Source organism: Peribacillus sp. 05N428 (assembly GCF_056397085.1).
The window spans coordinates 229,248-286,918 of record NZ_JBFTMS010000003.1 but is presented as its reverse complement, the minus strand read 5'-3'; the positions used below and the strand labels follow the sequence as shown (position 1 = coordinate 286,918).

The 57,671-nt window shown below is 42.2% G+C and carries 56 protein-coding genes, 1 tRNA gene, 1 riboswitch and 2 other annotated features (2 of these 60 cut by a window edge); of the genes, 4 read left to right on the top strand and 53 right to left on the bottom strand.

Annotation, left to right across the window (positions count from 1 at the left end):
* The 16 genes from tig to AC1DIV_RS04625 form a co-directional block, all read right to left on the bottom strand.
* Nucleotides 1-851, bottom strand: the 5' portion of a protein-coding gene (tig, locus tag AC1DIV_RS04700; protein WP_034308928.1) for a trigger factor. Its footprint begins 442 nt before the window's first position; 851 of the gene's 1,293 nt are visible here — the first part of the coding sequence; its start codon is at nucleotides 849-851; its stop codon lies off the left edge, out of view.
* Between the two features lie 184 nt (nucleotides 852-1,035).
* On the bottom strand, nucleotides 1,036-2,070 hold the full coding sequence (locus AC1DIV_RS04695) for a tetratricopeptide repeat protein (RefSeq protein WP_048688882.1): 1,035 nt from the start codon (nucleotides 2,068-2,070) through the stop codon (nucleotides 1,036-1,038).
* Nucleotides 2,071-2,227: 157 nt separating this feature from the next.
* Nucleotides 2,228-2,827, bottom strand: a complete 600-nt coding sequence (leuD, locus tag AC1DIV_RS04690; RefSeq protein ID WP_034308930.1) for a 3-isopropylmalate dehydratase small subunit — start codon at nucleotides 2,825-2,827, stop codon at nucleotides 2,228-2,230.
* Between the two features lie 28 nt (nucleotides 2,828-2,855).
* Nucleotides 2,856-4,265 (bottom strand): 3-isopropylmalate dehydratase large subunit, encoded by a 1,410-nt coding sequence (leuC, locus tag AC1DIV_RS04685; RefSeq protein ID WP_048688879.1) that lies wholly within the window; start codon nucleotides 4,263-4,265, stop codon nucleotides 2,856-2,858.
* Between the two features lie 71 nt (nucleotides 4,266-4,336).
* Nucleotides 4,337-5,449, bottom strand: coding sequence for a 3-isopropylmalate dehydrogenase (gene leuB, locus AC1DIV_RS04680; protein ID WP_048688876.1), 1,113 nt, complete (start codon nucleotides 5,447-5,449; stop codon nucleotides 4,337-4,339).
* 15 nt (nucleotides 5,450-5,464) lie between these two features.
* On the bottom strand, nucleotides 5,465-7,000 hold the full coding sequence (locus AC1DIV_RS04675) for a 2-isopropylmalate synthase (protein ID WP_048688874.1): 1,536 nt from the start codon (nucleotides 6,998-7,000) through the stop codon (nucleotides 5,465-5,467).
* Nucleotides 6,987-8,015, bottom strand: a complete 1,029-nt coding sequence (gene ilvC / locus AC1DIV_RS04670; protein ID WP_048688871.1) for a ketol-acid reductoisomerase — start codon at nucleotides 8,013-8,015, stop codon at nucleotides 6,987-6,989. The genes AC1DIV_RS04675 and ilvC overlap by 14 nt, the downstream gene beginning before the upstream one ends.
* A 145-nt stretch (nucleotides 8,016-8,160) precedes the next feature.
* Nucleotides 8,161-8,673: an acetolactate synthase small subunit gene (gene ilvN, locus AC1DIV_RS04665; protein ID WP_034308941.1), complete on the bottom strand. Its 513-nt coding sequence runs from the start codon at nucleotides 8,671-8,673 to the stop codon at nucleotides 8,161-8,163.
* 3 nt (nucleotides 8,674-8,676) lie between these two features.
* Nucleotides 8,677-10,392, bottom strand: a complete 1,716-nt coding sequence (gene ilvB / locus AC1DIV_RS04660; RefSeq protein WP_477575863.1) for an acetolactate synthase large subunit — start codon at nucleotides 10,390-10,392, stop codon at nucleotides 8,677-8,679.
* Between the two features lie 117 nt (nucleotides 10,393-10,509).
* Nucleotides 10,510-10,768: a binding site (T-box leader), on the bottom strand.
* A 268-nt stretch (nucleotides 10,769-11,036) separates the two neighbouring features.
* Nucleotides 11,037-11,561 (bottom strand): M15 family metallopeptidase, encoded by a 525-nt coding sequence (locus tag AC1DIV_RS04655; RefSeq protein ID WP_340877142.1) that lies wholly within the window; start codon nucleotides 11,559-11,561, stop codon nucleotides 11,037-11,039.
* 147 nt (nucleotides 11,562-11,708) lie between these two features.
* On the bottom strand, nucleotides 11,709-11,984 hold the full coding sequence (locus AC1DIV_RS04650; protein ID WP_063594337.1) for a GNAT family N-acetyltransferase: 276 nt from the start codon (nucleotides 11,982-11,984) through the stop codon (nucleotides 11,709-11,711).
* Between the two features lie 719 nt (nucleotides 11,985-12,703).
* Nucleotides 12,704-13,057 carry a YidH family protein gene (locus AC1DIV_RS04645; protein ID WP_063594338.1) on the bottom strand — a complete coding sequence of 118 codons (354 nt, stop codon included), beginning with the start codon at nucleotides 13,055-13,057 and terminating at the stop codon, nucleotides 12,704-12,706.
* A 43-nt stretch (nucleotides 13,058-13,100) separates the two neighbouring features.
* Nucleotides 13,101-13,274, bottom strand: coding sequence for a hypothetical protein (locus AC1DIV_RS04640; RefSeq protein WP_176702870.1), 174 nt, complete (start codon nucleotides 13,272-13,274; stop codon nucleotides 13,101-13,103).
* A 180-nt stretch (nucleotides 13,275-13,454) separates the two neighbouring features.
* The gene (locus AC1DIV_RS04635; protein ID WP_034308952.1) at nucleotides 13,455-13,733 is read right to left on the bottom strand and encodes a 2TM domain-containing protein; all 279 of its coding nucleotides are present in this window, start codon (nucleotides 13,731-13,733) and stop codon (nucleotides 13,455-13,457) included.
* A 141-nt stretch (nucleotides 13,734-13,874) separates the two neighbouring features.
* Nucleotides 13,875-14,237: a GIY-YIG nuclease family protein gene (locus AC1DIV_RS04630; RefSeq protein ID WP_318292926.1), complete on the bottom strand. Its 363-nt coding sequence runs from the start codon at nucleotides 14,235-14,237 to the stop codon at nucleotides 13,875-13,877.
* A gap of 18 nt (nucleotides 14,238-14,255) precedes the next feature.
* Entirely contained in the window at nucleotides 14,256-15,011 is a 756-nt protein-coding gene (locus tag AC1DIV_RS04625) for a DUF2087 domain-containing protein (protein WP_048688860.1), read from the bottom strand.
* A gap of 271 nt (nucleotides 15,012-15,282) precedes the next feature.
* On the opposite strand from AC1DIV_RS04625, the gene AC1DIV_RS04620 reads away from it, so the two are divergent.
* Complete coding sequence (locus tag AC1DIV_RS04620; RefSeq protein WP_048688858.1) at nucleotides 15,283-15,534, top strand: hypothetical protein; 252 nt, start codon at nucleotides 15,283-15,285, stop codon at nucleotides 15,532-15,534.
* Between the two features lie 561 nt (nucleotides 15,535-16,095).
* Here the strand turns inward: AC1DIV_RS04620 and AC1DIV_RS04615 are convergent.
* The 15 genes from AC1DIV_RS04615 to AC1DIV_RS04545 form a co-directional block, all read right to left on the bottom strand.
* On the bottom strand, nucleotides 16,096-16,296 hold the full coding sequence (locus AC1DIV_RS04615; protein WP_072273342.1) for a hypothetical protein: 201 nt from the start codon (nucleotides 16,294-16,296) through the stop codon (nucleotides 16,096-16,098).
* 177 nt (nucleotides 16,297-16,473) lie between these two features.
* Nucleotides 16,474-16,547: transfer RNA gene (locus AC1DIV_RS04610), tRNA-Arg, on the bottom strand.
* Between the two features lie 173 nt (nucleotides 16,548-16,720).
* Nucleotides 16,721-17,233 (bottom strand): metallophosphoesterase family protein, encoded by a 513-nt coding sequence (locus AC1DIV_RS04605; protein WP_063594344.1) that lies wholly within the window; start codon nucleotides 17,231-17,233, stop codon nucleotides 16,721-16,723.
* Nucleotides 17,234-17,235: 2 nt separating this feature from the next.
* Nucleotides 17,236-17,847: an XTP/dITP diphosphatase gene (locus AC1DIV_RS04600; RefSeq protein ID WP_048689045.1), complete on the bottom strand. Its 612-nt coding sequence runs from the start codon at nucleotides 17,845-17,847 to the stop codon at nucleotides 17,236-17,238.
* 215 nt (nucleotides 17,848-18,062) lie between these two features.
* A complete protein-coding gene (locus AC1DIV_RS04595; protein ID WP_477575861.1) occupies nucleotides 18,063-19,184 on the bottom strand; it encodes a Ger(x)C family spore germination protein in 1,122 nt (373 codons plus the stop codon).
* A complete protein-coding gene (locus AC1DIV_RS04590; RefSeq protein ID WP_477575859.1) occupies nucleotides 19,181-20,656 on the bottom strand; it encodes a spore germination protein in 1,476 nt (491 codons plus the stop codon). Before AC1DIV_RS04590 ends, AC1DIV_RS04595 begins: the two co-directional genes overlap by 4 nt.
* A complete protein-coding gene (locus AC1DIV_RS04585) occupies nucleotides 20,653-21,735 on the bottom strand; it encodes a GerAB/ArcD/ProY family transporter (protein ID WP_477575858.1) in 1,083 nt (360 codons plus the stop codon). Before AC1DIV_RS04585 ends, AC1DIV_RS04590 begins: the two co-directional genes overlap by 4 nt.
* A 199-nt stretch (nucleotides 21,736-21,934) precedes the next feature.
* Nucleotides 21,935-23,014: a GerMN domain-containing protein gene (locus AC1DIV_RS04580; protein ID WP_063594348.1), complete on the bottom strand. Its 1,080-nt coding sequence runs from the start codon at nucleotides 23,012-23,014 to the stop codon at nucleotides 21,935-21,937.
* A 335-nt stretch (nucleotides 23,015-23,349) separates the two neighbouring features.
* Nucleotides 23,350-24,153, bottom strand: coding sequence for a glutamate racemase (gene racE, locus AC1DIV_RS04575; RefSeq protein WP_048689031.1), 804 nt, complete (start codon nucleotides 24,151-24,153; stop codon nucleotides 23,350-23,352).
* A 10-nt stretch (nucleotides 24,154-24,163) separates the two neighbouring features.
* Nucleotides 24,164-24,607, bottom strand: a complete 444-nt coding sequence (locus AC1DIV_RS04570; RefSeq protein ID WP_034308979.1) for a MarR family winged helix-turn-helix transcriptional regulator — start codon at nucleotides 24,605-24,607, stop codon at nucleotides 24,164-24,166.
* Between the two features lie 221 nt (nucleotides 24,608-24,828).
* Nucleotides 24,829-25,053, bottom strand: coding sequence for a helix-turn-helix domain-containing protein (locus AC1DIV_RS04565; RefSeq protein WP_028392149.1), 225 nt, complete (start codon nucleotides 25,051-25,053; stop codon nucleotides 24,829-24,831).
* Between the two features lie 122 nt (nucleotides 25,054-25,175).
* The gene (locus AC1DIV_RS04560) at nucleotides 25,176-25,640 is read right to left on the bottom strand and encodes an acyl-CoA thioesterase (RefSeq protein WP_057276667.1); all 465 of its coding nucleotides are present in this window, start codon (nucleotides 25,638-25,640) and stop codon (nucleotides 25,176-25,178) included.
* A gap of 264 nt (nucleotides 25,641-25,904) precedes the next feature.
* Nucleotides 25,905-26,678, bottom strand: a complete 774-nt coding sequence (gene sdhB / locus AC1DIV_RS04555) for a succinate dehydrogenase iron-sulfur subunit (RefSeq protein WP_048689018.1) — start codon at nucleotides 26,676-26,678, stop codon at nucleotides 25,905-25,907.
* 17 nt (nucleotides 26,679-26,695) lie between these two features.
* Nucleotides 26,696-28,447, bottom strand: a complete 1,752-nt coding sequence (gene sdhA, locus AC1DIV_RS04550; protein WP_048689080.1) for a succinate dehydrogenase flavoprotein subunit — start codon at nucleotides 28,445-28,447, stop codon at nucleotides 26,696-26,698.
* Between the two features lie 70 nt (nucleotides 28,448-28,517).
* Complete coding sequence (locus AC1DIV_RS04545; RefSeq protein ID WP_034308986.1) at nucleotides 28,518-29,126, bottom strand: succinate dehydrogenase cytochrome b558 subunit; 609 nt, start codon at nucleotides 29,124-29,126, stop codon at nucleotides 28,518-28,520.
* 383 nt (nucleotides 29,127-29,509) lie between these two features.
* Between AC1DIV_RS04545 and AC1DIV_RS04540 the strand changes: the two genes are divergently transcribed.
* Complete coding sequence (locus AC1DIV_RS04540; RefSeq protein ID WP_340877151.1) at nucleotides 29,510-29,983, top strand: YslB family protein; 474 nt, start codon at nucleotides 29,510-29,512, stop codon at nucleotides 29,981-29,983.
* 63 nt (nucleotides 29,984-30,046) lie between these two features.
* On the opposite strand, the gene AC1DIV_RS04535 is transcribed toward AC1DIV_RS04540, so the two are convergent.
* The 14 genes from AC1DIV_RS04535 to zapA all read right to left on the bottom strand — a co-directional run bounded on the left by AC1DIV_RS04535 (nucleotide 30,047) and on the right by zapA (nucleotide 47,099).
* Nucleotides 30,047-31,279, bottom strand: coding sequence for an aspartate kinase (locus tag AC1DIV_RS04535; RefSeq protein WP_477575856.1), 1,233 nt, complete (start codon nucleotides 31,277-31,279; stop codon nucleotides 30,047-30,049).
* A gap of 88 nt (nucleotides 31,280-31,367) precedes the next feature.
* Nucleotides 31,368-31,544: riboswitch (Lysine riboswitch) on the bottom strand.
* A 61-nt stretch (nucleotides 31,545-31,605) separates the two neighbouring features.
* Nucleotides 31,606-33,378: an excinuclease ABC subunit UvrC gene (gene uvrC, locus AC1DIV_RS04530; protein ID WP_053535876.1), complete on the bottom strand. Its 1,773-nt coding sequence runs from the start codon at nucleotides 33,376-33,378 to the stop codon at nucleotides 31,606-31,608.
* Between the two features lie 103 nt (nucleotides 33,379-33,481).
* Nucleotides 33,482-33,802, bottom strand: a complete 321-nt coding sequence (trxA, locus tag AC1DIV_RS04525; protein WP_328113193.1) for a thioredoxin — start codon at nucleotides 33,800-33,802, stop codon at nucleotides 33,482-33,484.
* A gap of 201 nt (nucleotides 33,803-34,003) precedes the next feature.
* Nucleotides 34,004-34,981 (bottom strand): electron transfer flavoprotein subunit alpha/FixB family protein, encoded by a 978-nt coding sequence (locus AC1DIV_RS04520; RefSeq protein WP_477575854.1) that lies wholly within the window; start codon nucleotides 34,979-34,981, stop codon nucleotides 34,004-34,006.
* A gap of 69 nt (nucleotides 34,982-35,050) precedes the next feature.
* Entirely contained in the window at nucleotides 35,051-35,824 is a 774-nt protein-coding gene (locus tag AC1DIV_RS04515) for an electron transfer flavoprotein subunit beta/FixA family protein (protein WP_048689004.1), read from the bottom strand.
* Nucleotides 35,825-35,946: 122 nt separating this feature from the next.
* Complete coding sequence (locus tag AC1DIV_RS04510) at nucleotides 35,947-36,720, bottom strand: enoyl-CoA hydratase (protein ID WP_095390741.1); 774 nt, start codon at nucleotides 36,718-36,720, stop codon at nucleotides 35,947-35,949.
* Nucleotides 36,721-36,845: 125 nt separating this feature from the next.
* The gene (locus tag AC1DIV_RS04505) at nucleotides 36,846-37,433 is read right to left on the bottom strand and encodes a TetR/AcrR family transcriptional regulator (RefSeq protein WP_048689000.1); all 588 of its coding nucleotides are present in this window, start codon (nucleotides 37,431-37,433) and stop codon (nucleotides 36,846-36,848) included.
* A 202-nt stretch (nucleotides 37,434-37,635) separates the two neighbouring features.
* On the bottom strand, nucleotides 37,636-39,333 hold the full coding sequence (locus AC1DIV_RS04500) for a long-chain-fatty-acid--CoA ligase (RefSeq protein ID WP_477575852.1): 1,698 nt from the start codon (nucleotides 39,331-39,333) through the stop codon (nucleotides 37,636-37,638).
* A 1,193-nt stretch (nucleotides 39,334-40,526) separates the two neighbouring features.
* Entirely contained in the window at nucleotides 40,527-41,285 is a 759-nt protein-coding gene (locus AC1DIV_RS04495; protein WP_477575850.1) for a GNAT family N-acetyltransferase, read from the bottom strand.
* A gap of 209 nt (nucleotides 41,286-41,494) precedes the next feature.
* A complete protein-coding gene (locus AC1DIV_RS04490; RefSeq protein ID WP_034309012.1) occupies nucleotides 41,495-41,902 on the bottom strand; it encodes a DUF350 domain-containing protein in 408 nt (135 codons plus the stop codon).
* Nucleotides 41,903-41,967: 65 nt separating this feature from the next.
* Complete coding sequence (locus AC1DIV_RS04485) at nucleotides 41,968-44,322, bottom strand: endonuclease MutS2 (protein WP_477575848.1); 2,355 nt, start codon at nucleotides 44,320-44,322, stop codon at nucleotides 41,968-41,970.
* A 35-nt stretch (nucleotides 44,323-44,357) separates the two neighbouring features.
* Nucleotides 44,358-46,076, bottom strand: a complete 1,719-nt coding sequence (gene polX, locus AC1DIV_RS04480) for a DNA polymerase/3'-5' exonuclease PolX (RefSeq protein ID WP_063590478.1) — start codon at nucleotides 46,074-46,076, stop codon at nucleotides 44,358-44,360.
* Between the two features lie 212 nt (nucleotides 46,077-46,288).
* Complete coding sequence (locus tag AC1DIV_RS04475; RefSeq protein WP_477575846.1) at nucleotides 46,289-46,834, bottom strand: CvpA family protein; 546 nt, start codon at nucleotides 46,832-46,834, stop codon at nucleotides 46,289-46,291.
* A 4-nt stretch (nucleotides 46,835-46,838) separates the two neighbouring features.
* Nucleotides 46,839-47,099 (bottom strand): cell division protein ZapA, encoded by a 261-nt coding sequence (zapA, locus tag AC1DIV_RS04470; protein ID WP_048678967.1) that lies wholly within the window; start codon nucleotides 47,097-47,099, stop codon nucleotides 46,839-46,841.
* Nucleotides 47,100-47,271: 172 nt separating this feature from the next.
* On the opposite strand from zapA, the gene rnhC reads away from it, so the two are divergent.
* Complete coding sequence (gene rnhC / locus AC1DIV_RS04465; RefSeq protein ID WP_477575845.1) at nucleotides 47,272-48,231, top strand: ribonuclease HIII; 960 nt, start codon at nucleotides 47,272-47,274, stop codon at nucleotides 48,229-48,231.
* Nucleotides 48,232-48,646: 415 nt separating this feature from the next.
* On the opposite strand, the gene pheT is transcribed toward rnhC, so the two are convergent.
* The 3 genes from pheT to AC1DIV_RS04450 all read right to left on the bottom strand — a co-directional run bounded on the left by pheT (nucleotide 48,647) and on the right by AC1DIV_RS04450 (nucleotide 53,234).
* Complete coding sequence (pheT, locus tag AC1DIV_RS04460; protein WP_323596501.1) at nucleotides 48,647-51,061, bottom strand: phenylalanine--tRNA ligase subunit beta; 2,415 nt, start codon at nucleotides 51,059-51,061, stop codon at nucleotides 48,647-48,649.
* 28 nt (nucleotides 51,062-51,089) lie between these two features.
* Complete coding sequence (gene pheS / locus AC1DIV_RS04455) at nucleotides 51,090-52,130, bottom strand: phenylalanine--tRNA ligase subunit alpha (RefSeq protein ID WP_053535889.1); 1,041 nt, start codon at nucleotides 52,128-52,130, stop codon at nucleotides 51,090-51,092.
* A 58-nt stretch (nucleotides 52,131-52,188) separates the two neighbouring features.
* Nucleotides 52,189-52,431: a binding site (T-box leader), on the bottom strand.
* A gap of 44 nt (nucleotides 52,432-52,475) precedes the next feature.
* A complete protein-coding gene (locus tag AC1DIV_RS04450; protein ID WP_063594361.1) occupies nucleotides 52,476-53,234 on the bottom strand; it encodes a TrmH family RNA methyltransferase in 759 nt (252 codons plus the stop codon).
* Nucleotides 53,235-53,356: 122 nt separating this feature from the next.
* On the opposite strand from AC1DIV_RS04450, the gene sspI reads away from it, so the two are divergent.
* Entirely contained in the window at nucleotides 53,357-53,566 is a 210-nt protein-coding gene (gene sspI / locus AC1DIV_RS04445) for a small acid-soluble spore protein SspI (protein ID WP_034309032.1), read from the top strand.
* A 16-nt stretch (nucleotides 53,567-53,582) separates the two neighbouring features.
* Here sspI and AC1DIV_RS04440 read toward each other — a convergent pair whose 3' ends face one another.
* From AC1DIV_RS04440 to AC1DIV_RS04420, 5 genes are all read right to left on the bottom strand, one after another.
* On the bottom strand, nucleotides 53,583-53,966 hold the full coding sequence (locus tag AC1DIV_RS04440; protein WP_477575843.1) for a hypothetical protein: 384 nt from the start codon (nucleotides 53,964-53,966) through the stop codon (nucleotides 53,583-53,585).
* 162 nt (nucleotides 53,967-54,128) lie between these two features.
* Nucleotides 54,129-54,290, bottom strand: a complete 162-nt coding sequence (locus AC1DIV_RS04435; protein ID WP_340877162.1) for a hypothetical protein — start codon at nucleotides 54,288-54,290, stop codon at nucleotides 54,129-54,131.
* 33 nt (nucleotides 54,291-54,323) lie between these two features.
* Entirely contained in the window at nucleotides 54,324-55,124 is an 801-nt protein-coding gene (locus tag AC1DIV_RS04430) for a YflT domain-containing protein (RefSeq protein ID WP_477575841.1), read from the bottom strand.
* Between the two features lie 168 nt (nucleotides 55,125-55,292).
* Nucleotides 55,293-56,222 (bottom strand): YsnF/AvaK domain-containing protein, encoded by a 930-nt coding sequence (locus AC1DIV_RS04425; protein WP_053535893.1) that lies wholly within the window; start codon nucleotides 56,220-56,222, stop codon nucleotides 55,293-55,295.
* Nucleotides 56,223-56,476: 254 nt separating this feature from the next.
* A protein-coding gene (locus AC1DIV_RS04420) for a (Fe-S)-binding protein (protein ID WP_477575839.1) crosses the window boundary here: on the bottom strand, nucleotides 56,477-57,671 show its 3' portion. 131 nt of this gene lie beyond the right edge of the window; 1,195 of the gene's 1,326 nt are visible here — the last part of the coding sequence; its start codon lies beyond the right edge, outside the window — the gene reads right to left on this strand; it ends in the stop codon at nucleotides 56,477-56,479.

The window sequence follows — 57,671 nt, the reverse complement described above, 5'->3', positions numbered from 1 at the left end:
TCTTCATGTTTTTTGTCATGCTCTAATTTATGCTTTGTTTTTTCTTTAAGTTCAGCCAAAGTTTCCACTTCGTCGTCGACATCTTTCGCGAACTCATCATCCAACTCAGGAAGTTGTTTTGTTTTGATTTCGTGAATTTTCACTTTGAATACTGCTGGTTTACCTGCAAGTTCAGCAGCATGGTATTCTTCAGGGAATGTAACTTCGATATCTTTTTCAGCGCCAGTTTCAAGACCGACAAGTTGCTCTTCGAATCCTGGAATGAAAGAGTTTGAACCGATTTCCAATGAATGGTTTTCTGAAGCTCCGCCTTCGAATGCTTCACCATCAACGAATCCTTCAAAGTCAAGAACAACCGTATCGCCTTCAGCAACTTGTCCTTCTTCTTTAACGACAAGTTCAGCTTGACGCTCTTGTAAAGTTTTCAATTCGTTTTCAACATCTTCGTCAGTTACTTCAGTATTGAATTTTTCAACTTCAACACCTTTGTAATCTCCCAATTTAACTTCAGGCTTAACTGTTACAGTTGCAGTGAAGATCAGGTTTTCGCCTTTTTCCATTTTCTCGATGTCGATTTCTGGACGATCTACAGGCTGAATTCCAGCTTCTTCGACAGCATTTGCGTAAGCATCTGGAAGAATGATATCAAGCGCATCTTGGTAAAGTGATTCTACGCCGAATTTTTTTTCGAACATTTGACGTGGCATTTTCCCTTTACGGAAGCCAGGTACATTTACTTGTTTCACTACTTTTTTGAAAGCTGCGTCTAAACCTTCGTTTACTTTTGCAGCGTCAACTTCAATTGTTAGTACGCCTTGATTACCTTCTTGTTTTTCCCATTTTACAGACATGTGTTTCCCTCCAAAAATCTATATACTTCAATAATAAGCATTGGATGATTATGCTTTGCAAGTGTTAACAAGTCATCCTTCAAATATACCCCCAAAATAATGGGGAAATCGTCAAAATTAGACGAATTATACATTACAACCACTACATTATACCACAGGATCAATCTGTTACAACAGCAATAGCTTAAATAATAGGATAAGAAATTTCTTCAATTTCTTTTATATAGGAAAGAATATCCGCAACGCTTTCCTCATCTGCCTGGTAAAGGTCCGCTAAGTCCCTCACGGAAACTTCCCCGGTCATGTACTCTTCCGCCAAGGCATGGTAGGCAGCTGCCCACGCAGGCAAGCTTTCAGGTCCTGGTTCAAAAGGAAACAATAAAAAAGAATGACGTTCAATCAAACTATGGACCATTTCATATAAGCTCGGATTATCCTGACTGATTTCCTCTTCGGCCAGTCCGGTTACCTTCTTATAGAAGTCCGTCTCCTTCAAACTTTTCAATTCCCTTGGGATGACCGACTTCGATTGATTGAATTTCCTCACCGTCATTTCCTCGTTATATTCCTGGTCGATAAGGATGTTAAGGAGCATCGTTTTGAAGAAAGGATGTCCCTCATCATTTTGTAGAAATTCTTCGATTTGAGGGATAAATGGTCGAATATTGATATTCGTTAGTTTTGAAATGACCATAAGCATTTCATTATCCGTTTTCCCTTCAAAAAGTTCATCCTCCTGCATTTCCTCTGAAAGCTGTTGATTTTGCCTTTCTTTCTCTTCTTTTTTATCCTCAAGGGCCCTTTTACTGAACTGAAGCATCTTTTCGAAATGTTCCTCTTTATCAAAGGGAATTTGGTTTTCTTCAAATAGCAGTTCGATCGTCGTGACCATTTCCTGGTGCTCGCCTAATTGCAGCAGTACCATCAAATAAATATTGATCAGTTGAAAATAGTCGCCGATGCCTTTATTCAGCATCTCTATACACAACTCTTTTGACTCCTGGTAATACTCAAGTTCAACTAGTGAGACCACAAGTCCCATGCAAACTTCATCATTTTCGGGCTCATACTCCCTGGCTTGGCTAAAAAGCTGTGCAGCCGCTTTAAAGTTCCTGTTACCAAGCTCATCCAGTCCTTTTACTATCAGCCTCTCACCGAGATTTGGAAAGGCGATAATCTTTGTTTCTCCGGCCTTCTTTTGGTTGTTCTCATCATCCATCCTATTTTCCGCCTCACCGTTCGCTTTTTGAGAAACAGTTTAGCATGTAATAGCTGGAAACACAAAAATTTATATGGGCGGATACCTTCTTTCCCCGATAAAAAAAATCCCGCATCCTTTCAATTAAGAAAGGAGAACGGGAAATGACTTTTTTCTTTTAAATACTCGATACTGCCTTTTTTTGAGATTCATAGGCAGAAATCTCTTTATCATATTGAAGCGTTATCGAAATTTCATCCCAGCCTTTGACGAGCATTTCCTTCCAATATGGATGAATTTCAAAGCTCGTTTCAAACCCTTGCCCATCTTTCAATGTCTGATTGGGAAGATCGATCGTCAACTCATAATCAGGTGCCGATACTCTCTCCATTAAATAGTTTACTTCAGTCTGGGTCAAAGCGATGGGGACCATGCCATTTTTCATGCAATTACTTTTAAAGATATCAGCATAAGACGGAGCGATGATGATATCGAACCCGTAGTCTTTCAAAGACCAAGGGGCATGCTCACGGGACGATCCGCAGCCAAAATTTTCACCTGCTATTAATATGGACGTGTTTTGATTATGGGGCTGATTCAACTCAAAATCAGGACGTTTCTTCCCAGTTTCATCAAAACGCCAGTTATAGAATAAAAATTCGCCAAATCCGCTTCGCTCAATCCTTTTTAAAAATTGCTTTGGAATAATTTGGTCCGTATCCACGTTTTTACGGTCAAGTGCCGCCGCTCTTCCTTTATATATAGTAATGGGTTCCATTTTCTGCACCTCCGGTTAATTCGTATTCTTATTGGACTTGTTCAGTTCTATTCAAATTCCTAATATCGACAAATTTCCCATGAATGGCGGCCGCGGCAGCCATAGCCGGACTAACCAGGTGTGTTCTTGCTCCAGCTCCTTGCCTGCCTTCGAAGTTCCGATTGCTTGTGGAGGCACAATGCTCGCCGGCCGGAACCACGTCAGGGTTCATGCTCAGGCACATGCTGCAGCCCGATTCGCGCCATTCAAAGCCTGCAGATTTGAAAATCTCATCCAACCCTTCATCTTCCGCTTGCCTTTTGACGCTTTGTGAACCAGGAACGACCATTGCCCGGACCCCTTTATGAACAGTTTGGCCATCGATCATTTCTGCGGCTTGCCGTAAGTCCTCAATGCGTGAATTGGTACACGACCCTATGAATACATGTTGTACGGGAATTTCCGTGATCGGCATCCCTTCCTCAAGGCCCATATACTCAATGGCTCGATTCAGTTCCTTAGGATCCATGATATCTTCTGCGAAGGTAGGTACTTTTCCGTCCACGCCACTAGCCATTCCAGGATTTGTCCCCCAGCTGACCATTGGTGAAATCAGGCTGCCATCAAGAATGATTTCTTGGTCATAAACAGCATCCTCATCACTGGAAAGTGACTTCCAGTCCTGAACACATTGCTCGAACTCTTCGCCTTTCGGCAAATATTTACGACCTTTCAAATAAGAGAACGTTGTTTCATCAGGAGCTACCAGCCCTGCTCTTGCCCCGCCTTCAATCGACATATTGCAAACCGTCATTCTTTCTTCCATTGACATATCCCGGAAAACTTCCCCGCAATACTCAATGATATGCCCCGTACCGAAATCGACGCCGAATTTAGAAATCACATATAAAATGACATCTTTCGCCATCACGCCATGACCAAGCTTGCCATTAACCTCAAGCTTCAATGTTTTGGGTTTTGTTTGCCATAGGGTTTGTGTGGCCAAAACATGCTCGACCTCACTCGTACCGATTCCAAACGCAATCGAGCCAAACGCCCCATGTGTGGAAGTATGACTGTCTCCGCAGACAATCGTCATCCCTGGCTGTGTAAGCCCTAATTCCGGCCCGATAACGTGAACGATACCTTGATCCGGACTGTCTAAATCAGCAAGGCGGATACCGAACTCCTTACAGTTTTGCTCAAGCGCCTCTAGTTGTTTCCTTGCAATATCATCCTCGATGAAATAGCGATTAACGGTTGGCACATTATGATCCATTGTCGCGAAAGTACGATCGGGTCTCCTGACTTTGCGTCCTTTTAATCTCAATCCTTCAAATGCTTGCGGAGAGGTCACTTCATGAATATATTGAAGGTCTATATAAATTAAATCCGGTTTATTCTCCTCTTCATTTACAATATGGCGATCCCATATTTTCTCTATTATCGACTTACCCATCACTAACCCACCTCGATCAATCTTGTATTTTTTTTAAAAAACACGGCCTAATGTTAGGCCGTGAAAGAAGTTTATGCGTAAGCTCCCATGATGTTGGAAATGGCTTCCTGGTCTAAAAGATTTGCTTTTATTTCTGCAATCATCTCTGAGGTAGACGTAATAGTCGGTTGGCCATTTGCGATATCGCCTGTTCTCAAGCCATATTCAAGGACCGTTTCCACCGCCTGCTCAACTGCTTTCGCCTCATCTTCCAAACCAAAGGATAGACGCAGCATGGAAGCCGCCGATAAAATCGTCCCAATCGGATTAGCCAGGTTTTTGCCTGCGATATCCGGGGCAGAGCCATGAATCGGTTCATATAGATTAGGCCCATTTGTTGATATGGAGGCGGAAGGAAGCATTCCAAGCGAGCCAGTCAATACCGACGCTTCATCGCTTAAAATATCACCGAACATATTCTCCGTCACGATAATATCAAATTGTTTCGGGTTTTTGATCAATTGCATGGCTGCATTATCAACAAGCATATGCTCAAGGGTTACATCCGGATAGTCCTTGGAAATTTCTTCAGCCGTCTCACGCCACATCCTGCTGGATTCAAGAACATTCGCTTTATCCACGGATGTTACTTTTTTCTTGCGCTCCGATGCTAATGAAAAAGCAAGTTCAATGATGCGCTTCATTTCGCTTTTCTGATAGAAAAGTGTATCGACGACCGCCTCTTTCCCTTCTTTTTCAACGCGCTCACTTGGCTTTCCGAAATAAAGGCCGCCAGTTAGTTCCCTGACAATTACGAAATCCACATCTTCGATGAATTCCTTTTTAAGAGGAGAAGATTCCGACAAGCTGGAATAATAGCTGATTGGACGGATGTTAGCATAAAGATTCAAATCTTTTCGGATTTTCAACAAACCTCGTTCCGGTCTTAGGTGCGCAGGCTGGTCATCCCACTTAGGTCCTCCAACGGCCCCTAATAATACCGCATCGCTGTTTTTACAAATCTCCACTGTTTCATCCGGCAGGGGTGAACCTGTGCTATCGATGGCCCCTCCGCCAATCTCACCATATTGAAATTCAAAATCGTGTCCATATCTTTGGGCAACGGCTTCGAGGATTTCTACAGCGCCTCTTGTTACTTCTTTCCCGATGCCATCTCCTTGAAGCACCGCAATATTCCTTTTCATCGAAATCTCCCCTTCCTATTGTAATACTGCTTTTTCTTCCAGTTCCTTCATGATGATCACACGGTTAACAGCGTTCAAATACGCTTTGGCGGATGCTTCCAAGACGTCCTGATCAAGACCCCTGCCGCTTGTTTCCACACCGTTATAATCAATTTTCACAAAAACCTGTGCGAGGGCATCCATTCCGCCACCCACCGATTGAATTCGATAGTCCAGCAAGTTGATCTCTTTGCCCAAACATCTTTCAAGCGTGTTATATAGGGCTTCTACACTTCCTGCACCTGTAGCCGCTTCCTGAATCTCTTCATTATCGCCTTTTTTCAGTGTGACCGTCGCAGTCGCCGTTTGATGGGTGCCATGTGAAATCTGTAAGGAAATCATGTCATAGAAACTGATATCCGTCGCTTTCTCTTCAAGCACCAGCGCAACGATATCTTCATCCGTCATGGTCTTTTTATTATCGGCCAATTCCTTGAACTGGACGAATAATGAGTTCATTTCCTCATCCGTTACCGTAAAATTCAACTCTTGTAATCTTTCTTTGAAAGCATGGCGTCCTGAATGCTTTCCTAAAACGAGTGAATTGGACGAAACCCCGACTAGTTCAGGTGATATGATTTCGTAAGTCGTTTTTTCTTTTAATACGCCATCCTGGTGAATGCCGGATTCATGTGCGTATGCATTGGCACCAATAATGGCTTTATTAGCAGGAACCTGCATACCTGTAAGTCGGCTGACCAAATCACTGGTCCTTTTAATTTCATTCAATACAAGACCCGTTTCCGCTTGATAGAAATCTTTACGGATGTAGAGTGCCATGGCCACTTCTTCAAGTGCCACGTTTCCGGCACGTTCACCAATTCCGTTGATTGTGCCTTCGACTTGCGTAGCCCCGCCTTCGATGGCCGCCAATGAATTGGCCGTCGCCATTCCAAGATCGTCATGACAGTGTGCAGATAAACTAACTTTATCAATAGAAGGAACATGTTCACGAAGGTATCTGAAAATGTTGCCATATTCGATTGGAGCTGCATATCCTACTGTATCAGGGATGTTAATGACCTTGGCACCAGCCTGAATGACCGCTTCAACGATTTCAGCCAAATAGTCAAGTTCCGTACGGCTTGCATCTTCTGCAGACCATTGTACGATCGGAAAACGCGCTGCTCCGTACTTAACCATTTCAACCGACCTTTCAATCACTTGCTGCTTAGACATTTTCAACTTATATTCACGATGAATGGGCGAAGTGGCGATGAACGTATGCAATCTTGGTTCTGCGCCGCCCCTTAATGAATCCCAAGCTGCATCGATATCTCCTTTTACAGCACGCGCCAGCCCTGTGACAGAGCTGTTTTTGATTTTGCGCGCGATTTCCTGTACGGAGTTGAAATCCCCTTTGGATGCTGCCGGAAAACCGGCTTCGATTATATCAACACCCAATCTTTCAAGCTGATAAGCAATTTCAAGTTTTTCGGTAAAATTCAAATTTACACCGGCGGATTGCTCCCCATCACGAAGTGTGGTTTCAAATATATTAATTTTTCGCAACGGCTACCACTTCTTTCTCTTTTTGTTGTGGTTTTACGAATGGCATCATTTTTCTTAATTCACGGCCGACCACTTCGATTTGATGTTGGTTTTCACGATTATTGATCGCATTGAAGACTGGACGATTCGCTTGGTTTTCCAAGATCCATCCTTTAGCGAACTCACCGTCTTGGATGTCTTTCAAGATCGCTTTCATTGCCTCTTTCGTAGTTTCCGTCACAACGCGTGGTCCAGAAACGAAATCTCCCCATTGAGCTGTGTCAGAGATGGAATAGCGCATGTTTTCCATACCGCCTTCATACATAAGGTCGATAATTAACTTAAGTTCATGCAAACACTCGAAATATGCTACTTCCGGTTGATATCCAGCTTCTGTCAAGGTTTCGAATCCAGCTTTCACAAGGGCAGTCAATCCGCCGCAAAGTACAGCTTGCTCTCCAAATAGATCTGTTTCCGTTTCTTCTTGGAAAGTAGTTTCCAAACCGCCAGCTCTTAAAGAACCGATTCCCCGAGCGTATGCAAGTGCCAATTCTCTTGCTTCACCCGTAACATTTTGATAGATGGCGAACAATGCCGGCACTCCTGCACCTTGTTCATATGTACGGCGAACAAGATGTCCCGGACCTTTTGGAGCGACTAATAAAACATCTACGTCTGCCGGAGGAACGATTTGATTGAAATGGACGTTGAATCCGTGTGCGAACATTAACGCTTGACCTGCACGCAATACCGGTTTGATTTCTTCTTGGTATACTTTCGGCTGAGTTTCATCCGGTAATAGGTTCATGATCACGTCTGCCTGTTCAGCTGCTTCCTTCACTGTGTAAACATTAAAGCCGTCTTCCACCGCTTTATCGAAGGATTTACCTTTTCTGATTCCGATGATTACATCTACACCGCTGTCACGTAGGTTTTGAGCGTGTGCGTGTCCTTGTGAACCATATCCGATGACCGCTACCTTTTTATTGTTGAAGAAATTCTCGTTTGCTTCTGCGTTATAATATACTTTTGCCATAATAATTACATCTCCCTTTTCATCATTGTTTTTGTTTGTTTTTGGTTTTTGGTTTTTGGTTTTTTGTTTTTTGTTTTTTGTTTTTTGTTTTTTGTTTTTTGTTTTTTGTTTTTTGTTTTTTGTTTTTTGTTTTTTGTTTTTTGTTTTATACGATTGTCGCACTCTTAGCGTGTGCAATTTGCATTCCACGCGGGATTGCGGCAGTCCCTGTCCTTGCCAATTCCTTGATGCCATATGGCTTGATCAGTTCAATGAAGGCTTCGATTTTATCCGATTCCCCTGTGATTTGGACTGTCACGCTATCTTTACTGACATCAATAACTGAAGCTCGGAAGGGTTCGATGACTGAATAAATCTCGGCTCGGGTTTGTGTAGTCACCAATATTTTAATGAGTGCAAGTTCCCTCGCCACAATCGATTGATTCGTAATATCATATACTTTCAAAACATCGATCTGCTTATTCAGCTGCTTGGTGATCTGTTCAATGACAGTTTCGTCATCGACATCGACCACAAAGGTCATCCTTGAAATGCCATCCTGTTCGGAAGGTCCGACAGTCATGCCTTCAATGTTATAATTTCTTTTCGTGAACAGGTTCGTAATCCGATTAAGGACGCCTGGCCGGTTGTTCACGGTGAGGCTAAGAATTCCCTTCATTGATTAAACTCCTTCCATTTCATCTAGCCCTTTTCCTTGTGCTACCATCGGAAAGACATTTTCGTTTTGTTTTACCCGGAAATCAATCAACACGGGACCATCAGTCTTTAACGCTACATCCAGGCAGTTGCTTGCTTCTTCCTCCGTCGTCACCTTGTATCCCGGAATTCCATAAGCATCGGCCAATTTCACGAAATCCGGATGCGATTGAAAAATACTGTGTGAGAAACGGTTATCATGAAAGAGTTCCTGCCACTGTCTTACCATCCCTAGTGCACCGTTATTGACGATGATGATTTTGATTGGCAGATTCATTTCGGCAATGACCGAGAGTTCCTGCAGGCACATCTGGAATCCACCATCCCCCGATATGGAAAGCACCGTCGCTTTCGGATTCGCCAGCTGCGCTCCGAGAGCCGAAGGTAAGCCAAAGCCCATCGTCCCCAATCCACCGGAAGTGACCCATGAATTCGGTTTGTTAAATGGATAGTATTGCGCTGCCCACATTTGATGCTGTCCAACATCCGTCGTAACAATGGCATCGCCATTCGTTTTTTCATGAAGCATCTGGATGACCCGCTGAGGTTTCAATACGCCTTCTTCATGGGTATAACGCAATGGGAACTCTTCATTCCATGCAGTAAGCTGTGTTGTCCATTCATCAATTTCCGGTTTTTTGCCATTTTGCGCAATCAATTCCGAGAGTGCTTCTTTGGCACTTCCGACGACTGGAATTTTTGTCGGCACATTTTTACCGATTTCCGCTGGATCAATATCGATATGGGCAACCGTTGCTTGCTGTGCGAATTTCGCTAGATTCCCAGTCAATCGATCATCGAACCTTGCACCGATATTGATTAACAGATCACATTTCGCTAACGCCATGTTCGCTGCATAGCAGCCATGCATACCACCCATTCCGATAAAGAGTGGATGTTCCGCCGGAAAGCCACCAAGACCCAATAAAGTGTGAACGACGGGAATGCCTTGCTGCTCGACATATTCCTTTAATAGATGGGAGGCCTTTGCATGCAGGACACCTGCCCCTGCAAGAATGACCGGTCTTTTCGCCCCGCTTACGGCTTCAACAAGCTTTCTGATCTGTAAGTAATTCGGCTTGGTCGTTGGCTGATAGCCAGGGAGATTCATTTCTGGCTCCTCATCCGTCGATACACCTTCCAAAATGGCCATATCCTTAGGTATATCGATCAATACTGGACCGGGCCGGCCGCTGGAAGCGATGTAAAACGCTTCTTTTATAATGCGCGGAAGGTCTTCCGGCTTCCTTACCTGATAGTTATGTTTTGTGATCGGGGTAGTAATCCCCAGTACATCAGCTTCCTGGAAAGCATCCGAGCCAATTACACTGGTAGCTACCTGACCCGAAATTACAACTAGCGGTAAAGAGTCGATCATTGCATCGGCCAAACCAGTGACGATGTTCGTTGCCCCTGGACCGGATGTGACGATGACCACCCCCGGCTTGCCGGTAATCCTGGCGTATCCTTCCGCTGCATGAATCGCACCTTGTTCGTGCCTTGTCAAAATATGAAAAAGTTCTGAACTGTAAAGCTTGTCATAAATCGGCAATACAGAACCTCCTGGATAACCAAAGATGACTTCAACATTTTCCTTTTTCAATGCTTCCAGCAGAAATTCGGCACCACTATAATGTGTCTTTCCACTTTTCCGATCAGCAACAACTGACTTTTGTGTCATTTCGTAAAAAACCTCCTTCGCTTTCCTAATCGAATGTTTTCTCAAGATTCAGAATTTTCAGCTTTTTGAGCATACAAAAAAGCCTTTTCACCCCAAATGTACTTGCACTCGGCAAGTTAAAGGGGTGAAAAGGCTTGATGAGCCACTCCACGGTACCACCCTTTTTCGCATGAAACTCCATGCGCACTTTGAATAGACTACACTATTCTCTGTTTTGGTAACGGGTACTGGTACGCACCCGTTCAGCTCTACTAGTCTGACGTTCAAGCTGAAACTCCAAGGTGAGTTCATCTTTCGGGACAATACCGGCTCTCAGCTACCCGGCTCTCTGTGACTGCCTTTTTAAAAGACTACTTATCCTCTTCAATGCTTTTCGCATTATTCATATTTTTCGAAACGCTTATGTTTGATGTCTTGTATTTGTGATTATCTTACGTGTATTTCAGGTAGTAGTCAACAGGTTTTTTTAAATTTTTTGATAATTCTAAATTGAAAGATTTGTTGTATCCGCTTACATACCTATCATGGCCACATTTTATAAAAAAAGTTTTTTCAATTTTTAATTTTTAAAAACATAGGATATCCCCATTAAATGATTATTGTCACGCATCATCCACATGATGTCAGTCACTAGTATCGGATTCCTAAAAAAAAGAATCATCCATTTTCCCTTTCAGCTTCATTTCACTGATTGCTGACGCCACTCTTGATACAAGATTCGGCCGCCATCCCTTTTGAAGATCTCTCGTTGATAAACCACCTGACATTCCAAGGTGCGGAAAATCACGGAACAATTCAAAATCCCCTCCCCAAACAAATCCCAGGGATTTTGCTATGGCTGCCACCCTTGTCCACTTTTCGCCCTCTGTCCACAATGTCCGCTTGCCGTCATCACCAACGATGACAAAATCGACGGCAAGGCCATAGTTATGCAAGGATTGCCCCCCTCTGGCATAAGTCACGATTGGCTTGGATTTATTCGTTCTGCCCCGTTCATACAGTTCATTTTGTTCTCGGAAACTTCGATAACCAGCCGTTATTTGAACAAAAATCCCCGCTTCATAAGCTAATTTCACCACTTCGAGTATCGTCTCGTTCACGACCGGGTTCATACCGCTTCCCATATTTTCCTTTGCGCGATTCAATAGGGTTTGTAATTTGATGGCCATCCTAGCACCTCCCCTATATTAAATGCGAACATAACTGGAGGAGGAAAGGCTTTACCATTATTTTATTGGGGGTGTAAAGATTATCTGAAAAATGAAAAAGGGCTGAACATAGGTGATATTAATCATCCCCTAAGTCAGCCCTCCGGTTCATTTAGCCAATACATCCTCGTATTCTGCATTTTTTTCAAATTGTTTTTGAACGAACGAACATACCGGAACAATTTTCAGGTTTTCCTCCCTTGCGAATCCTATGACCTTTTCAACAAGGGCGTTTCCTACCTTTTGCCCGCGAAGCTTGTCAGAAACAACGGTATGATCGACCGTGATCTCATCATCACCTGATTTAAAGAATGTAATTTCCGCTAGTTTCTCACCAGATTCTTCGACAAAAAAAGAACTTTCACCTTTTTTGATATCCACCATCACGATGACCTCCTTTTAGTTCCTCTTTATCATATCTCACAAAAAGGAAATTAAACAAATATTTAAAACGTGATGAAATTGAATAAAGCAAGTACGTTCAAGGGTTATAAAGTTAGCATTGCCCATGTGAAGTTTATTTACAAACCGATGATGGTTTATTTTTTTTAAGGAAGCCAAAAGACAAAATTCGATCGATCTTTTCCTTACTTCTTATATACCCTTCCGGTTTCAAATTTCACCATGTTTAACTTGGACAACATTGTATTTAATAATATAAAAAGGTTTTAATTGTTTCAGTTTGTCGACAGAAGGTGTTCGGAAAATGTATCTTTCATCAAATGATGCTCACGAAAACAACGGACCTAAAGTAGCAATACCTTCAACTCCTGTAGTATGATTTATATCTGATTTTCACAACGAAGTTGATTGTAGAGGAAGGTGCGAGACTCCGCAGGCGCACCCAGGCCGCCCTCGGAAAGCGAGTGCCTGGATCGGAAATCTACGCCCAAATTTTAACTGTCGTAAAATTACAGGCAAACTCGTTTTTTTCGAATTTTTCTAAGTCTGAATGATTCTTTCATAACCTGAAATACAGTGTTTTTCAAGCTTTCGTTTTTTGATGGCATTAAATCAATGGAAGAAATCTTTCCGTAACGATGTAAGAATAAGTATATAATAGCAGAAACTGAAAAAACCGTCCTACTCAGGTTAGGACAGTTTTAAATGAAAACAAAATATAAAATGATCATCGATAATAATATGACCATAAAAACAGCGATTAGAATTACGTGCGCACTTGAAGGCTGGAAAGTCCCTTCATTGATTTGCCGTTTCTTCTGAAGATAACCGATTGTCGCCAGAACGGTAATCACAAGTCCCAATGCACACGCAAACATCCCCAGCACGATGCTGATCAAGTCAATCCGGGCATCCCGATGCACACCAATCGTAAAATGCAGGCTTGTCGCAAGAAAACCAACTCCCACTATTGCAATCACCGTTCTTATCCACGCCAAGAAGGTGCGTTCATTAGCCAGATGCTGCTGGGCATATTTCAATTGGTTTTTCTCCATGTCATCACCTTAATCGAGCGTTTTTATCAAACGTAAAAATCAGTCATCTTTTCAGGAGCGAAAAGGCCCTGAACATTGACCCGACAAACATTAGCCCTGCACCGCCGAGCAATAAATATATACATAGAGTTTTATCAATAACATTCAAAGGATAAAGCAAGGCCCCCAGCGCCAGGATTGCCCCTATCCCCGTTATGGTCCATCCTAATTTTTTCATTCGCAACTCCTAAGATTAATTATTATTTAGTGAAGGTCCTCCAAGGGTTTCCCCCTTTTTCATATAGGTCCCTCATTACTAGCTTAAACCATTTAAAACCTTACAACAAGTGAGATCCACCGATTATTTTCCCACAAAAAAAGAGCCACAAATGACTCCCTGTTTTGAACACGCCCAAATTCAGCCGTTCTTTTTATCCTTTTCCATATATTCTTTTATTTTTCTTTCTTCCCACTCAGACCCGAAGTTTCCTTGTGCAAGAATGGTAATACCGTGTATCAGAACACCAATCCCCCACCCTCCAAGGGGATAAAGGAACCACCAATAACCGGGATCCGTCAATAGGTTAATCGCAATCAACATGACATTCACCAATACATACACCATTAAATGAATGTAGAATGCCTTAAGGTTTTCAACCCTTTTTTTCGCCCGTAGATATCCATCTCCATTTTCCATCCCAGCACCTCCTAATCATAAATACTAATATATATATTACCATCAGTTTCCATAATACCTTATTTTTCATAAAGAAATAAGAATGAAATGCATCAAAGGTAAATCGGGAGCTGGGAATCAAGGAGAATCTCTAAAGGCCACTTACAAGTCAGCGGGCTTCATTCTATTGTATCCCCGTTCTTCGTAAGGCTGTATTTTTTCCATCCACTTTTCTTCAAGTTTTTTCAATTCCCTTTTAGCATCAAAAAATCCTGTTTCTTTTGGCTTCAATACCTCCAGTACCTCAAAAGAAAAAGCATCTTTCCCATATTGGTTCCACTCACTTTGCAGCTCTTTATTGGTGTTTGTCCCGACTTCCAATTCAAATTGTTTGCCCTTCAACGTCTTTAAATTCCTGGTGCTTCCGATAAAGACCTTATTATTTACCGTATTTCTGATTTGGTATACCCCTGCTTCAACCTTCGTTTCTTTATACAATTGCTTCAATTCTTTTTTACGATCCATCTTTCTTGCCCCCAGTCATCATTTCTTCAGCCAATATTGGCTCCCATCAGGCTTTCTATCCAAGAATCCATATTCTATTAAGTATCTTCTCAAAAGAACATGATCATGATAAACGGCACCCAATATTTGATTGATTTCTTTTTCTTCGTATTTCCGCTCATTTTCAAAACGGTTCATAATTTCTTGGAGAATGATCAGCCTTTGTTTTTCCTTTGGCGGAAAAGACTTTAATGCATCCTGACTGCCTTTAGGGAAGTATTTTTTAAGTACAGTCACCTTTTCATCCTCAGTAACGTTATAACGATCATCGACCATCCTTGCTTTTTGATGGAGCGGGATAAATGCCGGCGCGTGTTCATCTTTATCTTTCAAAAGTTCCATCAGGGCTAAAAACAACTTAGCCTGACGCTCTTTCTCTTTCAACACAAAACGATGGTTCCGAATGGTGGAAGGACTGCCAATTCCCATTTCCTCCTGAACCTCAGCATCATTCTTCCCTTGGTAAAAAAGGCGAAGAAGACGGTTTTGATGGTCCGTGAGACCTGTAAGTTTTTTATCGAGATCAATCAAATATTCAAAAACCGAGCTGTGTGCATGTTCAATATGAATGCGCATATACCTCTTCGCTTCATAAAGAACTCCATCTTTCGGGTATACTATCCCCTTTTCAACTGCATTTCCACACAGCAAACAAACATATTGATTCTCACCTTCGATGTACCCTTGTTTAAGCTCATCCTGAGATGCGCTCCAAAACATTTCCGCGTCCTTCATTAAACAAACACTTCCCTATAAAGTTTATAATATAATAAACATAATATTGATTTGTTTGTATCATGTCAATGTTTTTTCTGTTTTTTTATTACTCCAGCAAATTATGGCCATCTTAGTCAGAGGGCTTCATAACATAAAGCTGACAAGGGATTCCACCTTCCATTTTACGGTTCCCATGGCACTAAGCAGATATGGTATCCTGAATAATAAGCCGAATTTCCCCAATAATATGCTTTATAAACGTGAATAAGCTTTAGAGGAGGATATCTTATTGAAAGAGGAAAACGAGGCGATTCCACCGATCCATAACACCGATTTACACAAAGCATTACAACATGTATCCGAACAATTCAAGGTCTCACTGCCAGAATTACGCGATACGATTGAATCACTTATACAAAAACAATCGATGCAGCTGAGTGAAGCGGATGAAAAAAGTTCACCCATCGAAGAATTGAATACGGCAATAATCAAAAACCGTGAAATCATTAAAAAAAATCTCCAAACCTTAAATAGAATTTGATATCAAAAAAAAGACATCCAAGTATGGATGCCTCAGCTGTAGACAAAATTCGATGTAAGTCGATTTTACCTACAGTTTTTTAGCTTGTACAAATTGAACGTTGCCCCAGGCACTCGCTTTCCGCGGGCAGTCCGCCCTCGGCGCACTTGCGCCTGTGGGGTCTCCCTTAGACTCGCTATTCCCACAGGAGTCTCGCACACCCGCCCAATCAACTATGTTTAAAAATTCAGATAGAACTCTTTTTGCCTACAGTTTTTATTTGAGAAAGCGGGAGTTGATTTCAGATATCCGCTCCTGTCTGCCAAGTCGCATCAAAGCAAGCATTTTTGGTGTTTCGGCTGCCAGTTTCGGCAGGAGCGCTGCAAATTTTCTTCAATCCAGTGAGGATTACAGTCAAAACCATGAAGACCGGAGCAGTTTATCGACCTAAACCACACAATATTCGACCGTTCATGCATTTTTTCAACCTTCACCTCACTGTTCAGACTACGATTCCCATTTTGTCGCAAAGGATGTGTTATGAAATTCCTTTTAAAAATCCTTCGCAGAGCTCATTAAGTATTAGCTAGGCACAAACTTAAGTATTCCCTCCAGATAAACACCTTTTTCTTTTCGTTTACATTCCCTCAACTTGATTCTTCCTTCTTTTTCTAACTCTTTGGCTAATTGGACCACTTTTGTTCCATCTTCGGTTATTTCGACTGAGAAGAAATTGCCCCGAGTGGAAGTTTGAATGAACTTGAATAATCTATCTTTATTCATTTAAACATCTCCTTATTTATTACAAGTTCGACATAAATGGTCATCCACCTGCGATAAATATGAAATAAAAAATTTCATGGTTAAAAGGATTCAAATCGAAATGACCCTCGTTAGCTTAAACGACCCAAAAAAGTAAAAAAGCCAAAACCTTTAGAAGGTTTTGGCTTTTTAAGTTAGTGTCCCAGGAGAGATTCGAACTCCCGACCGACGCCTTAGAAGGGCGTTGCTCTATCCAGCTGAGCTACTGAGACGTTTATGATATAAGTTGCGGTAAAACTTATGTATTACCTTAACTGTTCCCTTAGGACACTTCTTATTATAGTAGGATATCAAAAGGAAGTCAACGGTTTTTCAAAAAAAGTTTTTTCTTTTTTTAAAGAACCAGGAAGCGGGGAAAAACGCTTCCTGTTCATTATACATGAAGTCATTCCATTTGATAAGCATTTCTTAGATCCTCAACGATTTTTCCTTCAAGGTCATAATAGATGATTTCAAGTTGGTCATTTCCAATCTCCAAAATGGCATAGGTTTTCTCTTTTCGTCCCCGCGGCTGCCGTATGCTTCCCGGGTTGATGAAGAGCTTGCCGTCAATCCACTCTGAGCCTGCAGCATGGGAGTGACCAAAGCAAATAATATCCGCCCCTGTCTCTTCACTTTTATAAGATAGGTTCATCAAGGTCATATTTATGTTATAGAGGTGTCCATGCGTTACGAAGAAACGCTTGCCTGAGATATTCTCCACAATGTCATCCGGATATGCCGAATCATAGTCGCAATTCCCGCCAACGGCCAAAAACTCCGACATGTGAGGGTCATTTCTCTCCAACTCTGAATCACCGCAATGGATCATGGCGGCGACCTCTTGTTTATGACGGTCGGCAATCATGCTGATTTCATGAGTTAAGCCATGACTGTCACTCATTATTAGCACTTTCATCGTCACATTCCTTCTTCCCTTTTTAGAAATAGATCAAGTTTTTCATCTAGGGCCCTCAATGCGTTGGCACGGTGGCTGATTTGGTTTTTTTCCTCTTTTGTCAATTCAGCGTTTGTTTTGCCCTGTTCCTCTACAAAAAAGATGGGATCATAACCAAATCCATTCGTTCCTGAAGGCTGTTCCGTGATCAAGCCTTCCATCGTTCCCGATACCGTAATCGTTTCCTGGTTGGGCGACGCTAGTGCCAAGGCGCAATAAAATCTCGCCGTCCTAGCCTCTTTTGGCACGCCTTCCAGTTCGCGGAGGACTTTTTCCGTGTTTGCTTCATCACTCTTGGCCTCTCCAGCGTAGCGGGCAGAATATACGCCTGGACGGCCCTCCAATGCATCTACAATCAATCCGGAATCATCAGCAATGACAAAGTGGCCTAGCTGATGGGCAATGGCCTCTGCCTTCAGGATCGCATTTTCTTCAAAGGTCGTGCCTGTTTCCTCCACATCCGGGGCATCCGGTACATCGAGAAGTGTTTTGACTTCATAACCTTTAGCAGAAAATAAGCTTTCGAACTCCTTGGCTTTCCCTTTATTTTTCGTTGCAATGATTACTGTCTTCATTTTTCATTTCACCCTTTTTCATTTTATCGGCACGGGAGTTCTTTTGGGGCTGAGAAAGAATTTGCTGTCATCCGTCATATGTAAAAGCCGCTTCTTCTCCAGTGCCAACGGACGGATTCAACTCTGCCTATCATGTTCAACAACAGCCGCTGAATTTTCCAGATAAGTTAAGTCTAACACAACTCCCTCATCTGCAATAACCTGAAACTTATAAACTAACGTTTGTAATTTTCACTATGTTCAATATGGATATTAACTTTTATGTTATTTATTGAAGTCTTATCAAAGGAATTAATAATTTTATTATCCCACTTATTGACATGGTATCTGTATGCCTTTTCACTTATGTTAAAAAGGTCTGTATTGATTTTCTCCCCCGTCTCCAATGTCCTCAAAATATCTTGCTTGATTTTTATTTCTACCTTTTTTTCGATTTTTTCCATATCCAAGTTGTCTATATTTTGTTTCAATATCCCATTTGCTTTAACTTCTAAATCATATAAGGGTTTCTTCTGTTGTTCCAATACTTTGATGTTTGTTTTGGGGTCCATGATTTCAACACTTACCTTTTGTTTATTCAGGGAAAAAAACATGACAGTCGCCTTATTTCCAACCCATTTCATACCAGTCAAATCTTGTTTACTTACGAACCCTTTATACTGTTGTTTTGATAAAACATAACCGCCATTCAACGTTGGTATCTTTTTTTCTTTACCCCTGTCTGTGTAATGACGCTCATTTATTACCATAGAGGGAATTAAAATGGAACCAACCGGTTGATAAAATTTCGAAACCAGTTCACTGAATTTTAACGGGGAAATGAAATAGTTTTCATTAATAACGGTCTCTGGCCTTTGAATGATCGTGAATAAGTTAGGAAGATTAAAGAAACTATCACCGTTAAACACCTTTTTAATATCCTCGTTTGTAACAAACAGCCATGAATTGTATCGCAATAAGGGCTCTTTCCCTACATATTCAATGAAATCCTTCATTTTCTTATTGATTACATCCTCACTTAAAATGAAGGAGTTAACATGCCCGATATAAAGTGGCAATGCTGCATTTTGTTCTAATTCAGTAAATGCTTCTTCGATACTTTCCCCTTTACCTTTCCCAATGACAACACCAGTTTTTTCTTGTAATGCTGTGGCCCCCTCTTGTTTTGCTATATCCGCAAAATTCAATGCTTGAAAGTATAAGATGAATTCACCCTCTTTATAATCGATCCCTAGAGCGGATCCATATGTTTGAGCTTGAATTTCCTTCATTCCCCAGCAGCCTGTCGTCAATAAAAGTTGACAGCCAATTACCATGACTGCAATTAGCTTTCTCATTTGTCCGACCCCTTTTGCGATTCATTATCACTGGATTGTAGAGCTTGATTCCGCTGCCTTAACATCCCATACGGAAGCTTGAATAAGACTTTTAAAATGTCCGATTTATTTGGTTTGGAAAATGGATTCACAAAAGGCTGTCCGAAACTTTCCAAGGAAACTACAACAATCAAGATAAGAAATATTCCCATGAAGAATCCAAACAAGCCTAGAAATGCTGAACATGCAAATATGAATAACCTTATAAGAACAATATTCCCAGCGATATTCTGATTGATTAGGGTATAGCTTGAGAGAACTGTAACAGCTATTACTACGAGCATGGAGGGTGAAGTCAGCCCTGCCCGAATCGCTGCATCACCTATAATCAATCCACCCAATACAGAAACCGTCGGACCAACAGCTTTTGGCAGGCGAAGACCGGCTTCCTTAAATAGTTCAAATAATATGATCATTACGAATGCCTCCAAAGAAGCAGGTATGGGTAATCCCTGTCTCGTGATTGAAATCGTCGCAAGAAGCGAAAAGGGAATTTGATCGAATTGATAGGTAACCAACGCTATAAAAAATCCCGGTAACGTAACCGTTACAAATAATGAGACTACACGAATGATGCGCATAAAACTAATGTAAAAAAAGCTTGCATGTGCGTCATCGGCAGCATAAAGTAACTGATTAATACTCGTTGGTCCGATCAAGCTTGTGGGATTCCCGTCTACCAGGATGGCAAAGCGCCCTTGATTCAAGGATTCAACAACATAATCCGGTCGACCGATATACTCCATTAAGGGGAAAATGGAAAATTGAGTATCATATAAGAGTTCTTCAACTTGGTAACTGCTGACTATGATATCAGCCTTTAATGAATCCAATCGTTTTTTAACATCCAAAAGAATCGAGGGATTGATAATGTCATCAATATATAGCAGCAATATTTTAGTTTTACTTCGTTTCCCGATTGTATATTCTATACATTTAAGTGATGCCGTTTTTAACCTCTGGCGAATTAAAGACATGTTATCCGCTATATTCTCAACGAATCCATCCCTAGGTCCCCGAATGGAAGATTCTATATTGGATTCTTCCGGACTGCGCTTAGGGGAATTAGCTAATGGGGTATAGTAAATTTCGTTGGAAGATTCATTAATAATGATCAGGTCTCCTGAAAAAAGATTGCTTTCTACTCCGCCTTTTAAATCGGAGCCCTTTTTAAGCGTACTGATCTCCATGATATTGCTTAATTGATCAATTGTTAATTCGCCATTTTCTTGAACCGCTTTAGATATTGTAGGCAGAATCACTTCATTGATGAATGGCATATCCACTAAGTTTGGCGCATATAAAAATCCCAACAAATAACGACCTTCATTATCAAAAGTTTTTGTTCTTAAAACAACATCGGAAGAATGTTCGAACCATTTTCGGATTTGGTCAATACAAGAAGGAGTACCATTCAAATTTCCCTTCTTCATAATGTTTCACCTTTTCCTTTTCCCTTTTTAAAAATAATAAATAACAGTATAATTGCAGAACTAAAAAGAAACAGACTGCTTATTGGAAAGAAATATTTGTATATAAAATTAAAAAATGAAGTAGCATCCCAATGGATTAGCGTTCCAATAACAATTAACAAATATAGTGAAAGCAGGATCCACTTCTGATGTTTTGAATTCGAGATTAACTTATAGCCTATAAATAAACATAAACTTATTCGGATCATGGCACCTGAAAGCCATTGGAAAATGGAAAGGAAATCGAGTCGAGTAATATAATAGCCAAATCTTAGCAACTTCCACTGTTCGTAAGCCGGATTCCTCATTTTCACAGCTTCCACAGAACCAAATTCTGCCATCGCTCCCATGAGGGGGCCTAACGTCAGCATCATGAGGATAATACCAACCAGTAAAAGCCACTTGGCTTTTAGCTTGTTTTTCAAGTAAGGAGTTAAAAATAAAAAAACGATGATTTCTAAATATCCTGCACTCGTATACAGCATTCCATTTAGTGTATGGCGATACCCGCTTTCAAATATCGGGAACAATAATTCGTAATTCTTATTACTCGTGTTCCCCAGCCCCACAAATATCCCCAAAATAGTGACGACCGGAAGAAATAGGAGAGCCAAAGTACTTATGGTGCGTATTCCTTTATAACTTGCAAAAATACAAATAAAAGTGAATAGACTGACGACTACGATGTTTGGTATGTCATGAGTATAATTAGCTTTTGCCCAAATCAATGTAAATTTAATGGTAATGAATGCGTTAATTATAAAGTACAAGCCAAATGCTATCGTGAAAATATATGTAACAAAAGGTGTAGACCATTTTTTCAGAAAAGAGATTATATCTTCTTTATCTAGTTTTTTATAAATATAAAAAATAAATAGTGTCCAAACGATACATGGAACAACACTTATTATGACACTTATCCATCCGTCGCGTTGAGATGCGGATAAGATATTGGGAAGGAGCAGGACATGTACCATGAACCCTGTATTCATGATGATTAAAACATAGATGTGTAAAGCCTGAATGACCTTTTGATCCATAATACCCCCCCATTAATTACATGTTTAAAAGTAATTTCCCCTTTTAAAAATTTATTTATGTAAAAACTTTCCCACAACACGGGAAATTGCTTCGGGGCTGTATAGCTTTCAACTCTCTAACAGCGTGGTCATTCAATGGCGGAGGCAAAAAAATAAGAGGCAGCTGCAAGCTGCCTCATTGTTTTATTTCTACATATATTTAAAAACTGCCTGTGTTGACTTTCTCTGGACGGACGACTGGTTCGGATAATTTCTTACCTTCTTCATTAAGAACATCTGCGCTGCCCTGCACTTGCACTTCAACGCTTTCAATTCCTTTCTGTTCCGTCAAGGAAAGGACCAAGGCATCAAGGACCTCCTGTGATACCTTTTTCTCTTTAAAGCTTCCAAGGATATTTTCGTTAAAATTCAGGCTGACCTTACCTTCTGCCACTTTAGGCTCGTCAAGTAAAGCTACATCACTCATGAACCCTGTTTGCAGGTTAGAACCTGAAGGACTCTTCGTTAATTCCTGAATGACTGCTGTTACATTATCAGACACCGTTTCGCTGATCCTGCGCGTCACCGGAACATAATAAGTGTACTCCTCATCACCGCCTACATAATAAACGGTCAGTGCTTTGGTATTGGAAATGTCGACTACGTCACTCGTATCGATATTGATTCCTGACGACCTTGAGATATTTTCATCTATCGGTGTACCATTGACCGGCATTTCGGAAATATCTTCCCCATTGATTCTCATTTGGATTTTATCGACCGAGTCGAATTGTGTCAGGGTCCATGTGATGGCTTGAAGGATTTTAAGTTCATCCTCTTTCTGATAGTTTTTGAATTCCGGCGAAAAGTCCGCCACAGCCACCCCGTCTTTAATGTTCACGCTTATTTGGGTATCGGCAGGAATGACGGCCCTGAACCCATTCGGAAGTTTATCCGTGACTGGTCCGTTATTGACAAGGTAATCAAGGGCTTGTTTAGCGACAGCTTCCGATTTAGGAAGTTCCAATGTCTGTGGAACCACATACCCGCTTTTATCAATTAAATATAACTCCGTCTTCACCGTTTTCGATTCCACAGCGCCTTCTTCTCCCTCAGTCGCTGGCTTTTCCTCACCATTCGTTTCTGTTTCTTTTAATGAAGATTCATCCTCGACTAATGAAACATCCTTCGGGGGATCAATTTCCTTTTTCTCTTCACCGCCAAATAATCCGCAGCCTGAAAGCCAAAAAGAAGATGCCAGAATGGTCACAGCCATTGTTACTTTTGATTTATTGGACATAAAATCACTCCTAGGACAGTTTGTACTCCTATTTATACGAGCCCTAGGGGAAAATAGACCAATTATTTTTCCCTCCGATAATGGAGCTGGGCAATTTGCCTGTACTGATGCATCTTTTTTAGCTTCATTAGGATTTGGGGAGATTTCCTCAATGGAACAATCGACTCCCATCCCCAAGTATAATCGGAATGATGGATAGGGTCATTTCATCCACCTGCGGGGAAAACGAGTGCCTGACGCTCCAATCAACGGCCAAATGTACAAGCAAAAAAAACTGCAGACAAACTCCATTTTCATCGAGTATGTCTACAGTCTGAAACTTCCTAATGGAAGTCTTATAAGTGATCGATTTTAATTGTTTCGATGGTATTGGCATGAATACCGAGCCAGCTCGATGCGATGGAACCAAACATATCTCTTGAACCGGTTGTATAAAAGCGATGAACTGGACGGAGCTTGCTTTTATTGATTAATTTATAGTAATCCAAAATGACACTTGCCTCCCGGGCCGTCTCTTCGCCAGAGGAAATGACTTGTACTTCATCCCCCATATAAGAAGAGATTACAGGCCCCAGCAGTGGATAATGGGTACAGCCAAGGATCAGTGTATCGATCTTCGTTTTCTTCAACGGGTTCAAGGTTTGTGCCACGACCCGATTGACGATCCCCCCTTGAAACTCCCCGCTTTCTACGATCGGGACAAATTTCGGGCATGCTAAACTATCTACTTTCACATCGGAATTGATGGAAGCAAGTGCATCGTCATAAGCTTTGCTTTTTACCGTGCCTTCCGTACCGATAACTCCAATATGCAAGGAATCAGAAACTTTCAATGCCGCCCTTGCCCCTGGGTGTATGACACCCAACACAGGAATCGGAAGTATAGCCCTGATTTCATCCAATACAGCTGCAGTTGCTGTATTGCAAGCGATGATCAGCATTTTTATATCCTTCTTCATCAAAAATCTCGTCATTTGCCATGTGAAGGTTTGGACATCTTTTTTTGTCCTCGGCCCATATGGGCATCTTGCTGTATCACCTAAGTAAATTATATTTTCATTTGGAAGCTGACGCATGACTTCTTTAGCTACTGTCAAGCCGCCTACTCCTGAATCAATGATGCCTATCGGTTGTTTCAAAAAACTCGCCTCATTTTTCTTTCATTTCTTGATGTAGTTTTACTAGAATCCCTTTGAGGGACATGATGTCAGATTCGTTAAAATTGACTAACACGCCACTCAAGTACTGCCTCCGTTTATTAATCACTTCTTCGATTATCCGTTCGCCTTCTTCAAGAAGGTGAATTCGAACCACACGCCGATCCTTTTCATCCCTGACACGCTGGACAAGCTGATGTTTCTCCATGCGGTCAATCAGGTCCGTCGTTGTACTGAAAGCGAGAAACATCTTCGTGGACAATTCGCCAATCGTCATGTCCCCTGATTCAAAAAGCCATTGCAAAGCCACGAATTGAGGAATGGTAATTTTATAATCATGGAGAATTTCTCTTCCCCTTTGCTTAAGCCATGACGATACATAGCGCAATTCCTTCTCGATATCGGCTACATATGCCGCCTGCTTCTCTTCATCCATAAACACAGCTCCCCACTTCATGAAACTTATCATACTACCATTTTGGATGAAAGTGAAATGATTTTCAAGATTGATTGACTGGAATCATAATGAAACCCCGCCATAAAAATAAGCAGCATCCAAAGAAGTCAAAACAACCAAATTGTTTTGCCCTTCCTTATATGCTGCCAATGAACGGGAGAGAAATTATTTATAAGGCTTACGTATTAAGAGTTAACACATTAAAGCTTAAGTTCTCCCATACGAAGGAGTTCTATGACTGCCTGCGAACGTCCTTTAACTCCAAGCTTCTGCATCGCATTCGAAATATGGTTTCGAACTGTTTTTTCGCTAATAAACAATTCACCTGCGATTTCTTTTGTTGTTTTGTCTTGTACTAGTAACTCAAATACTTCTTTTTCTCTTTTGGTGAGTAATGGCTTATGAGTGAATTCGTTCTCCTTCAAGTAATGTTACCCTCCTTGCCTTCACCAGCATAAAACCCGGAGTGGGTGTCTATTTAGTCAAGATATAGTATGTCGGCTGGGGCAATGGAGTGACTCTTTTACTTGTCTAAATGGAAATATTTTTAGGAATGTTCCAGCACAGTATACAGCATAGAACGCTTCATGTCTTCCGTCCAAGGTACCGGCTTCCCAGTGGCCTTGGACACTTGCACAATCGTCCCCCTGCCCGTTAAACAAATGGAACCATCTTGTTTAGTCCCCATATAGTGTAGGTCCACTGAAGAATTCCCGATATGGTCAGCTTTCACATGGATTGTCAATTGATCATTGAAAAACATCTGCTTAAGGTAATCACACTGTAAATTGGCAACAACCGGCATCTCACCGCATTCAGCCGAGGTCCAATCCTTCATGAACCCCATACTGTTGAAATACTCAATCCGAGCTTCCTCAAAATAAGTAAAAGGAATCGTGTTATTCAAGTGCCCAAACATATCAGTTTCCGAAAAGCGGATCTTAATCTCATGTTTAAAAGAAAAATCATTGATCCACTCCGTAATATTATCGATATATGATATTTTGCCCAACTTGTGCACACCCTTTCTGAATTGAATGACTATTCACTCATTTTATAAGAAAACAACGATAATGAAAAGGATTTTCTATTGAAAGCAGGGTAAATTATCAAGCTCACTTCACAAATCCTTCACAGTTGGCCTGGTGCTGGATTTACACTTCAACCCCAGTTATCAATCGTTTATGATTCTCTCGATTCCCAACCAAGTCTGTGTATGTAAAACAATGAAAAAAAGAACCCATATCATAAGATACAGGTTCTTTCATGTTCATGATTAAACTTCATCACTGCCGAAGAAGTTACGGAATTGTTGGATCGTAGTATCACGGTTCAACGCAGCAATCGAAGTCGTTAATGGAATGCCTTTAGGGCAAGACTGCACGCAGTTTTGTGAGTTACCGCAGTTTGCAAGTCCTCCATCACCCATGATCGTATTTAAACGTTCAGCTTTGTTCATTGCACCAGTTGGATGTGCGTTGAATAAACGAACTTGTGATAATGGTTGTGGCCCCATGAAGTCTGAATTGCTGTTTACGTTCGGACAAGCTTCCAAACATACACCGCAAGTCATACATTTAGATAACTCGTAAGCCCATTGACGTTTCTTTTCTGGCATACGCGGTCCTGGTCCAAGGTTGTACGTTCCATCGATTGGAATCCATGCTTTTACCTTTTTCAATGAGTCGAACATACGGCTGCGATCGACTTGCAGGTCACGAACAACAGGGAATGTACGCATTGGTGCTAGACGAACCGGCTGCTCCAATTGATCGATAAGAGCTGTACATGATTGTCTTGGTTTACCATTGATAACCATTGAACAAGCACCACATACCTCTTCAAGACAGTTCATGTCCCATGCGATTGCTGTAGTGTGCTTGCCTTGTACCGTTACTGGATTACGACGAATTTCCATTAGGGCGGAAATTACGTTCATATTCGGACGGTACGCTAATTCGAATTCCTCATCATAAGGAGCTGAATCCGGTGTATCTTGACGAGTGATTATAAAACGGACTGTTTTAGTCTCAGATTTAGTTTCAACCATTTTTTTGCTCCCCCTCTTTAGTGTTTCGTAGTGTAGTCACGTTTACGCGGTGCGATCAGTGATACATCTATGTCTTCATAATGGAATTCAGGTGCTTGATCCAAGCCTTTGAATGTTGCCATAGTAGTTTTCATGAATTCCTCATCATTACGTTCTGGGAAATCAGGTTTGTAATGCGCTCCGCGGCTTTCGTCACGGTTTAATGCACCAATTGTGATTACACGAGCCAATTGCATCATGTTTTGCAGCTGTCTAGTGAATGCAGCTCCTTGGTTACTCCATTTAGCCGTGTCATTGATGTTAATTTTCTTGTAACGTTCCATCAGCTCAAGAATCTTGTTATCCGTTTCTTTCAGCTTGTCATTGTAACGAACTACAGTAACATGCTGTGTCATCCACTCACCAAGTTCTTTGTGAAGGACGTACGCATTTTCGTTACCATCAAGAGACATGACTTCATTCCATTTCTCTTGTTCTTGTTTTTCGTACCCTTCATACAATGAAGAAGGAATGGATTCTGAAGTTTTAGCAAGGCCTTCAATATATTTAACGGCGTTCGGTCCAGCGACTGAACCACCATAGATTGCGGAAAGAAGTGAGTTGGCACCAAGACGGTTACCGCCATGTTGTGAATAATCGCACTCACCTGCAGCGAATAAACCTTTGATGTTAGTCATTTGGTCATAATCAACCCAAAGTCCGCCCATAGAATAGTGAACGGCAGGGAAAATTTTCATTGGAACTTTACGAGGATCTTCACCCATGAATTTCTCGTAGATTTCAATGATTCCGCCAAGTTTAATATCAAGTAATTTAGGATCTTTATGTGATAGATCCAGGTAAACCATGTTTTCACCATTAATGCCAAGCTTCATGTTCATACATACGTCGAAGATTTCACGAGTCGCGATATCACGAGGTACTAGATTACCATAAGCAGGGTATTTTTCTTCAAGGAAATACCAAGGTTTCCCGTCTTTATATGTCCAGATACGTCCACCTTCACCACGAGCGGATTCACTCATTAGACGAAGTTTGTCATCGCCAGGGATTGCTGTCGGGTGAATTTGAATGAACTCACCATTAGCATAATTAACACCTTGCTGATAAACGATGGAAGCTGCTGAGCCTGTATTGATCATTGAGTTCGTTGATTTACCGAAAATGATTCCAGGGCCGCCGCTCGCCATGATGACTGCGTCTCCAGGGAATGATTTGATTTCCATTGAAGTCAGGTTTTGTGCTACGATACCGCGTGCTGTTTGCTCATCATCGATAACAGCTCCAAGGAATTCCCAGCCTTCATATTTCGTTACAAGGCCTTCAACTTCATAACGGCGAACCTGCTCGTCCAATGCGTAAAGTAATTGCTGACCAGTTGTTGCACCAGCGAATGCTGTACGGCTATGTTGAGTACCACCGAAACGACGGAAATCAAGAAGACCTTCCGGAGTACGGTTGAACATAACACCCATACGGTCAAACATATGAATGATCGATGGTGCTGCTTCGCACATCGCTTTAACCGGCGGTTGGTTAGCCAAGAAATCTCCGCCATAAACTGTATCGTCGAAGTGGATATATGGAGAATCCCCTTCACCTTTTGTATTTACTGCCCCGTTGATTCCGCCTTGGGCACAAACTGAGTGAGAGCGTTTAACAGGCACTAAAGAAAATAAATCAACCTGTTGTCCCAGCTCTGCTGCTTTGATCGTAGCCATTAATCCAGCTAGACCTCCACCAACGATAACTATTTTACCTTTACCCAATTCTGTCACTCCCTTATTTCCATTAGCCAAGCTATGTTTTTCCTAATTCTTATAAATGAACTCTATCTTCTTATACGAATGCGAAAATTGCGCTGATTCCGATATAAGAAAGAAGAACGAAAACGATCAATGTAAAGTAAGTCATGATTCTTTGCGATCTTGGTGAAACTGTAAGACCCCAGCTCACAGCAAATGACCATAATCCATTAGCAAAGTGGAAGATTGCCGAGATAATACCAACAATATAGAACACAATCATGAATGGACTAGAGAAAATCTCTGCCATCATGTCAAAGTTAACTTCAGCACCCATAGCTGCTTGAATTCTAGTTGCCCATATATGCCAAACAAGGAAAATCAACGTTATGATTCCAGTTAGGCGTTGCAGCATGAACATCCAGTTACGGAAGAAACTAAATCTGCCTAAATTGTTTTTTGCTGTAAAGGCAATATAAATTCCGTACACAGCATGGAAAATGAGCGGTAGATAGATGACGACCCATTCTACCAAAATCTTCACGGGCGTATACTCAATTAAATGAACTGCCCCATTAAAAGTTTCTTCTCCTTTTGTTGCCATAAAGTTTACCGATAAATGAAAAATTAGGAATAGACCAATTGGAATTACTCCTAGAAGTGAATGAAGCCTGCGATTCCCAAACTCACGATTTTTTGCCACTAAGTGCCCCCCCTTAATTTGTGAAAAATCATGCAAAGATAAACTGGTGGCTACCTTTTATCTCCGCGTGAAAATACAGTATAGAGTCAAAAAACTCCTCTATACTTCCTTTACAATTATGTGACATGTCCATTTTACTCCTGACTTCTATGTGCGTCAAGAAAACGGATACAAGAAATCTCTTTTTCAGAATAGATTTTATTGGATTATATTGGCTATTTTTTGTTTGTCAAGATGATATTTTGAAGAAATTTCTAATTTAACTATTAATATCCCGGTATAATTTCTCATTTTTTTCCAATTGTGATTTAAATAAATAAAAAACAGTATAATTTGCAAAAGAAATACGTTTATAATAGATTTACAGAAAGAGGCGATAAATTATGAAAAAAAATATTGCTGCTGCGATAGAAGAAGAGATTCAAACTGAAGAAATTCAAACAACTGAAGAATTCCAAGTTCCAGCTTTCGGATACGAATTAATCAGAGAAGTTCTATTGAACGATATTCTCGGAAAAGACTCTAATCAAATCCTCTATTGGGCAGGTAAACAATTAGCAAGAAAATTCCCATTGAATGGCGATCAGGAAGTGATTGAATTCTTCCAAAACGCTGGATGGGGCAATCTGGAAATCTTGAAATATACGAAACACGAGATGGAATTATCCCTGACAGGTGAAATAATCAGCCGCCGTTTGGATTTACACCCTGATTGTCACTTCCAACTTGAAGCCGGTTTCCTTGCCGAGCAGTTTACACTGCAAAAAAAATTCCTCAGCGAATCAACGGAAGAAATCAAACGCCGCGCAAAAAAAGTGATATTCACCATCCAATGGGATCCCAGAGATCCAATCTAATGAGCCCTGAAAACAGACTTACCCTTTTTACCGGAAGTCTGTTTTTTATTGGACTCCTGACACTTAAGCTAGCACATTTGCATGCTGACCAAGTTTAAATGCTTCATGAAGGGATTCAACCGCCTTCACCATTTCCTTTTCATTGACGACGGTCGAAACTTTAATTTCCGATGTGCTGACCATTTTCACCTGGATGCCTGTATTGGCCATCACTTCAAACATTTCGGCAGCCACTCCCGGATTGGATACCATACCAGAACCGACGATGGACACTTTGGCCAACCCGCTCTCCGTTTCGACTCGGTCGAACCCCAATTGTTCTTTATTATTTTCCAGCACGATCAAGGCCGCTTCCGTATCTTCACTTTTTGTGGAAAAAGATAGATTCGTCGTATCCTCGGCAGTCATGCTTTGAATGATGATGTCCACATTGATCCGGTTTTTCGCAAGCGTCGTGAAGATTGTGGATAATGCACCAAGTGATTGGGGCAAACCATATATTGTGACCCTCGTAATACTGTCTTCAAAAGCAATGCCGCGTACAATTAAGTTTTCTTCCATAGTTGCTTCCTCCTCTATGATCGTACCTGATTCTCTCTCCATGCTTGAACGGACTTCAAGCGGAATTTGATAATTTTTTGCATATTCGACAGCCCTTGGGTGAAGGACCCCCGCCCCCAGGTTGGCAAGTTCCAGCATTTCATCGTAAGAAATGGATTGGAGTTTTCGCGCGCCTTTTATGGAGCGTGGGTCCGTTGTGAAAACACCCGTTACATCCGTATAAATATCGCATCTATCCGCATTCAGCGCTGCAGCGATGGCAACCGCCGTCGTATCGGATCCTCCTCGCCCTAAGGTAGTGATTTCCCCATTTGCATCGTTACCCTGGAAACCGGCTACCACCACTATTTTCTTCTCCTGAAGCTGAGCTTGGATCCTCGTGGCATCGATGTTTAAAATCCGGGCATTCCCATGAACGGATTCCGTTTGCATGCCAGCCTGCCAGCCAGTATACGAAATGGCTTCATGTCCTTCTTCAATCAATGCCATCGTTAACAGGGAAATCGTTACTTGTTCCCCAGTCGTCAATAGCATATCCATTTCCCTCTTGCTCGGGGATCCGGAAATATCACGCGCCATGGAAACCAATTGGTCCGTTGTTTTCCCCATAGCTGAAACAACGACGACCACCTCATTTCCATTCTCCGCTTCCTCGATTACCCGATTGGCAACATTTTTGATTTTTTCTACGCTACCGACGGATGTTCCGCCGAATTTTTGAACGATTAATGCCATCCTCATGCACCCTCTCTACTTTTTAGGCAATAAAAAAAGCAATGAGAAATATCTCATTGCTGTGGTCACATATCTAATACTGTAAACACAGTGAGATAGCTCTCCAGGGTATAAACCCTGACAATCCGCCATTTCTTAAATGTCGGACCAGGAGGACAAGGTATGAGTCTTGTCTTCCTTCGGCGGCGTCCCCTTTCAAAACCTTTCATGGAAGCTCATACTTCTCCAGGTTTTTACTCTTGAATTCCGCACCTCTATCAGCACTTTTAAGTTGTCTAGTTAAAAATTCCTTTTAATCATAGCATAGAGATTTATCGGTAGCAAGATTATTCTTGTAATTTTCTAACGATTCCCTCGGCTACCCCTTTTGGCATGCCAGCTTCCATGATTTCCTCGGCCGTCGCCTCTTTGATTTTCTTCAATGATCCAAAATGCCTTAATAATTGCTTCCTTCGCTTTTCCCCGACTCCTGGAATATCATCAAGCTGGGAGTGAACCGCATTTTTCCCGCGTAGCTGGCGATGAAACGTAATCGCGAACCGATGCACTTCATCCTGAATTCTTTGCAATAGGTAAAATTCCTGGCTCCTTGAATCAAGAGGTACAAGTTCAAGCGGATTTCCGATCATCAATTGCGAGGTTCTATGCTTTTCATCCTTAATGAGGCCTGAAAGTGGAATATCCAAGCCTAATTCATTTTCCAGAATATCCCTTACCGCTTCGACATGTCCCTTTCCGCCATCAATGATGATCAAGTCCGGAAGCGGCAGCCCTTCTTTCAATACTCGTGAATATCTTCTTCTGACCACTTCACGCATCGATTCATAATCATCAGGTCCCTGGACCGTCTTGATCTTATATTTGCGGTACTCTCTTTTTTCCGGCTTCCCATCAATGAACACGACTAAAGCGGAAACGGGGTCACTTCCCTGGATATTGGAGTTATCAAAAGCTTCAATTCGATGCGGGGTGTAGATACCCAGTTGTTTCCCGAGGTTTTCCACCGCATTGATCGTTCTTTCTTCATCCCTTTCAATCAAAGAGAATTTTTCCTGAAGGGCGATGGAGGCATTTTTATTCGCCAATTTAAGCATGTCTTTTTTCGCTCCCCGTTTCGGGTGAATCGTTTTGACACCAAGCAGCCCTTCGGCCATTTCGGCATCCACAGATTCTGGCAGCAAGATTTCCTTTGGTTTAAAGTGGTTCGTAATCTCGTAAAACTGACCGAGGAATGTAAGAAGTTCCTGTTCCGGTTCATCGTAGACCGGAAAAAGCGAAACATCCCTTTCTATCAATTTACCCTGCCGGACAAAAAATACCTGAACGCACATCCAGCCTTTATCATAGGCAAAGCCAAATACATCCCTGTCGATGAAATCGGTCGTCATCATTTTCTGCTTTTCCATCGTAATATCGATGTGGGCAATCTTGTCACGGAACTCCTTGGCCCTCTCGAAATCGAGCTCTTCCGATGCCTCCAGCATTTTTTCAGTCAGTTCTTTTTTTATTTCAGTATGCCCGCCGTTCAAGAACCGGTTGATATCATCGACCATTTTTTTATATTCCTGTTCCTCTACATCATATACACATGGGGCAAGGCACTGGCCAAGGTGATAGTAGAGACAAACGCGATCCGGTAACGTATTGCATTTTCTTAGGGGATAGATGCGGTCGAGCAATTTTTTCGTTTCGTTAGCTGCAAATGCATTCGGATAAGGACCAAAATATTTCCCTTTGTCTTTTTTGACCTTTCGCGTAATGATTAGACGCGGGTGGCGTTCCGCAGTCAGCTTGATGAAAGGATACGTCTTATCATCCTTTAGCATGACATTATATTTTGGGTCATGTTTTTTGATTAAGTTCAACTCTAAAATAAGAGCCTCGATATTGGAAGAGGTGACGATGTATTCGAAATCCTCAATCTCGTTCACGAGTCGAAATGTTTTCCCATCATGAGATCCCGTAAAATAAGAACGGACACGATTTTTCAACACTTTCGCTTTGCCTACATATATGATCGTTCCCTGACGATCTTTCATTAAATAACAACCAGGTTGATCGGGAAGAAGGGCAAGTTTATTCTTTATTTGTTGATTCATGCATTCAGCCTCCTGTTCTCCCATTTTTACAATCATTATATATCAAGATAGCGAAAAAAGCTTCAAGTCCGCAGACTTGAAGCTTTTTTTAGCTAACTTACTATTACGCGTGTTTTGCAATAAGTTCAGCAAGTGCTTCTTTAGGTTGGAAACCAACAACCTTATCGACCACTTCACCGTCTTTAAGGACGATTAATGTCGGGATGCTCATCACACCGAATTTTCCAGCTGTTTCTTGGTTTTCATCTACATCCACTTTTACGATTTTTGCTGTATCGCCAATTTCAGTATCAAGCTCTTGAAGAACAGGAGCGATCATTTTACAAGGTCCACACCATGGAGCCCAAAAGTCTACAAGAACGACACCTTCGCTAGTATCTGTTGTGAAAGTTTGGTCAGTTGCATTTACAATAGCCATATATATTTCCTCCTCAAATTTACTCAAATAACTAAAAACAGTATACCACTGTTGCTCAAATCGATGCTAATATTTTGCTTCAGTGGTAGGATGTCCAAAAAAAGAGTGATTATGCAGGCCAAAAACCCTCCCCAGTAGCGCAAATAAAGGGGCAAGACATGTATCGGCTTATGCCGAATGTCTTGCCCCTCATCTGTATTATTTCTTTTACGCGTTAACTTTAAGTTTTTTGAATTCTTCCGTAAGCAATGGAACGACTTCGAAAAGATCTCCGACAATTCCATAATCAGCCACATTGAATATGTTAGCTTCCGGGTCTTTATTGATGGCAACGATAACCTTGGAGTTGGACATTCCCGCTAAATGCTGGATTGCACCGGAAATTCCGCAGGCGATATAAAGGTCAGGTGTTACGACTTTACCCGTTTGCCCGATTTGTAATGAGTAATCGCAATAGTCTGCATCACATGCTCCTCGGGAAGCTCCTACCGCTCCGCCAAGAACCTGTGCCAGTTCCTTTAATGGTTCAAAACCATCTTCACTTTTCACGCCACGGCCACCCGCGATGATTACTTTCGCTTCTGAAAGGTCGACCCCTTCACTGGCTTTTCTAACAACATCCTTAATGATTGTCCGTAAGTCCTTAATATCCACACTTAATGTAGAAACATCACCAGAACGGGACTCATCTTTCGCTAATGGTTCGATATTGTTCGGACGGATTGTCGCGAAAATCACGCCAGCTGTAACAATTTTCTTTTCAAACGCTTTACCAGAATATATCGGGCGGGTGAAAACGATATTTCCGCCTTCTTCTTCAATGGATGTAACGTCGGAAATCAATCCTGATTCAAGTTTTCCAGCCAATTTAGGTGCAAGATCTTTTCCTAAGGCCGTATGTCCAAAGAAAATCCCTTCCGGCTTTTCCTGCCCGATGACGGCAAGCAAGCTTTGCGCATATCCATCTGAAGTATATTGTTTCAATTGATCATTTTCGACTGCAATAACCCGGTCTGCACCATACTGGATCAATTCATTACCGAAATTCTGAACGCTGTCACCAACTAAAACACCAACGATTTCCCCGCCATCCGCAGCAAGCTTAGCCGCACCGATAGCTTCAAATGATACATTTCTTAGTGAACCATCACGAACTTCGCCCAATACAAGAAACTTTCTAGCCATTTATAAAAACCTCCTGTGCTCTATTTTTCTTTTTGTCGTGTGTTGTTGTTTTGAAAAGTACCGTTTCGATTAAATCACTTTTGCTTCACTGCGTAATAATTGAACAAGCTCGGTAACTTGAGCACTGATTTCCCCGTCCAAAACTTTTCCAGCTTCTTTTTTAGCAGGAAGGTAAATTTCAATCGTTTTTGTTTTGGCCTCAACATCGTCTTCTTCCAAATCCAGGTCATCCAATTCCAATTCTTCAAGCGGTTTTTTCTTTGCCTTCATGATTCCTGGCAATGAAGGATAACGTGGCTCATTTAGCCCTTGTTGCGCTGTCACCAATAATGGAAGAGAGGCTTCGATCGTTTCAGAGTCACCTTCGACATCACGGATAACGCTTACATTTCCATTTTCTATGTCCAATTTAGTAATGGTTGTAATATAAGGAATCTCCAAAATTTCGGCAACGCGTGGTCCCACTTGACCGGAGCCGCCATCGATTGCAACGTTCCCTGCAATGATTAGATCGGCGTTTTTATCTTTTAAGTATTCGCCAATAATTTTGGCAGTCGTGAATTGGTCGCCATTTTCTATGTCGTCTTCTATATTTATCAATACAGCTTTGTCAGCACCCATTGCCAGCGCTGTGCGTAATTGCTTTTCAGCCTCTTCCGTTCCGACAGAAATAACCGTTACTTCGCCGCCTTGTGCATCACGCACCTGGATTGCTTCTTCAACTGCATACTCATCGTATGGATTAATGATGAATTCTGCTCCATCCTCATTGATTTTCCCGTTGGATAGTGTAATTTTTTCTTCTGTATCAAATGTTCTTTTCAGCAGTACATAAATGTTCACGATAATACCTCCCGAATAATTTGAGTTTTGAAGATTATGAATTTTATTGATATATAGTAATGTTCTACAGATTTCACCAAAATCCTGCATGATATATAAAAATAGTTATTTAAACCGAAACATCATTTCCCTTTGAATACAGCTTCCCTTTTTTCAATGAAAGCGGCGATTCCTTCTTGTGCATCAGCAGTATCGAAAGCCTGGCCAAAGAGGGCAGCTTCCCTTTCCACACCTTTATGGTAGGAATCATGCTTGGAATAATTCAATAACTCAATGGCCGACTTTAATGCCAGTGGGCTCTTCTTGGCAATTTTATTGGCTAGATCCTTAGCTTTTGGAATCAGTTCTTCATCCGTGAAGGCATGATTCGCCAATCCGCATTGCACAGCTTGGGTGCCTGAAATCGGTTCACTTGTAAACAGCATTTCAGCTGCCTTTGCCATGCCTACGTAACGAGGAAGACGTTGGGTCCCAGCAAACCCGGGGATTAAGCCCAACTGCAGCTCAGGCAAACCAAGTTTAGCCCTTTCGGTGACCAAACGGATGTGGCAGGCCATAGCCAGCTCCAATCCTCCGCCAAGCGCCGCTCCATGGATGGCTGCAATGACCGGTTTTGGAAAAGATTCGATTTTCTCAAATACAGATTGACCATTCTTGGTCAGCTTCTCGAAGGCTTTCCCGTTTTTCACTTCCGTAAACTCTTTAATGTCCGCTCCTGCAGAGAAGAATCTTCCTTCACCATGAAGAAGGACAACCCGTACGGCTTCGTCTTTCTCAATTTGATCGAATGCCTGTGAAAGCTCTCCGATGATAGCCGAAGAAAGTGCATTTGCTGGTGCATGATCAATCGTTATAAAAGCCACATGATTTTCGACAGAAAGCTTAAGATATTCCATATCAATCCCTCCAGGCATACTAGTCAAACTTTTTTGAAAATTCTATATGTATCACTTCCAGTTAAAGCTAGAAGCAGAATTAACCGATTCTTTCGAGGATGGCTTGCCATCCTCTATTTAAATCGTTAACTTTTCAGGCCACAGCCGCCAATCAGCAGGCGGTGAACGTCTGGTGCAAGGTCAGGAAGCGAATACTTTTGCTCATTCATGACCCAAGTCGTCACAGTTTCATCAATCGTTCCAAAAATCATCTGCCTGGCAAGTAAATTATTTAAATCAGGCAGGAATTCGCCGTTCTCTTTTCCTTCTATAATGATCTGATCGATTAAATTTAAATACCCTCTTAACACATCATTAATCCTAAGGCGCAATTCTTTATTCGACTGTCTTAATTCCAACTGAGTGACAATTGCTAAATTCACGTCTTCTGAAAGGTTTTTAAAATGTTTTTGGATGAGCACATGCAGTTTTTCCGAAGCAGTGCTCTTTCCTTTTATCTCTTCTTCGATCTGTTCCACAAAATAGCCCATCTTTTCATGGAATAATGATATTAAGATATCTTCTTTATTTTTAAAATAAAGATATATGGTGCCATCCGCTACGCCTGCCTGCTTGGCGATTTTGGATACTTGGGCTTGATAGTAACCGTTTTGGGCAATGACAATAACGGCCGCATCAATAATTTGATTATACTTTGGTCTGTTGCTTTTCACTGGATGTCCCCTTTCAGAAAAATGAATGAACCATCATTCATATTTCTATCATAAAATGATGACCCTTTACTGTCAAGCAAAAACTTATTTAAGGATCCCTACATTCCACTTCTGTTCATTGTACAGTCACCATCCATAGCTTGTCCAGCTGTTCTGCAAAACGGAGCCTTCTTCCGCTGCTCCGTTAAAAGGGGGTGCTTGATTAAGCTTCTTTTCTTTCCTCGGATATTTTTTTCTTTTCCTCCTCGATAAGGACTCTTCTCAGGATCTTTCCTATCGTCGTTTTAGGAAGTTCATCCCTGAATTCATAGCTTCGCGGTACCTTATACGAAGCCAGGTTCTTTCTGGCAAATTCATTCAATTCCTCTTCAGTGACCTTGGCATTTTTTTTCAGGACGACAAAGGCCTTGACGGTCTCTCCTCGATAAGGGTCAGGGATGCCTGCCACAACTACTTCCTGTATGGCCTCATGCTCGTATAGCACCTCTTCCACCTCACGTGGATATATATTGAAACCGCCGGCAATGATTGTATCCTTTTTCCTCTCGACGACATAAAAGAACCCCTGCTCATCCATATAACCCAGATCGCCAGTAAGCAGCCAGCCATTTTTAAAGGTTTTTTCCGTTTCATCCGGACGGTTCCAATAACCTTTCATTACCTGTGGTCCTTTTATGGCAATCTCGCCTATTTCATTCGGAGGAAGCTCTTCATAGGACTCCAGGGACAGGATCGCCGAGTCAGTGTCCGGCCACGGCAGTCCAACGCTTCCTTTTACACGCGGCTGATCCCAAATGAAATTTGCATGTGTCACAGGTGAGGTTTCAGAAAGTCCATAGCCTTCAACAAGCTTCCCGCCGGTAATTTTCTCAAACTGCTCTTGAACCTCTAAGGGCAATGATGCAGAACCGCTAATACAGGCATTGATGGAAGAAAGATCATATTTAGCGATATCCGGATGGTTCAAGAGGCCGATATACATCGTTGGCGCTCCTGGAAACATGGTCGGTTTCTGTTTTTGGATGGTTTTAAGCGTCGCTTCGACATCAAACTTTGGCATGATGATCATGGTGTTCCCTTCCATGACCGAAAGAACCAAGACCGTAGTCATACCGTACACATGGAAGAAAGGCAGAATCGCAAGGATCCTTTCCTCACCGCGCTTATTTTTATAAAGCCATGCATTACACATTTTCGTATTTGCCAGCAAGTTCTTATGGGTAAGCATGACTCCTTTGGGAAAGCCTGTAGTCCCACCTGTATATTGTAAAAGGGCAAGATCATTATCCACATCGATCGGCACAGTGACTTCTTCAGTGATCTTTCTTTTCATGATTTCGGAAAATAAATGATGATTCCCTTCATGCTCCACATTGATGACAATGCCGTATTGCTTTTTTTGAATAAAAGGATAGATAAGATTTTTCGGGAATGGCAAATATTCCTTGATAGCGGTTACAATTATATGTTCAATATCCGTTCTTGATGCCACTGCAGAAACACGGGGAAATAAAATATCCATCGCCAAAATCATTTTCGCTCCGGAATCTTTCATTTGATATTCTAATTCACGTTCAGTATAGGTTGGGTTCGTTTGAACCACGACTCCTCCGGCCATCAATATCCCAAAAAAGCTTATGACACCTTGAGGGCAGTTAGGAAGCATGACAGCAACGCGTTCACCTTTTTGAAGCCCGATACTTTTTAAATAGGCTGCAAACTTTAAAGCAGATTCATGCACTTCCCGGAAAGTTAATTCTTTTCCCTGGAAATGAATCGATACTTTATCAGGGAATTCTTCGGCTGATTCCTTCAAAAAAGAATAAAGAGGTTTATCTTCATACGACAAAACAGCGGGTATTTGTTCCGGATAAATAGCTTGCCATGGCTTATTGCTCATTTGCCCCCTCCTTCTGAATATTCTCAATACTCTTAATCATTATAATACAATCGGGATTTTCTTACAATTGCCGAATTTCAGAGTATAAAGACCTTACGATGAGAAGCAGGATAGTAAATATATCCTATACCAACCACAGGGAATATTGGATGAAACATATAAAAGGGAAACAAAACTCATTTCAGAATGTAGACAACCCTTTTACCCTCATTTTTTCTTTTAAAAAAGTTCCAGCTGATTTCAGAAATCCGCTCCCTTTCCGCCGACTGTCTGCCAAGCCTCATCAAAGCAAGCGCCTTTGGGGTCTCGGCTTGCCATTTATTCGGCAGGAGTGTCGCACATTTCTTCCATCCTTTAAGGAATACTGTAAAAAACTATGAAGGATAATCTAGTTTACTTTTAAAATTTTGGTTCGGGCGAGAGCAATTCGGAACTCCTTTTGCCGGAAAATTGATGGAACCGCAAGACTGTAGACGAGTTAGAGAAGAAGAGCCAGTTTCCCTACAATATTTCTATTTAAAAAAGTTCCATTTGATTTCAGAAATCCGTTCCCTTTCCGCCGACTGTCTGCCAAGCCTCCTCGACGCAAGCGTCTGCGGTGTCTCGTCTAGCCAGTTATCCGGAAGGAGTGTCGCAAATTTCTTCAATCGATTGAGGATTATAGTTAAAAAAACATGAAGGATAAACTAGTCTTAAACATGGTTTAGAAGAGCCTGGCCTGCAGTTTTTTCTTTTAAAACACAAAGTTGATTGGAACGTAAGGTACGAGACTCCTGCGGGAAAAGCGTGTCTAGGGGAGACCCCGCAGGCGCAAAGCCGAGGAGGCTCCCCGACCGCCCGCGGAAAGCGAGTGCCTGGAGTGGAAATCAACGTTCCCATTTTACAAAACCAGAAAAAAACTGTCGGCAAACAATTATTATCTAGTTTTGAACAAAAGGGTTCTATCTAAATAAAACAAAGTTGATTGGAACGGAAGGTATGAGACTCCTGCGGGAAAAGCGTGTCTAGGGGAGACCCCGCAGTCGCAAGCCGAGGAGGCTCCCCGACCGCCCGCGGAAAGCGAGTGCCTGGAGTGGAAATCAACGCTCAAATTTTACACCCCCTCAAGTAAAGGGTTTTCAAATTTTCTTTAAGTCACAGATCGGGGTGAGAGCATTCCGATCCTCTTTTGTCGTCTACTGAAAAGAGGCGTTCTACTTCTTGGTTTTAATTCTATACCAATACTTATATTTTTCTTCAAACCCCAATTTTCCGTACAAGCTTAAAGCAGTTGCGTTCGTTTCTATCACCTGAAGATAAGCATTTTTTGCTCCATTTTCTTTACCCCAATGCAATAGATTACGAATGAGAATTGCACCATTGCCTTGGTTTCGAAAGTTTTCATGGGTAATGATATTGTACAGGCCTATGTATTCGTCTTCCAAAACACCCAGTCCACTTGCTGTCACGGTTCCGCCTTCATCAGTCAACAACATAAAGCATGTTTTTGGAATGATATTCCCTAACATCTTTTTCAGGATGGTTTGATCATGATCATCAATATTACTTAGCAGGCAGAAATCGTGAAACCATTCATCATGTAAATGATCATACTTTATGACATTGGTTTCATTCGGTGACTCTGTATCTGCCAAATTCAATACCTGGACACTTGTTGTTCCTTCAAGGGCATACCCAGACTCTTCCAGTACACGATCCAAGTTGATAGGGTTTGCCTGTGGAGTCACTTTGTACATGGCCTTATCATTCCTTGCAAAATATAATTGTTCACAATTCGAAATTTTCTTTTTCACATTTTCATTCGATGTATAGATGGGGCTGATGGAATTCGCCCGTTTCGTATATCCATCCGCAAATCGGATAACCCATCCATCATAGATTTGCGTTTGCATGGCGGGTAAAGCATTCAGCGATAATTCTTCAATCTTCTGTATCCATTTGGACTGATCCATATTCCTCCTCCTCTCCAAAAGTCTATTTGACCATTATTATTATACATGCCGCCCCATTTTTTTTAATAGAACAAATAAAAGAAGCGGCACAATGGCCGCTTCAGTTGAACAATGTCATATAAATGATTCCAAACAGAAAAAAGATACCGCAACAAACTATTAAGACTTTTGCAAGTTTCTCCACAGCTTACTCCCTCTCATGAAGGGCATTAAGAAATTCCGGCTCCGATGACAAAAGATAATGCGATTGATATGATCATCGATAGGAATCCAACTGCCCGATTATCTTTTTGTATTTCTTCATCTATTTTAAATCCAGGAGTCATAAATTCAAAAATGAAATAACCGATCAACAGCAGGACAAAACCGTAGACGCCCCAGCCAATCATGGTAAGAAGCGAATTCTGATGGAGAATGGACTGTTGGAATACATAGGCGATCCCAAAAATTTTACCACCTGTTGCCAACGCGACAGAAAGGTTTCCCTGTTTGATTTCCTCCCAGTTCTTGTACTTTGTGACAAGTTCAAAAATGGCTAAAAAAACAATCATGCACAGAATAACGACACTGTAACGAGCAGCTATATATACATATTCATTTTCCCACATGTTCTCCATGGTCCAACTCCCGAATGGTAACTAGCCACCCGGCTTGGCTGAATTGCCGGAATGACCGCTTTCCTTTATTTAAATTCCACCACCGTAACACCTGTTCCGCCTTCACCGGCTTCGCCGAAGCGAATCCTTTTGACAGAGCGGTGATTTTTCAAGTATTCCTGGACCCCGGACCGAAGAGCACCCGTCCCTTTACCATGAATGATGGAGACACTCGAATAACCGGCCAAAAGAGCATCATCAACGTATTTTTCCACTCTTGATATGGCATTTTCAAAGCGTTCTCCACGAAGGTCAAGTTCGACGCTAACGTGATAATCGCGGCCTTTGATCGTGGTAAGCGGCTTTGTTTCTTTTACTTTTGTGCTCTTGATGAATTCCAGGTCAGACTCCTTCACCTTCATTTTCATGATGCCGATCTGAACCTGCCATTCATTATTTGAGACCTTCTCAATCAAGTGACCTTTTTGACCAAAGCTTACGACCTTTACTTCATCTCCAGGTTTCAAGCTTTTATCCAGCGGCTTCGCCGCTTTATTTGTTGTTTTCTTCACTTTAGGCGCTGCTTCTTCAAGCCGTTTTTTGGCATCGATCAGTTCATGCTCTTTAACATCGGCATGCTTTTCAAGTCGCAGTTTACGTAAGTCGGCAATGATCGCTTCCGCTTCCCTTTGTGCATTTTCAACGATTGCCGCTGCCTCTTTTGCTGCCTTTTCAACCATCGCATCCCGTTCTTGATGGTACTCATCAATTTGCTTTTGAAGGTCTTTATGAAGAATTTCCGCCTGTTTCAGGTGATTCTTGGCTTCCAGTTCCTCTTCTTCAGCCTTCTTGCGGCTGTCTTCAAGGGACGCTATCATATTTTCAACTTTATTCGTATCCTCACCAATATGGCTGCGGGCGTTGCTGATCACGTTTTCTTCCAAACCAAGGCGATTGGAAATTTCAAACGCATTACTCCGCCCTGGTACACCGATTAAAAGTTTATAGGTGGGACTCAAGGTTTCCACATTAAATTCGACGCTTGCATTAATGACGCCTTCCCGATCATATCCATACGCTTTTAATTCCGGGTAATGTGTCGTTGCAATCACACGCGCTCCGCGCTTATACACTTCATCCAAAATGGAAATGGCCAAAGCTGCACCTTCCTGTGGGTCAGTTCCCGCTCCAAGCTCATCGAATAAAACAAGACTGTCATAATCGACATGCTTAAGGATATCGACAATATTGACCATATGCGAAGAGAATGTACTTAAGCTTTGTTCAATCGACTGTTCATCGCCAATATCGGCATAAACAGAGGAAAACACAGCCGTTTCGGAACCATCCAGCGCAGGGATCTGCAGACCGGACTGGGCCATTAACGTACAGAGGCCAATCGTTTTCAGGGTTACCGTCTTACCACCTGTATTCGGACCGGTGATGACGATTGTCGTAAATTCATCACCAAGAAAAATATCATTGGCCACGACGACATCATTCGGAATGAGCGGGTGTTTCGCTTTGAATAATTTTACGCGCCCCTCATTATTCAGAATCGGCTTGGACCCTTTTATCGCTTTTGCATATTTTGCCTTGGCGACAAGGAAATCGATTTGTGCCAGCACTTTGACATTATGAAGCAATTCAGGGGTGAACGCACCGACTTTTTCCGATAGTTCGACCAATATCCGTTCTATTTCCTGCGTTTCCTTCACTCGGGTTTCCTGCAGGACATTATTCAGCTGAACGATTGCTTGCGGTTCAATGAACAGCGTCTGCCCTGATGATGATTGATCATGAATGATCCCGCCATACACACTCCGGTATTCCTGTTTTACCGGGATGACGAATCGGTCATTCCGGATGGTGATGATGGCATCGGATAACATGGTTGATGCATTGGAAGAACGGATCATACTTTCCAGTTTTTCCCTTACACGACTTTCGTTCGTCCGAATTTGGTTTCTTAGGGTACGAAGCTTGTCGCTGGCCGAATCCATCACTTCGCCATGTTCGCTTACTGCATACGTAATTTCCTGCTGCAAATCAATCAATGGATGAAGGGAATCGATATATTCGGCTAAAAGCGGAACATCAATTTCCTGCTCTGCGATTTCTTCGAAGAAACGGCTTAAGATCCTGCCGGCACGAATCGTACTCGCAAGTTCCATCAGTTCCATCGGTGAGAGCATACCGCCAATCTGTGCCCTTTTTGCATGTGGACGGATATCGAAAATTCCGCCCAATGGCAAGTTACCTTTCAACCTTACGATTTTGGCAGCCTCATCTGTTTCTTCCTGCCATCTCGACACTTCTTCAAAATCCGTGGAAGGCATCAATTGCTCTGCCTTTTCTTTTCCAATGGATGAGGATGCGTGTGAGATTAATTGTTCTTTTATTTTATGAAATTCCAATGTCTTTAAAGCTTTATTATGCATGGAGTTAAAGCTCCTCCTTATTTATGGGCAAATAGTTAATCATTTCTCTTTAAAAACGCCAATAAGCCATCCGTATCCCTTGCATTAAGAACCGTGGATTCTTTAATCCAGCCCTTTTTGGCTGATGAGACCCCCACAGGCATATGTTCAAGCATGTCGATGCTATGGGCATCCGTATTGATCACGATCGGAACGCCTGCTTCCTGAGCCTTGCGCAGATGCGGAGGTGCCAAATCCAACCGGTTCGGATTCGCATTCAATTCCAAGGCCGTATTCGTTTCACGGGCCAGTTCGATCAGCATTTCTATATCCACATCATATCCGGTGCGTCGGCCGATGATCCTTCCCGTTGGATGGGCGATGATATCGACATGCGGATTATTCAGAGCCGTTTTTAAGCGCTCCATGATCGTTTCCCGAGGCTGTGAAAAGCTTGAGTGAATCGATGCGATCACCAAATCCATCTCTGCAAGCAGCTCATCGTCATAATCAAGTGTCCCATCAGGAAGTATATCCATCTCTATCCCGGAAAGAACGGTAAAGTCAGTGTATTTTTCATTAAGTTCATGGATGATCCGTTTTTGTTCACGTAAACGTTCAGCGGTCAAGCCGTTCGCCACTTTCAGATATTGCGAATGATCGGTGATGGCCATATATCGATACCCTTTTGCACGGCATGCTTCAATCATTTCTTCAATCGTATGAGCTCCATCACTCCATGTGGTATGCATATGCAGATCACCTTTAATGGCCTCTAAAGATATGAGAGGTTCATTAGCATCATAATGCTCCACTTCCGTTCCGTCTTCACGTATTTCTGGCGGAATGAAAGGAAGGCCAAAATGATTATAAAATTGTTCTTCCGTTTCAAACGTCAATACATCACCGGTTTCAGTCACTTCCACCCCATATTCGCTGATTTTCTCTCCGCGATCTTTAGCAAGCTGGCGCATCCGCACATTGTGATCCTTCGAACCTGTAAAATGATGAAGTGTCGTGATGAATTCCTTATCCTTGACGATTCGGAAATCGACAGAAATGTCATATTCATAATCAAGCACGACCGATACTTTTGTATCACCGGCCGCAATCACCTGTTTTATCCCTTTTATTGCAAGCAGTTGATTCTTAACCTCTTCGGGATGATCTGTCGAAATGATGAAATCGAGGTCCTTGATCGTTTCCCTCATACGCCGGATGCTGCCCGCCCTGGAAGAACGGATGATGTAATCCATGTTAGCAAGGGCCGTTTCAATATCAGCCGCAATCGGCCTCATGAAGGCTAGGGGCAGCCGATCGGGCCTTGAACCAGCCTCGGCAATTGCAGACAGGATCTTCTCTTCCGTTTTTTTGCCGAAACCGGCAAGCGCCGCGACCCTGCCTTCCTCACAGGCGATTTTAAGATCATTCACGTCTTTGACATGCAGCTCTTTATGAAGCTTGGCAATTTTCTTACCGCCCAAACCTTGAAGCTGCAGAAGCGGAATCAATCCTTTTGGCACCTGCTCCTGAAGCTCTTCAAGTACAGTCGATTTCCCTTCATTTATATACTCTTCGATTACGGATGCCGTTCCTTTCCCGATTCCATTCAAAGCGGTAAAATCTTCGATCTCCGTCAGGCTCCGGTCATCCGTTTCCAAGGCGCCCGCTGCCTTTCGGAAAGCTGAAACCTTAAACGGGTTCTCTCCTTTTAGTTCCATATATATTGCAATTTTTTCTAATAGTTTAATGATATCTTTTTTATTAATTGTCACTTAATTCACCGCCGAAAAAATTAGTAGGGTGTCCCATGTTCACTTTCTTAAAGATACCTTTCTTGGAGGTAAAGTACAAGCAGTCAGATTCTTAACCTTCGAATCAAATAGAAGGAAGCTACATGCCGCTACATAAAAAGGGGCCTCCCCCGTGTTCAAAGTATAGGAATCCAGGACTTTGAGAAAGGGAGGCAGGCCCTCTTATACTGACATTAAGATTGTTTTACATCATGAAACCAAAGTTCCTTCACTTGCTCGGAAAGGAACGGTGTATGTTTCACGATCGATTCTGCCAGAAATGAGCCAGTTAATGGTTTCTGGATGGAATTCATTGGCAGCATGGCAGCTATATATAATATAATAAACATGATAAGATAGACTTCGAGAAAACCCAATATCCCTCCGCCCCAGCGATTCAGCTGCTTTAATATCGGTAGATGGGTAATGAAATTAAGCATGGATCCTATCATTTGCCAAAGAATTTTGGCAGCAAAGAAAATGATTGCAAAGGCAATTGCATTGTAATACGCCGTATCAAGCCCGACTGTATCGAAAAACATATTAAGGGTCGAGGAATCACCCATCGTTGGGAACGGAATCCATAATTTCAAATTGGGAGCTAGATCTCCGTAAAATACATAGGCGACGATGAAGGCTACAATGAACCCAGTCATATGAACCGTTTGTAAAATGAAGCCACGCTTTAAACCGATTAATAAACCGATTAAAAGAATGGCCAGAATTGCTAAATCAAGCATGTACTCAGTCCTTCTCTCTCTTTAATTCCAGTTGAAGCTGGTCTAGTTCATCTTTTAATTTAATATATTCATGGATGGTATTCACGGCCGTTAGCACCGCTAGCTTGCTTGTATCCAAGTATGGATTTTTCATCCTGATCTCTCTCATTTTTTCGTCAACCATCGAAGCGACCAGGCGCATATGACTTGCGCTTTCTGTGCCGACGATTGTATATGGCTGTCCGTATATATCAACTGTTGTTTTATTTCGTTTATCGTCTGACAAAATGATGCCCCCAATCTAAACAATCCTAATTCTATCATATCATGAAGTTTTTCGTCACGAAAGAGAGTACATCGTCATTTCTTGCATAAAAATTTCAATAATTTGTCAAACGATATCGAATTTAGGAAGAAGATTACCTATTAAACAAAATGAAGTTAGGAGCTAACCCATTATGTCCCATGTTGTTTTACTTATCAGTCCTGAACAAATAAAGGCGATGAAGTCCCATTATTCTTCATCCTTGGCCGCCAAGCAGCCGCCGGGGAGCATCTTTTCCGCCAAACCGCCGCTATGTACGGTGACGGCCTATAAATCCGGGAAGGTCCTTTTTCAAGGTAAGAATGCCGAAATAGAAGCGGTAAAATGGCAAAAAGGTACCACTGCTGCGGCTCCAAAGAAAAAAACGGCATCCTCTGCATCGGTCAACGTCCATCGATATTCGCCGCCTGTAAATATCGGAACCATGTCAGTGATTGGTTCAGACGAGGTCGGAACAGGAGACTATTTCGGCCCGATGACCGTCGTAGCCGTATATGCCAAGAAGGAGCAACTCGCTCTATTAAAGGAGCTTGGTGTCCAGGATTCCAAAAATCTGAAAGACCCACAGATCATCGACATTGCCAAACAGATTAAGGATGTAGTGCCCTTCAGCCTGCTCACATGCGACAACCCGAAATATAATGCGCTGCAGGCAAAGGGAATGTCACAAGGAAAAATGAAGGCACTCCTCCATAACCAAGCAATCAAGCACCTCATGCAAAAAATCCAGCCAGAACAAGCGGAAGCCGTCCTTATTGATCAATTCGCTCAGCCAGAGGTGTTTTTCAATTACCTAAAAGGCCAAGAACTATTCCAAGCTAATGCCACCTATCTATGCACAAAAGCGGAAGGCATTCACCTTGGAGTGGCAGCCGCATCCATCCTGGCCCGATATGCATTCGTCAAACGCTTTGACTTGCTGAGTGAAAAAGCTGGATTCAAAATCCCTAAAGGTGCCGGATTTGCAGTCGATGAAGCGGCCGCAAGATTAATTCACGAAAAAGGAATCGATTCATTACACGAATTCACGAAAACCCATTTTGCCAACACAGAAAAAGCGAAGCGACTCTATCAACAGAAATATCATAAATAGAAGAAAGCGGCTGATCTTCCTGAACAGCCGCCTTTTTCTCGTGAGTTTGTGCGGTTTACTCGTGAGTTTGCGCCATTTACTCGTGAATTTGCGCGGTTTACTCGTGAGTTTGCGCGGTTTACTCGTGAATTCACTATTTACTCGTGAGTTGGCTCTATTTACTCGTGAATCTGTGCGTTTTACTCGTGAATTCACTATTTACTCGTGAGTTTGCTCTATTTACTCGTGAGTTTGCGCGGTTTACTCGTGAGTTTGCGCCTTTTACTCGTGAGTTTGCGCGGTTTACTCGTGAATTCACTATTTACTCGTGAGTTTGCTCTATTTACTCGTGAATCTGTGCGTTTTACTCGTCGCCTTTTACTCGTAAAATAAAAAAAGACAGCTCCCCATGATTCAGGGAGCTGTCTTTTTGGTTTTATCCTCTTAGCTCTGCGCCGGCTTTTTCTTTAACGGCTTCAAGCACTTTATCATGTGCTTTTGTAATGTCCTCGTCCGTCAGTGTACGTTCCGGGTCGTAGTATTTCAGTGAGTAGGCAATGGATTTCTTGCCTTCCTCCATTCTTTCACCTTCGTATAAGTCGAAGATGCTTACTTCTTTCAGCAGTTTGCCGCCGGCTTCTTCAATAATATCCTGAATGTCCCCGGCTTTCGTAGCTTGATCCACAACGAGCGCGATATCGCGTGTGGTTGATGGATAGCGCGGAATCGTTTGGTATGCTATCGGCGCGACTTCTGCTTCGGCCAATGCTTTTAAGGAAAGTTCGAAAATGTATGTTTCTTTAATATCCAAGTCTTTTTGGACAGTTGGGTGCACTTGACCGATAAAGCCAATTACTTCACCATTCAATAGTACTTCCGCTGTCCGTCCTGGATGCATGTCGTTGATTTCCGCTTGGCGGTAACTGATTTGATCAGCTAATCCAAGTGTGTCGAATAATGCTTCGATCACGCCTTTGGCTACAAAGAAATCCACTGGTTTCTTTTCACCCTGCCATAGATGTGACTCCCATAGGCCGGTGATTGCTCCAGCAACATGTTCTTTTTCTTCAGGCAGTTCTTGTTCGTCACGCTTAAAGAATACCGAACCGATTTCATACAGTGCCAGTGAATCAATTTGGCGGGCATTGTTATATTTCACGACTTCCAGCAATTGAGGCACGATGCTTAAACGCAGCTGGCTTCTTTCTTCACTTATTGGCATTGCCAATCGAATGGATTCTCTTGCTTCCAATGCGAATTGGGACGCTTTTTCCTGGCTTGTCAGTGAATAGGTCACTGCTTGATAAAGGCCTGCGCCTTCAAGTGTACGGCGTGCCTTCCGCCGTTTAATTTGATAGTCTGTCAATTGTCCTGGGTTAGCAGAACCGATCGGCAGTGTAACGGGGATGTTATCATATCCATATAAACGTGCAGCCTCTTCGACTAAATCGGCTTCAATCGTAATATCACCACGGCGCGTCGGGACAGTGATCGTGAATGTTTCATTGTCAAGTTCCACGCCGAATTGCAGACGTTTGAAGATTGACTCCACAACTGATACGTTCATGCTTGTTCCAAGGAGTGTGTTGATTTTTTCAAGCGTGATGCTAATGACTGCAGGTTCCATTGACAATTCGTCAACTTCTGCTGCTCCTTGTAAGACTGTTCCGCCTGCATATTGTGCAATCAATTGTGCAGCACGTTCCCCTGCTTCACGAACACGTGCCGGGTCGACGCCTTTTTCAAAGCGGGCACTGGCTTCACTGCGTAATCCATGGTCCTTTGAAGCTTTGCGAACTACTGTACCTGCAAAATATGCACTTTCAATAATGATGTTCGTCGTATCATTTTTGACTTCGGAATCCGCTCCGCCCATCACACCAGCAATCGCAACAGGCTCACTGCCATTCGTGATCACTAAATGGTCAGGTGTCAAAGTGCGTTCCGCTTCATCCAATGTTACGATTTTTTCAGCATCCTTCGCTCTGCGGATGACGATTTCCTTTGAACCAAAGCGGTCATAATCAAAGGCATGGAGCGGTTGGCCGTATTCAAGTAAAATGTAGTTCGTGATATCCACCACATTATTATGAGGTCGGATACCTGCAGACATCAACCTAGTCTGCATCCAAAGCGGTGAGGGTCCGATCTTAACATCCTTGATGATTTTAGCCATGTATATCGGGTTATCTTCTTTCGCTTCCACTTTGACACTGATATAATCAGTTGCTTTTTCAGCTGCCTCTTCTTTCTCGACTACCGGCCATTTCACTTCCCGGCCTAGAATGGCTCCCACTTCGTATGCAACACCCAGCATACTCAAAGCGTCGGAGCGGTTTGGAGTCAGCCCAAGTTCCAGCACTTCATCACTTAAACCAAGTTCCTCCAATGCATCTTTCCCTACTTCCACATCATTAGGGAAGACGAAGATTCCTGTAGCATAATCTTTGGAAACAAGCTTGGATTCGAAGCCCAATTCTTGAAGCGAGCAAATCATTCCGTGCGATTCTTCTCCGCGAAGTTTCGCTTTCTTGATTTTGAAATTACCTGGAAGGACTGCGCCAACTGTAGCGACTGCGACTTTTTGGCCCTTATCGACATTCGGTGCCCCGCAGATGATCTGAACGGGATTTTCTGCCCCGATATCAACTTGGCATTTATTCAATTTATCCGCATTTGGATGCTGTTCACGTTCTAAGACATGCCCGATGACGACCCCTTTTAGCCCTTCACTTTTCTTTTCCACCCCTTCAACCTCAATGCCGCTTTTCGTGATTTTGTCAGCTAGCTCCGTCGCATTGATGCCTGAAAGGTCAACATAATCTTGTAACCATTTATATGACACAAACATGGTAGGTCCTCCTTTTTAAAATAAAAATTTATGCTTCGTGATGGTTGAATTGTTTTAAGAATCGAACATCATTCGTATAGAAATGACGGATATCGTCCACACCGTACTTCAACATGGCAATCCGTTCCACGCCCATTCCAAATGCAAATCCAGAGTATTTCTTGGAATCGAAGCCAGCCATCTCAAGGACGTTCGGATGAACGATCCCAGCGCCAAGCACTTCGATCCAGCCTGTTTTTTTACATACGCTGCAGCCTTTACCGCTGCAGATTTTACAAGAAATATCCACTTCGACGGAGGGCTCAGTAAATGGGAAGAAACTCGGACGAAGACGGATTTCACGGTCTTGACCGAATACTTTTTTCGCAAATACGTCTAGCGTTCCTTTCAGGTCGCTCATGCTGATGTTCTCATCGATGACCAAGCCTTCAATTTGCTGGAATTGATGGGAGTGTGTCGCATCATCGTTATCCCGGCGATATACTTTTCCTGGGCAAATGATTTTAACAGGGCCTTGACCTTTATGTTTTTCCATCGTTCTGGCTTGAACAGGTGAAGTGTGCGTGCGCATCAGGATTTCATCCGTGATGTAGAAGGAGTCCTGCATATCACGTGCCGGATGGCTTTTTGGCAAGTTAAGTGCCTCGAAGTTGTAGTAGTCGCTCTCGACTTCAGGACCTTCCGCAACCGTATAACCCATCCCGATGAATAAGTCTTCGATTTCCTCCACGATTCGTGTTAATGGGTGAAGATTCCCCTTGTTTACCGGACGTCCTGGAAGTGTGACGTCAATCGTTTCAGTTGCTAGCTTTGCATTGACTGCCGCGGTTTCAAGCGCTTTTTGTTTCTCCTCGATCTTTGTTGCGATCGCTTCACGTACTTCATTGGCTAGTGCCCCGATTTTCGGGCGTTCTTCGGCAGATAATTTACCCATGCCGCGCAATACCTCAGTGATTGGCCCTTTTTTCCCTAAATAAGCAACACGGACTTCATTCAGTTCTTTTAATTCGGAAGCGGCGGCAACTTTTTGCAACGCTTCTTCCTGCAGTTCTAGTAAACGTTCCTGCATCATGTCTTCCTCCTTTATTTTCCTTTTGTAAAAATGAACACAAAAAAACCCCGATCCCTAAAGGGACGAGGTTTATGTATCGCGGTACCACCCTTATTAGTGCACAAACAAAAAAACTTCTGCACTCACTTCATTAAAAATAACGGCTCTTCACCGGAACATTTTTCGGACATTCTGTCTTCCCAATGCCAACTCGAAAGGTGAATTCACTTAAGCAGTGCCATAAAAATGCTTTCAGTCAAGGCATTTTCTCCCTGGATATGGTTAACTTAAAGCTACTACTCTTTGTCATCGTTGTTTTCATTATAAAATTCTGTTTTATTATATTATAATTCTTCGGCCGTTTCAAATCGATTTTCGTAAATGGTACATTAAAATCCCGGCAGCGATCCCCACATTCAAAGATTCACTTTTTCCGTAGATGGGAATATAGAGGTTTTTAGTCGTTTTCTCCAGTAATTCCTTCGATACTCCTTGGCCTTCATTACCGACCAGCAGGGCAAATCGGGAAGACTTTTCCACTTCTTCAAATGGCGATGCCCCTTCTAATGCCGTGCCATAAACCGGTGTGCCACTTTGCTTCAGCCCATCGATGATTTCGGATAGGTTCCCTTTAATGACAGGCATATGGAAGAGGCTCCCTTGCGTCGAACGGACCACTTTGGGATTATACAAGTCAGCACACCCTTCCCCAAGGATGACCGCATCGATTCCCGCTGCATCCGCTGTCCTGATCATCGTTCCAATATTCCCAGGATCTTGGACGGCATCGATCAACAATAATTTCTCCGGATTGATGGACTCCATGCTCGTTGATTTCTGTTCACAAACCGCAGCAATTCCCTGCGGGGCTTCGGTATCGCAAATCGCCTTCATAATATCATTTTTCACATAAATGAGTTCTGTGCCTTCCACCTTAAAATGGGCAGGCATTTCAGTTTCTTCATTGATGATCACTTCCAAGACGATTTCTTCCTTTAAAGCTTCTTCAACTAGGTGAAAACCCTCAACTAAATATTTACCTGTTTTATCTCGTTCTTTTTTCGTCAAAAGTTTTTTCCATTGCTTAACTTGCGGGTTTTTTACGGATTCGATATATTTCAAGGGTAAACGCTCCTTTAACTTCACACTGATTTTCCTATTATAACGCAATTCACATACATATTGCATGCGAGTTTGTGAAATGCTATTAATGTCAGTCATTATGTGTTAGAGGAGGAATAATTATGAATTTAAACTTACGTAATGCGATCATTCAAAATGTATCTGGAAATACGCAAGAGCAGCTGGAAGACACGATTGTCGATGCCATACAAAATGGCGAGGAAAAAATGCTTCCTGGATTGGGAGTATTATTCGAGGTCATCTGGCAAAATTCATCTGAGCAGGAAAAACAGGAAATGATCACTGCCCTCGAAGCAGGATTAAAAAAATAACAGCCTTCAAAGGCTGTTATTTTTTTAATCTCGCCTCGCCAGCCTTCAGTTCTTCGATGGAGACTTCTTCATCAAGCAGCAAGATGAATTTCTTTGCTTTCACTTCTTCAAGCATCGCTTTTGTCTCAGCAAAAGAGTAGCCGTATTTCGTGAAAAAGCTGCGTAAATCTCCAGATCCTTCATCTGTGAAGTAATGGAAGATTTTTAAAAAAAGAGTGTCCTCCTTATCCTGATTGGCGATGATCAGTATATCCGTATGTTCATTTCCAAGCTGCACATAATTTTTTATATCAGCTGCCACTGTCATTTGGGTGCCAGATACGCCTTTTGCTTTTAAGTTTGAAATTGCAGCAAGTAGTTCCGGATTAGAGTCAAAAACACCATATACGTTTTTTTCCATGTTTCTCCCCCTCCTTGTTACTCTACTTAAAATAAAATTCCTTTGTCATTATACCTTGCAGCTTTATCAATAAACAAGCAAATAGTCTATGGAGACGAACAAGGGAACCCTCAGCCTAAAGGGTTTTTATAAAAATAACAGCCTGTAGCAAACTCTGCAGTTTTATAAAAAAATGTTGCAGTTGATTTCAGAATCCGCTCCCTTTCCGCCAACTGTCTGCCAAGCCACATCAAAAAGCGGCTGCGGTGGCTCGGCTAGCCAGTAATTCGGCAGGAGTGCCGCACATTTATTCAATCCAATAACGAATACAGAAAAAACAAACAAAAACAGCCTTATGCAGGCTGTTCTTGTTGCGTATCACAGATTGTCGGTATTGATTCGATTTTTAATGTATTCATCTTGTAAGCCTTCCTCTTGCTGTCCGCTGGCTGTCGGGCCCGCGGTCCGATCCAGTGATCCTTGAGCGTCCAGGTTTTTGTCAGCATCGTCTGCAAACGGGTCGCTTGCCAGTGTTCCTTCATGAATCCCTGGTTTTTGCTTCTTGAATTTTTCTGTGGAATTCCCCCAGATTTCCCTTTCTTGAGCTCGCTTCATATCCAGCTCTTCATTTTCATAGATATTGGCGGAATTTCCGTGAAGCTCTTCGCTTCTTCCTGGCTGTGCTTCCATTTCCCTTGTTTGATAGGCATTCGCGGTTGTTTCYGGAAAAAGGTTCGGGTCCGGATTGTTCACCACCCCTGTTTTAAGCGGATTCTCTGCAGGTGCGTCCGTATCCTCGATGCGATTGGAAGTTATGTTCTCTCGTGCTGTTACGGTTTCCGATTCATCTAAAAGAATGAGGAATTTTCCGGCCTCCACTTCATTTATATAAGCGGTTGCTTCACTATCGGCAAGCCCTAACTCACCTAGACGGTTCCTTAAATCTTCAGAACCCTCGTTCAGGAAAAAGTGTTTCATTTTATCAATGAAGGATTCCTCGTTAGAGTTAGTAACGACTTCGACATCCGGATCATGCTTTTCATTAACGAAATCCAAATCTTCTTTCTTATCAGCCATTACCGTTATTTCCCCTTCATGAACCCCCTTTTCCTTGAGGGATTGTATAGCCTGGATCATTTCTCTTTCCGTATTAAAAACACCATATAATGTTTTTCCCATGCATCTTCCTCCTCCTTTTTCCGATATTTCTTCTTATGTGTATTTATACCCTGATGGGTGCCAATTAAACAAAAAGGTTTGCCTTCCCTAAGCTCGAACCTTTAATCAGCCTTTAAAAACCAAAAAGAAACCTGCAGTTTTTAAAACTGCAGGCCCTTTCCTTCACTCTTAGAAGCGGTCGGTTCTACGTTCAGTTGCCTTTTTCTCATTCACGATCGATTCATCTGTACTATCAAGCTGGATATCTTCCTTTTTAAGAGTATCCTGAACTTGTTCCGTTTCTTGTACAGCATGTTTCTTGATGACAATTTCATCGGTGACAACCGGTTTTTTCGAAACTTCCAGTTTTTCTTCAACAACCGGGATTCGTAATGTTTCCCCATCTTCAATGGTTCCGGTTTCCCGATTCGCTTCACGTCCTGAAACTGATCTATGCTCAACTGTCACTTCTTCGTGTTCAACAGGGACATTGATCGTTTTATGCTGTTCATTGACTTCTTTATTAATGACGACTTCTCCTGTCTGAACTCTTTCTTTGTCAATGTTCAGCTGTTCTTCCCGAAGTGTAAGTGTCCTTTCATCTTCTGGCAATTCACGGCCTTGTCCGTTGACTCCATAAACATCTTCTTTATTTAAAGCATCGGTTTTTTCCGTGCCATTATATAGTGGGTTGGTGGAGTTGGTATCAAGCCTTGTACCAGCAGTGTCCATTGTTCCGGTCGTGAATTTATCTCTTGCCGTTCCAAGATGGCCTTCACCTTCTTCAACCAGAACCAGGACTTTTCCATTTTCTACATCAAAGACATGTTCAGCCGCATCACTATTCGAAAGACCTGCATTCGCCAATCTTGTTGAAAGGTCTGCCGTATCTTCCGGCATGAAGAAACGTGCCACCTTGTCCATAAACGATTCGTCGTTAGGAACATTCGTCATTGTGTGAACATCCGTTTCACGTTGATGGTTCGTGAAATCCAATGTTTCTTCCTTATCTGCGACGACCGTAATATCGTCCCCTTCAAAGCCCTTTGCCTTTAGTGCATTAATTGCTTGGATCACTTCTGCATTTGATTCATATACTCCATACACTGTTTTATTCATTTTACATTCCTCCTTAGGTTTTGTTGTTTCGTTTAGTGGATGCTATATATAAACAATACCCGCCATGTTCCTAAGTAAACGAGGAATCCATATTTCATTTTTGTTATATCATTTACAATTCGTTCTCAGCACAGAACGCATTTTTAATTGAAATCCAAGCTTTACAAGGGTTTCCCCCTTTATAAAAATGTAATGTTTAACCAAATCCTGCCATTTCATTTTTTCATAAACTGCTTGTGATCTTTTTTCTTCTATTATAAAGCCACAGCCTTTATTAGCAGGTCCGCAATATGCACCGCTTTTGTGCATTCCCCCAAGTTTTCCCTCTCGATCCCTAATTGCATTTGCATCAGGCAGCCAGGGTTTGCCGTGACAACAATATCTGCCTGTGTCGATTTAGTGTGCTCCATTTTAGAGTCGAGAATGTTCATGGACATCTCTGATTCAACAATATTATATATCCCAGCTGAGCCGCAGCAGCGATCGGCATCCTTCATTTCCCTGAAATCGATTCCTTCTATTGATTGAAGGAGAATTCGCGGAGCCGAGGAGGTGTTCATCACATTCCGTAAGTGACAGGAATCCTGGAAAGTTACGGATTGAGCTGGCAGTTTCAGGCGAACTTTTTCCTGAAAACGCAAATCAACAAGGATCTGGCTGATATCTTTCAACTTATTTTTAAATGAGATTGCACGGTCGTGCCATTCCGGTTCATCTTGGAGGAGATGATCATAATCTATGAGAAAAGCGCCGCAGCCGCCGGCATTCGTAATGATATAATCAACTTCCTCCGTTTCAAAGGCTTCAATATTACGCTTGGCCAGTTGCTTTGCACCTGCTTTTTCACCACTGTGACCATGCAGCGCCCCGCAACAGGCCTGGGATTTCGGAATCACGATTTCACATCCGGCCAGCTGAAGAAGCTTTAGTGTGGCCTTGTTCGTTTCCAAAAACATCGTATCCATCAAGCAGCCGGAAAAGAAAGCCACCTTTTTGAGGGGGGTTCCGATAGAAGGCAGTTCGGTTGGCCGATTTTTCATTTCTGATTTTTTCGGGACTTTCGGCAGCACTTTTTCCATGGCTGCCAAATTATCCGGAAGCATGTTGAGGACTCCCGTTTTACGGGCCATGTATTGAAGGCCTGATTTCTGATAGAAGCCAAGCAAACTTGTCATGGTCTGCATTCGCTCCTGGTGCGGGAATAGTCCACTAAAAACGGCCTTGCGGATCGTTTTTACAGGGAAGCTGTGTTTTTTATTCTGATGGATGATATCCCTTGCTTCTTCAAGAAGATGGCCGTATTTCACACCTGAAGGGCACACAGGTTCACAAGCCCTGCAGCCGAGGCAAAGACTCAACGACCGTTCTACATCCCTATCTGGCTCAATCACGCCATCGGCCACCGCTTTCATAAGTGCAATCCGGCCCCTTGGTGAATGGGATTCCTTC

What these genes read in the sequence shown, in the direction of transcription:
- AC1DIV_RS04695 (WP_048688882.1), bottom strand. Translation starts at nt 2,070, where the DNA reads ATGGATGATGAGAACAACCAAAAGAAGGCCGGAGAAACAAAGATTATC.
- leuD (WP_034308930.1), bottom strand. Translation starts at nt 2,827, where the DNA reads ATGGAACCCATTACTATATATAAAGGAAGAGCGGCGGCACTTGACCGT.
- leuC (WP_048688879.1), bottom strand. Translation starts at nt 4,265, where the DNA reads ATGGGTAAGTCGATAATAGAGAAAATATGGGATCGCCATATTGTAAAT.
- leuB (WP_048688876.1), bottom strand. Translation starts at nt 5,449, where the DNA reads ATGAAAAGGAATATTGCGGTGCTTCAAGGAGATGGCATCGGGAAAGAA.
- ilvC (WP_048688871.1), bottom strand. Translation starts at nt 8,015, where the DNA reads ATGGCAAAAGTATATTATAACGCAGAAGCAAACGAGAATTTCTTCAAC.
- ilvN (WP_034308941.1), bottom strand. Translation starts at nt 8,673, where the DNA reads ATGAAGGGAATTCTTAGCCTCACCGTGAACAACCGGCCAGGCGTCCTT.
- ilvB (WP_477575863.1), bottom strand. Translation starts at nt 10,392, where the DNA reads ATGACACAAAAGTCAGTTGTTGCTGATCGGAAAAGTGGAAAGACACAT.
- AC1DIV_RS04655 (WP_340877142.1), bottom strand. Translation starts at nt 11,561, where the DNA reads ATGGCCATCAAATTACAAACCCTATTGAATCGCGCAAAGGAAAATATG.
- AC1DIV_RS04650 (WP_063594337.1), bottom strand. Translation starts at nt 11,984, where the DNA reads ATGGTGGATATCAAAAAAGGTGAAAGTTCTTTTTTTGTCGAAGAATCT.
- AC1DIV_RS04645 (WP_063594338.1), bottom strand. Translation starts at nt 13,057, where the DNA reads ATGGAGAAAAACCAATTGAAATATGCCCAGCAGCATCTGGCTAATGAA.
- AC1DIV_RS04640 (WP_176702870.1), bottom strand. Translation starts at nt 13,274, where the DNA reads ATGAAAAAATTAGGATGGACCATAACGGGGATAGGGGCAATCCTGGCG.
- AC1DIV_RS04635 (WP_034308952.1), bottom strand. Translation starts at nt 13,733, where the DNA reads ATGGAAAATGGAGATGGATATCTACGGGCGAAAAAAAGGGTTGAAAAC.
- AC1DIV_RS04630 (WP_318292926.1), bottom strand. Translation starts at nt 14,237, where the DNA reads ATGGATCGTAAAAAAGAATTGAAGCAATTGTATAAAGAAACGAAGGTT.
- AC1DIV_RS04625 (WP_048688860.1), bottom strand. Translation starts at nt 15,011, where the DNA reads ATGAAGGACGCGGAAATGTTTTGGAGCGCATCTCAGGATGAGCTTAAA.
- AC1DIV_RS04615 (WP_072273342.1), bottom strand. Translation starts at nt 16,296, where the DNA reads ATGAATAAAGATAGATTATTCAAGTTCATTCAAACTTCCACTCGGGGC.
- AC1DIV_RS04605 (WP_063594344.1), bottom strand. Translation starts at nt 17,233, where the DNA reads ATGAAAGTGCTAATAATGAGTGACAGTCATGGCTTAACTCATGAAATC.
- AC1DIV_RS04600 (WP_048689045.1), bottom strand. Translation starts at nt 17,847, where the DNA reads ATGAAGACAGTAATCATTGCAACGAAAAATAAAGGGAAAGCCAAGGAG.
- AC1DIV_RS04595 (WP_477575861.1), bottom strand. Translation starts at nt 19,184, where the DNA reads ATGAGAAAGCTAATTGCAGTCATGGTAATTGGCTGTCAACTTTTATTG.
- AC1DIV_RS04590 (WP_477575859.1), bottom strand. Translation starts at nt 20,656, where the DNA reads ATGAAGAAGGGAAATTTGAATGGTACTCCTTCTTGTATTGACCAAATC.
- AC1DIV_RS04585 (WP_477575858.1), bottom strand. Translation starts at nt 21,735, where the DNA reads ATGGATCAAAAGGTCATTCAGGCTTTACACATCTATGTTTTAATCATC.
- AC1DIV_RS04580 (WP_063594348.1), bottom strand. Translation starts at nt 23,014, where the DNA reads ATGTCCAATAAATCAAAAGTAACAATGGCTGTGACCATTCTGGCATCT.
- AC1DIV_RS04570 (WP_034308979.1), bottom strand. Translation starts at nt 24,607, where the DNA reads ATGGATGAAGAGAAGCAGGCGGCATATGTAGCCGATATCGAGAAGGAA.
- sdhB (WP_048689018.1), bottom strand. Translation starts at nt 26,678, where the DNA reads ATGGTTGAAACTAAATCTGAGACTAAAACAGTCCGTTTTATAATCACT.
- AC1DIV_RS04540 (WP_340877151.1), top strand. Translation starts at nt 29,510, where the DNA reads ATGAAAAAAAATATTGCTGCTGCGATAGAAGAAGAGATTCAAACTGAA.
- AC1DIV_RS04535 (WP_477575856.1), bottom strand. Translation starts at nt 31,279, where the DNA reads ATGGCATTAATCGTTCAAAAATTCGGCGGAACATCCGTCGGTAGCGTA.
- uvrC (WP_053535876.1), bottom strand. Translation starts at nt 33,378, where the DNA reads ATGAATCAACAAATAAAGAATAAACTTGCCCTTCTTCCCGATCAACCT.
- AC1DIV_RS04520 (WP_477575854.1), bottom strand. Translation starts at nt 34,981, where the DNA reads ATGGCTAGAAAGTTTCTTGTATTGGGCGAAGTTCGTGATGGTTCACTA.
- AC1DIV_RS04510 (WP_095390741.1), bottom strand. Translation starts at nt 36,720, where the DNA reads ATGGAATATCTTAAGCTTTCTGTCGAAAATCATGTGGCTTTTATAACG.
- AC1DIV_RS04500 (WP_477575852.1), bottom strand. Translation starts at nt 39,333, where the DNA reads ATGAGCAATAAGCCATGGCAAGCTATTTATCCGGAACAAATACCCGCT.
- AC1DIV_RS04495 (WP_477575850.1), bottom strand. Translation starts at nt 41,285, where the DNA reads ATGGATCAGTCCAAATGGATACAGAAGATTGAAGAATTATCGCTGAAT.
- AC1DIV_RS04490 (WP_034309012.1), bottom strand. Translation starts at nt 41,902, where the DNA reads ATGGAGAACATGTGGGAAAATGAATATGTATATATAGCTGCTCGTTAC.
- AC1DIV_RS04485 (WP_477575848.1), bottom strand. Translation starts at nt 44,322, where the DNA reads ATGCATAATAAAGCTTTAAAGACATTGGAATTTCATAAAATAAAAGAA.
- AC1DIV_RS04475 (WP_477575846.1), bottom strand. Translation starts at nt 46,834, where the DNA reads ATGCTTGATTTAGCAATTCTGGCCATTCTTTTAATCGGTTTATTAATC.
- rnhC (WP_477575845.1), top strand. Translation starts at nt 47,272, where the DNA reads ATGTCCCATGTTGTTTTACTTATCAGTCCTGAACAAATAAAGGCGATG.
- pheT (WP_323596501.1), bottom strand. Translation starts at nt 51,061, where the DNA reads ATGTTTGTGTCATATAAATGGTTACAAGATTATGTTGACCTTTCAGGC.
- pheS (WP_053535889.1), bottom strand. Translation starts at nt 52,130, where the DNA reads ATGCAGGAACGTTTACTAGAACTGCAGGAAGAAGCGTTGCAAAAAGTT.
- sspI (WP_034309032.1), top strand. Translation starts at nt 53,357, where the DNA reads ATGAATTTAAACTTACGTAATGCGATCATTCAAAATGTATCTGGAAAT.
- AC1DIV_RS04440 (WP_477575843.1), bottom strand. Translation starts at nt 53,966, where the DNA reads ATGGAAAAAAACGTATATGGTGTTTTTGACTCTAATCCGGAACTACTT.
- AC1DIV_RS04425 (WP_053535893.1), bottom strand. Translation starts at nt 56,222, where the DNA reads ATGAATAAAACAGTGTATGGAGTATATGAATCAAATGCAGAAGTGATC.